Origin of the sequence: Bacillus sp. FSL R7-0646, assembly GCF_037969865.1 — a bacterium.
GTDB lineage: Bacteria > Bacillota > Bacilli > Bacillales > Bacillaceae > Bacillus > Bacillus licheniformis.
Genome location: NZ_CP150217.1, coordinates 2111702 through 2169372, shown reverse-complemented (window position 1 = coordinate 2169372; position 57671 = coordinate 2111702). Strand labels below are relative to the sequence as shown.

Here is a 57671-nt window from a genome sequence, read left to right as displayed (position 1 = left end):
CCAGACTTCTCAGAAGTGCCATCATTGAACAACCCTCCGTTTCTTGAAATAGTTTAACCAGTCACGCCTTTTCAAATTCTTCATGTTCAGCCCTCGGAGACATTCACCTATTTACATCTTGGGAGTATCTTATGGTAAAGACATGATCGGGGGCGACGGCATGGGATATTTTATCGAGGCAGAACCAAGCGTTAATCTGTACGTTGAAGACATCAATCCTCAAAGCGGCAAAGCCATTGTATTTTTGCACGGCTGGCCATTAAGCCATCTCCAGTTTGAATATCAATTTGACGATCTTTCGCGAAAGGGATACCGCTGTATCGGCATTGACTGGCGTGGATTCGGGCGTTCGGATAAGCCGGCGACGGGCTATAATTACAACCGTTTGGCTGATGATATCCGCGCTGTCGTTGAGGCGCTTCAATTAAACAACTTCACGCTTGCCGGTCATTCAACCGGCGGCGCCATAGCACTCCGCTATATGTCCCGATATAGGGGCGCTGGGGTCTCAAAGCTGGTTTTGATCGATGCGGCGGCGCCTGTGGGATTTACTGAAGAAACGGCAGCCAAATTGCTTCAGCAAGCGTCTAACGATCGTCCCAAGATGATGCGCGAAGTGACCGACACGTTTTTCTTTCAATATATTACACAACCGTTCTCAGACTGTTTTTTTCAATTGGGATTGCAGGCGGCAGGCTGGTCGACAAAAGCGGTCATCGAAATGCTGAGAGATGAGAAACTGTATGATGATCCGGAAAAAGTCGCTGCTCCAGCCTTAATCATTCACGGTATTCAAGACAAGGTGATTCCGTTTGCACAAGCAAAGGAGCTCAGCCGCAAAATCAGAAATTCATATCTTGTTCCGTTTCAATACAGCGGACACGGTCCATTCTGGGAGGAACGCAAAATGTTCAATCGGATTTTAACGCAATTTATCGGTTGATTTTATATTGAGGAGCTGCCACATAATGTTCAAAAAGCAGAGAGGAATATTTTGGATAATCATGTTATGATGATAATCACCGAGACTGCTTCTGCACCCTGAAGCGTGAAAAATACCCGAAGTGCAAGTATTTTTATCGGGGTGTATCTCCGTTTGGCACAGAAGCAGAGGGGAGCATGACGTTTCTGAGGGGGAATGGAATTTAATGAAGTCAATCCAATCAATCACCGTTCATTCAAAGCAATATATCGTCGGTGAGCGATGCCATCCGCCAGGATTTAGAGACGAAGCGACCGTAATGAAAATTACAGAAAAAAACAAGTTCTATGGATTAATCAGAGGCTTTGTTGTTCATTTTGATACAAAAAAAGAGCTGCATATTCATACAGAGCCCGTCAATGTTCATTGGAGGTGAAGGACTTTAAGCGAACATTTAAAATATTCGTTTAGTGTCTTTTTTTTAACTCTGGAAGCAATGGGATTCAACCGCAGATGCTTCATAGTCATAAAACAGATTTTCCAAAAACGATATTTAGAAAATGAACGGGCGAAATTAGGGACAAAGCATAGGTGCTTATGCAGTCGGGCTTTAGCTTTTCAGCATAATGTACTAGTGAATCTATAAAACAAAGGGAAAGGAGAATGTACGAATGTATTGCAAACATCATGAGCCGCATGTTTACCCTACGAAATATTGTGAGGATCATCATTACTCAAAATCTGTCGTTCCTCATATTCATCCACAGCATACAAAAAAAATAGACCACCACAAGTATGAACATGTTCATTACTATCCGCACACTTACTCACATCATAAAGATGTTTCACATGAACACTATCATTGCGGAAAACCTTGCAAAAGCTATGAAAAAAAATCGGATTACGGCCATTGCTATTAATTAAGGCTTAATTGTACTTTCACAGACCATATAAATACCCGGCAGGGGTCTTTTATGGTCTGTTCCTATTTTATAAGGGAGCTACCATGTATATCAACGTTTAACATAGGTTATAGCGAACAGCAGAAAAATAGTATATGGCAAAATGAAAAATGCAGACGAAGTTCGAAGTCGCGGAATGCTTATTAATGTCATTTATACCTTTTTTATATTAATATGGTACATATAGGATGTTATTTTCTCTAATCGGTTGGGAAGAAAGGAGAGCCGTTATGCAAAAAACGCTTTTTCAAAATGCTACGATTGTGACGCTTGATCCGCAGCTTCATACGCTCGAAAAAGGGGACATGCTGATTGAAGGCTCCGTCATTCTGGACGTTGCCGAGTCGATTGAAGCCGGAGACGCTGAGATTGTGGATGCCTCCAATATGCTGATCATGCCTGGATTTGTTGATACGCACCGCCACGTATGGGAATCTGTGATCCGCGGAATCGGAGCCGACTGGTCCCTGCAAACCTATTTAAACCGGATTTATTATGGGAATTATGGGTCGATGAGAAGACCTGAGGATGATTGGGCCGCGAACTATTTAGGAGCGCTTGAGGCGCTCGATGCAGGCGTCACGACTTTGCTGGACTGGACGATGATTGAGTCGCCTGATCATACGGACCAGCTGATTGCCGGACTGAAAGACGCCGGCATTCGCGCAGTATTCGCCTTTGGAACATCTGGTGACGCCGAATATTGGGACAGAGACAGCGATCTTTCGAATATGGACGAAGCGAAACGGGTAAAAAAAGCATATTTTCAATCGAAGGATCAGCTTCTGACGATGGGGCTTGCAATTCGAGGTCCGGAGTTTTCTTCATGGAAGACATCTGTCTTTGAAATCGAAACGGCCCGGGAACTGGATGCCTTATGCAGCATGCATATTGCTTTTGGCAACTGGGGAGCGAAAGATCGTTCGATTGAAAAGCTGAATCAAGCCGGGCTGCTTGGTCCCGATTTAAACATGGTGCATGCCAATGCGATGAGTGAAGAAGAAATGAAAATGCTTGCGGCTCACGGAAGCTCGATATCTGTGACACCAGAAATTGAGATGATGATGGGGCACGGCTATCCTGTTACAGGGCTCTCTCTAAAAAACGGGGTTCTTACTGCGCTTGGGGTTGATGTTGTCACATCGACCGGGGGAGACCTTTTCGCACAGATGAAATTTGCTCTTCAAGCAGAACGCGCAAAGCACAATGATGAACTGCTGAGAGAAGGAATTATGCCGGGGCCCGAATTGAGCATATCGGCCGAACAAATCCTGAAAGCGGCTACCATTGACGGGGCGCGCGCCCTAAAGCTCGATCATAAAATCGGCTCGCTTTCCCCAGGCAAAGAAGCTGACTTTATCATGGTGAAAACGGACAGCGTCAATTTGCTCCCTTTCACTGATGCGGCGGGGGCCATCGTCCAATGCACGCACACCGGAAATGTAGATTCCGTATATGTCGCAGGAAAAGCGGTGAAACGAAACGGCCGGCTGGTTGATGCAGATCTTGAAAAGGTGAGACAAAAAGCGCTGGAAGCAAGAGATCATATTTTATTCCGATCCCCTGAGGGCGCCTTTTAAGAAAAACAGTTTCATGATGCGCCTTTGCAAATAAGACCCCAGATTGGTTATGCGAAAAAACGGATATCTGACCAATGAAGTAAAGGCCTCATAGACAGCCGCGTATCATCTGGAAACTAAAACGTTAGGAAACAGATTCTCAAATGCTAAAAAGACCAGCCCTTGATATAAAGGGGCTGGCTCTTTTTAAAATAAGTCGTCAATTTGGGATAAGTATATGTCTACAGTAGAGTCATTCAACTTCTCTAATATCACCAAGATATCGCGGACTGACCTTCTTGTTTGTTCATCCTCAAACGTTAAATTTTTATAGTAAGAAATGACGGCTTCCAAAGCGCCGGCAAGTGCCAAACCAGTGTCACGGTCTGCTTTTAAAGCGGATTTTTTCATTTTTGTCAAAAGCCATTTTAAATCATCAATACTTTCAATAGGGTAGTAATTAAGCTGATGCAGCTCGGCTGCCGAATTTTTAGTCAGAATTTGTTCAGCTTCTTCTTTTGTAATGGCATCTTCCGGATAGACATAGGGAATGTCAGGATGCACGCCTTCGATAAGCTGGCAGTCGTCATCATCCATGGGATTATCTGTATAAAGTTTAGAGAGAAATTCTCCAAATGAATCCGCTAATTTATAATTCTCTTCAAATTCTGAATCGAAATAGTGCACGGGCGGATTTTCTTTCGTTTCTCTGTAGTCAAGCGCTATCCATGTATGGCCGTCACCGTGAATAAGGATCAGGTTGTCGGGCAGTTCCCATTCTTTAATGATGTATTTGCTCTCGAGAATCCCTGCCTTTTTCCCTAAGCCTAATAAGTAGTCAAACTGGACATGATCTTTAGCCCAGGAGGTAGGCCGTTCAGAAGGGAAGGCGTTAAAATTGATATACCCGCCGTTTTGTTCAAGAATAAGCGCTTTGTATTCCTCCGGAAGTTTCACACCTAACTTTTTTTCAGCTTTTTGAATATCTCTCTCTGATATGCTTTTTAATTTGTATGGATCTTCGTCTTCGTATGTCCAAAAGTTTTTCAAATGCGTCCCCCCTCATCCGTTTGTTGTTCGTATCTATTTGGCAAAAAGGGTTGTCCTTCCCGGAGTCTTTTTGAAGGCCGAGAAATAATCATAAGTTTGCGGAATGGCCCCGTATGTTCCTTTAATGCGAATATCCTTACATTCGCCTTCGGAATTTTCAAAATAAAGCCTGTAGGTTCGAGGCATCAACGTGATGACATCCTGAGCGGTTCGGTCAGGCCAGTCCCCTTCAAAATCTTTAATGCTTAAACTCATAAATCTTCCTGATAGGTGCATCATCTGAATCTTAATCGTTGTTTTGCAGTTTTCTGCATTGAAAATCGTAAACTTATAGCCAATATGCCAGTTAGAAACGTTTAAGTCGCTGCTATCGGGAATGTCCTCCACATGAGTCCCCGTAAACGTTAAATTCAGCTTGTGCGGGAACGAATAGGCTTCAGCGCGGCTCACAAAACTGAAAAATCCACAAATCAACACCATCATCAGCAAAAAGCGTTTCATTTAAGATCCCCTCCTTTTTCCATTTCCATTGTAGCATAGACGAGTTGAAAAAGATGGAAATTTTTTCAGAGGATAAGCACAAGCCGAAAACTAAATCACTCCGCACGGTTTGTTAGGTTTAGCAGCCTCTTGAATATGGTTTTAATTACCGTATATATATCAATTGATTCAAGGGAAAAATAAGATCAGACCTTGAATCAGGCTAATTCCTCGATTTTTTTCATGGGAGGAGCGGAAAGATGAAGCTTAGCACTTATAAGATCTGCTTTTTATTCCCTATCATAATTCTTTTTTTAGCTGGATGCTGGAGCAGCCATGAAATTGAAGAACTTGGCTTGACTTTTGCTATAGGGTTTGATGAAGGCCGAGAGACAGACCTTGAAAAAAAATTTAATAAAATGGGCGGGGATTATCCAAAAAAAATCGAGTAACCTTGACATACCAATATGTCAATCCGTACACAGCAGGGGCTCAGATTGCCGTGGGAAGCGGCAGCAGCCAACAACCTTACATTAACGTATATGGAACGGGTGATTCCTTACAGCAAATAGGCAGTGAAATAGCACTCAGGCAGGACAGGCCGGTCTTCAGCTCCCACTTAAAGGTGATCGTCATTGCTGCGGATTTGCTTCGTACTTATTCACTAAAGGAATTGCTTGATCAGACGCTTAGGGACAATGAAATCAGACTGAGTACGCTTGTCCTTGTAACAAGAGGAAGAGCAAGTGATACACTTGAACTGAAAGACGGCACCGGTAAAATACCCGCATTTCACCTTACCAGAATTATTCACAATGACTTTAGGGCGAAAAAAATTCTGCCTCCGATCACTCTTGCCAAACTGCCGGGCATGATGAAGGCCGGAACCAGTTATTTGCTTCAAAACATCATCGGTGCCGACGGGGAAGTCAAATATGCAGGAGCTGTTGCCATTAACGGAAAAACAAATAAGCTCCTTGGTTTTTTAGATGAAAAAGATTTAGACGGGATCATGTGGATCAAAGGACAAGGGGTAGGGGGCACTGTCAAAAACTATGATCAAAAAACAAAAAAATTGACGGCCATGTCAGTCGATCACCTTAAGAGTGAGATCAAGCCAGTCTTCAAAGGAAACCGCCTCTCATTTAAAGTGAATATTAATTCAGAGGCACACCTGGCTGAAAACTGGAATACAACCGAAACGGCAATTGACAAAAAATATTTGAAAAGAAAGGAAGAAAGTGCGTCACAAACAGTGAAACAGCTGGTAGAGCAGATCACAGAAAAAATGCAGAAGGAATATAAAGCCGACCTTGCCGGCTTCGGTGATGAAGTGAGGATCCACTATCCCTTTCTTTGGAGAAAGCTGAAGAAAAATTGGGATGAAGTATTCACAGAAACCCCCATTCAATATGATGTGAACATCACGATTGAAGAATTTGGATCACAAAGTAGACATTAGCTTAATCATGACTTTATAAAGGTGCACAAATAACAGCGAGGGGATAACGGGGAATGGGTGAGAATGCTTGGTCATAAACGGTAAGTGTGTGTTTTATCAAACTTTTTTCGCGGATAAGTTATATATATATAGATAGGCTGTAAAAAGACAAATGTCATCTGATCAAACAGACGCATTTTTATAATTCGGCTATAGCTTTTGGAGTTGACCGAATAATTGATTAGAGGACAGTCATTTTTTGTTAATTTCAAACGGAACTAACTTTAAAGAGTTAGTTCCGTTTGAATCGCTAATCCAAATTTTGATCGATCGTTCCTTCAAAATAGTCATCACTGACCTGTTCATGAGTTTCAGCTAATCCTTTTTCCAATTGAGTAGCCCCTTCATAATCCGAAGGGTCGAAATATTTTCCGGCCACATCGGTAGTGTCAGTTGTGTTTTCTTTGTTATCAGTTTCAGTGTTTACGTTTTCTGTCTTAGCATTGCTGTCTAAAGATTGCTGAGAATCATATTCCTTGTCTAGTGAAGAAAATCTTTTGTAATCATCCGGTCTGTCTGCTCCATTTTTTTGAGGCACGTTAATCACTCCATATCAGTGAAATTTTGTTCTTTAGGTAAAAAGGTCATCTGAAAGGCATTTCAGTCTCATATTCATTTCTCATTTGATCAATACAACGATTTCACTCCTTTCGCCCAAAATATGGTGGAATACCAACTCTTCTTATTCTGTCTGTTGAGAAGGTATTCATTCGCTTTTTTTCGAGTGAATCAAACTGCAAGCCTATTCAAGGGAAAGAGAACAAGTGAAAGAAGGGGCGAGAACTCCCCATTCAGTGATTTAAGGCTTCAATTTTCTTCTGTTACAAGCGGCTGACGGAAGGGGCTTATTCGTTAGGCGAACACGCTGGAGAGCATGATACCTCTTCTGGGGAGAAAAGCGGAAATGAACCAGGCAAAGGAGCAAGTATAGCTGCTTCTGATTTAACCGGTGAAGCGGGAAAAAGCGAATTGAACTCTGGAACCAATCTTTTCATGCCTGTTTATGCTTTTTTGTTTCTATATGATGAAATTGTCGTTTTCAATGATGCATATGAACCAATAGCTGCGCAACCATAGAATCCGCCCATAAATACTCCAGCTATGAGGCTGTGTCGATGACTTATGCAAACAGATATGATTAAGCCTAGTGCAAGTGCAATTGATGGAACATACTTTTTGGGAACCTTAAGAAAGATTTTAATTATCTGTGTGACGATCAAGATAATCGGCACTGCCGTAACAGCATCCCAAAAGTTTGTATGAATGATTGGGAAATCCATATATAGCACCACCTTTTTTTATCAGTATTTCTTGATTCGGTGAAAAATATTTAATGCGAACACCCAGGGATCTCATAAATCCTTTGGAAAGGGATAGTGAACCACCTTTATAAACTGCAAGAGCATTTTACTCACCTAAAATCGACCTCATTAATCTATAGTTCTTAATCTTTACCGCAGATTGCTATGTGCGGTAGTCAGAACGTCTTTTTCGAGTAAAAAGCAGCGATTGTTAGGCGGCACTCGTATGGATTATAATGGGAAAAGAGGGAAGCCTCATCTGTATTGAAGGGGGGATGTATGGAGTCTAAAATGAAGATCGGTTTAGGTGTTTTGATAATTGGACTCGGCTTTCTCAGTCATTTTCGATTTTCGAACAACAATGATATGAACACAGCTTCAAGAAACACCACAAGCGCACCCAGTCACGATTTTATTGTTTAGCTTAAAAAAGAGTTTTGAATTATCTTTTTGCAGCCGTTTCATTAGCGGCTTTTTTTATTCAAAACAGGTTTATTGGACTGGTCTTAAAGATTCATTTTGTTGGATTGAAAGGATTTATTCACCAATTCCCTTCCGTATAGTGGTAAACTCTTAGTTGGTCATTACTTTTGTCATGCATTTTTTGGGAAGCGAGGTATTGCAAATGATCGGTTCAATCCTGGGAGAAACGCTGGCTTTAGATATCATGAAAGTTGATTTATCGATGAAGAAAGAATTTTTGGCAGAGCTGAAAGCTTGCCGCAAAGAGCTGGAAAAAGACAAAACAGAGTTCTCTGATTCGAAAAAGACGATCACCGAACCACAACTGTCGTCTCATACGTGGCAAGGCAGTCTTGCTGACTCCTTTGACCGTATTCGAGGTCTGATGAAGACTGCTTACAATGACATAAGCGGAAAACAGCTTTCTGATGTTTTAAGCAAAATCGATGAACGAATCAAATCTTTACAAGAAGATATTCACTCGCTCAGCCAGGAAGTTCGTTCTTTAGAGAAAAAGATTGAGAACGCGAAGCGGGAAGCACGAGACAAGGAGTAAATGAAAAATGGATCAAGAAATAAAAGTGAATACCGGAGAAGTCAAACAAGCGCTCTCTAAATTAAAGCATTCCAGCCATTCAATGAAAGCGACGATTCCGACAGATATCAAGGGCCAGAATCACCTTGATGCGACAAAGAAGATAGAGGAACTGAATCAGACGATTAATAAGATCGCTTCTTCCTATGCCTCTGCTTTCTCAAAACAAGTCGTCCAAACGGAATCAGCAGTCGAAGCAATGATGGACACCGACAAACAGCTGGCTTCATCGATGAAAACAAAATAGAAGAGAAAGCCATGAAGACATTGGATGTTCAGGCGCTGCACAAAGCGCTGGAACATTTAAAACATCAATCAGACGAAATTGCTAAAGTCAAAAGCAAAAAACATATTATATATCGACTGGAATATAATGTTATTTAGGCGGAAGATAGATTAGAAAAAATTCCTAATGAACTAAGAGAGTTTTATTTAAGAGTATGATATGGTTTTATTTGTAATCTTGATAAAACTCATGGAGATAGAGTAATGGATTCTCATAGTGTAGCTGATTTTATAGATCCAAGAATTAGAGAACTATACCCATGTTAGTGTTTTTTGAAGTCGGTGAGGGGACATATCTGACTCTAGATTTAGATCAGGAAGAAGAGAACGGTATTTGTCCAGTATACTATTTTGACAAGATAATTGCGGCATCACTCGAAGAGTTTTCAAGAAAATGGATGAAGAAGAACCAGACTATTATATTCATGCCTAAATTGACTTGAGAATTGATTAACTTTGAAGAATGACCTTGATTGGCTATTGCCTTTCAAGGTTTTTTATATTTAATCCGAAAAAAGGGCATAGAATGGGAGACACACCTATCCCTGAACTGAATGATGATAAGATCGTCAGTCTCACAAGAGAAGCGGTCCGTTTACGTAATTTCTCAATGCTTTCTCCTTTTCTTTTTTAAATTTATGTGTCATAGTACCGATATAATGATTAAGTAGAATTGAAAGAGTGATGTCCATTGTTATCTTTAGGAAATATTTTAACAATAGAATTTGAAATTCAAGAGTATGTCCTCGCGAAAAGCAAAGTGCTATCCATTGAGGACAATGTTTTAAGAGTACATTATCCTGTTGATGAAGAAACAGGGAGAACTGTTATTATTCCAACAAATACAGTAGCAATAGTTCACTTTATAAATGAGCAACAAGTCCCATATAAATTTACCAGTGTAATACAGGGACGAGAGATCTATCAGGATATACCTGTATTAAATATGTATTTACCCGAAGAAGATCAAATGACAAAAATTCAAAGACGGCAATTTTTTAGAGTAAATACAACGATTCCTGTCACTGTCCGCCCATATGGATCTGGTTCAATGTTTAAAACATATACAGCAAATATCAGTGCTGGAGGCGCTGCGTTAATTATTGAAGAGACGCAAATACACGAAGCGGAAGAGGATTTAAATTTAAGCATTCATCTGCCAAATGAGGGACATGATGAAAATGTGATTGACGTTTATGCTCAAGTCAAACGCACTTACATAGATCGGAGAACAAACAAACAGATCATGACAGTTGAATTTATCAAGATGGATGAACATGATGAACAAGCACTTGTACATTATTGCATAAAATTGCAATTGGAAGAAAGAAGAAAACTGAAATCTGATTAGAATATTAATTTTAACCTGTTATATGATGCAGCTTACAGTAGGTGTCACCCCCAAAAGTTGAGAAAGACCTGAAATCTGCCTTTTTTTCTTTCTCGCCACATCTATTGAAATGGAAAGCTGTTGGTGAGATGATGTCGAATACTTTGCATTAAACAAATATATAAAGAATAGGAGGAGAAGCTGATCGATTTGCTTTAGAAACAGAGGATAGTCTCATCTGTCTTAAAAAGATGGTCTATGCTCAAAAGCAAATATTGAATGGGGAATGTTTGTATGAAATCTAAAATGAAGATCGGTTTAGGGATTATGATAATTGGACTTGGTTTTCTCAGTCATTTTTCGAACAACGATGATATGAACACAGCTTCAAGAAACATCACAGCGCACCCTCCAGTCATGATTTTGTTGTTTAACCTAAAAGAGTTTTTGGAATATCCTTTTAGCCGTTTTAATAGCGGCTTTTTTTTATATATTTCAAACCCTCAACAAAGGTTTAATGACCTGATCCCAAGGATTCATTTTCACGGATTGTCAGGATTTATTAACCAATTCCTTTCCGTAAAGTGGTAAAACAGTTCGTGGTATGTCACTTTAGTATTAGAGGAGAATGCTATGAAAACTCTTGATGTTCAGGCGTTGCACAAAGCCATTGATCAATCGAACTTAAATCAAAAATAGATAATAGGACTATTACTCGAGAAGAATACAAGGTATATACTTGGAATAAGAAATTTGCAGATAAGCGAGATAAAGGTGCTAAGACTTTTTAAACAAGAATACTTAATGGTGAAGCTCCAACAAGAAATTGGTTCAAAGGAGCAGGCGCAAGATATTATAAACAATAAGAGAGCAAAGTATGAAGGGAAAACTATGCAAGGACATCACAGTTATAGCGCTTCTAAATTCCCTCATTTAAGTGACAAAGGTGAAGTTATATATCCAGCAACAACAAGGGAACATTTACACAGATGGCACGGAGGGAAATTACAAAAATAGCCTTCCGGGAAAGCCGATTAAGGATATTAAAGATTTTTAATTTAGAGGGGAGTTATCTTGATGGACTTCATTTATGTGGAAGTACTCAATGATTCAAATATTACTAAGTACATTTCGTTATTAAGAAAAACATCATCTAAACCTATTAACGAACTAAAGCAGGCGATTGAAACAGGAAATGAATGTGATTACTATGACACAGAAGAATTGAAATCACTAGTAATCATTATAGAACAGTTACTCTCATTGGGAGCTAGCATTAAAATTTATGAAAATGATAGAGAAATAACACTTGAGATGTCTTGATCGAAACCTATGAGGGCATTGCAAAAGACCGAGAAGAATTGGATGAGTTATTATTTGGTGATGATGATTAATATTTAATGAAGAATGAGTTGAAAATATAAACAATATTCACCTTTTCTACCTTGATTGGCTTTTGGCCTTTCAAGGTTTTTTTATATTCAAACCCGAGAAAAATCCGACAAAAAGGGGGATAAAATAGGGGACTTTTTCTTTTCCACTTTGTCATACGATAGAGACAAGAAAACGAACGTGGAATATCGAGTCCAAGACGGAGAGCCTGCGGACACTGATCTTTTGCATACGGATGTTATGCGGCTGATTGGTTTGTGTTTTCAGAGAGCGAGGTTGCTTGAGTTACGGGGTTTGCCGATGTTGAAAAGGACGCTGCTCCAAAGCCGGAAATAGAGCTTGTCAATGCTGGTGCCGCGGTTAGAACAGGCATTGTTTTTCATGCTGATCCCTCCTTTTTCATCTATCCTCTCGTTTCCCGGTGATGAAGCAATAAAACATGTGAGTGCGCTTTGTATGTTTTATTGCTCCCTTGTAAGGGAAGAGAAATGGATAATTCGGTATATACACAAGCAAGAAAGGGGAATGGAGATGGCTGAACAGAAAAAAATCACAATAAACGGCGTTGAAATGGAAGCGTCCGAGAAACAGACGGTGCTTCAGCTTTTGAATAACAGTTCGATTGAAGTGCCGCAAATTTGCTATCATCCTAGCTTAGGGCCGATTGAAACATGTGATACGTGCATCGTCAGCATCAATGGCGAGCTAAAGAGGTCGTGCTCCGCTGAAGTAAAGGATGGAGACGTCATTGATACGCTTTCACCTGATGTGAAAAAAGCGCAGGTCATTGGGATGGACAAGATTTTATATAATCATGAGCTTTATTGTACAGTTTGCGATTACAAAAACGGGGGATGCGAAATACATAATACGGTGAAGGAAATGAAAGTCAATCACCAAAGCATCCCGTTTGATCAGAAGCCTTACCATAAGGATGAATCAAATCCGTTTTACCGGTACGATCCGGATCAATGTATTTTGTGCGGGCGTTGTGTTGAAGCGTGCCAGGACGTTCAGGTGACTGAAACACTGACCATTGACTGGGAGCGGAAACGCCCGCGCGTCATTTGGGATAATGATGTGCCGATCAATGAGTCGTCGTGTGTATCATGCGGCCATTGTTCTACCGTCTGTCCATGTAATGCGATGATGGAAAAAGGAATGGAGGGAGAAGCCGGATATTTAACAGGAATCGATGACGAAACGCTGCGTCCGATGATCGAGATCACAAAAGGCGTAGAAACAGGTTACGGCTCTATTCTCGCCATTTCTGATATGGAATCCGCCATGCGTGACGAGCGAATTAAGAAAACAAAAACCGTCTGCACCTATTGCGGTGTCGGCTGCAGCTTTGATGTCTGGACAAAGGGCAGAGATATTCTGAAAGTCGAGCCGCAGGAGGAAGCACCGGCCAACGGCATTTCTACTTGTGTAAAAGGAAAATTCGGCTGGGATTTCATCAACAGCGAGGAGCGCTTGACAAAGCCGCTGATCCACGAAGGCGACCATTTCCGTGAAGCGGAATGGGAGGAAGCGTTAACGCTGATCGCCAGCAAGTTCATGGATTTAAAAGAGGAGTTTGGCCCGGATTCACTTGCCTTTATTACATCTTCTAAATGTACAAACGAAGAATCCTACCTCATGCAAAAGCTGGCGAGAGGGATCATCGGCACAAATAATGTCGACAACTGCTCGCGCTATTGCCAATCTCCTGCGACTGCCGGCCTGTTCCGGACAGTGGGCTATGGCGGTGACTCAGGGTCGATTGCAGATATCGCGCAAGCGGACCTTGTGTTGATTATCGGTTCGAACACGTCTGAGTCGCATCCGGTCTTGTCCACTCGCATTAAACGGGCTCATAAGCTGAGAGGGCAGAAAGTGATCGTAGCGGATATCAGAAAACACGAAATGGCAGAGCGATCTGATCTGTTTGTTCAGCCGCGTGCCGGATCAGATATCGTCTGGCTGAATGCCATCGCCAAATATTTAATTGAAAACGGCAAGGCCGATGAACGCTTTTTGCAGGAAAGAGTGAACGGACGGGATGAATATGTGAAAAGCCTCACGCCGTATACCCTTGAATATGCCGAGGAGAAAACCGGGATTGATCAAGAAACCCTCATCCAAATGGCGGAGATGATTGGCCAGGCTGACAGTGTGTGCGCATTGTGGGCCATGGGGGTGACACAGCATATTGGCGGAAGCGACACGAGCACAGCAATCTCTAATCTGCTGCTTGTGACAGGAAACTACGGAAAACCGGGAGCGGGCTCTTACCCATTGCGCGGCCATAACAACGTGCAGGGAGCAAGTGACTTCGGAAGCATGCCTGACAGACTGCCGGGCTATGAAAAAGTGACGGACGAACAAGTCCGCCAAAAATACGAGCAGGCATGGGGTGTACCGCTGCCGAAGGAGCCGGGCATGACCAACCACGAAATGATCGAAAAAATCCACTCTGGCAAGCTGAAAGCGATGTATGTAAAAGGTGAAGAAATGGGTCTGGTCGATTCCAATATCAATCATGTACACGCCGCATATGAAAAGCTTGATTTCTTTGTGGTGCAGGATATTTTCTTTTCACGTACAGCCGAGTTTGCCGATGTTGTTCTTCCTGCGAGCCCGAGCCTTGAAAAAGAGGGAACCTTTACAAACACAGAACGCCGGATTCAGCGGCTTTATCAGGTGTTTGAACCGCTGGGCGAATCAAAGCCGGATTGGCAGATTATTATGGAAGTTGCCAATAAGCTTGGCGCTGACTGGCACTATGAGCACCCTGCTGACATTATGGAGGAAGCAGCCAAGCTGTCTCCGATTTATGCGGGTGTCACCTATGAACGGCTTGAAGGCTAAAATTCCCTGCAATGGCCTGTAAGCGCTGATGGAAAGGATTCGCCTTTACTTTTTACTGAGCGCTTCCCTTTCCCAGACGGCAAAGCCATTCTCTATCCTGTGCATTGGACAGAACCTGAAGAGTTCGGAGAGGAATATGATATCCACGTCAACAATGGGCGGCTCTTGGAGCATTTCCACGAAGGGAACCTGACCTACAAATCAAAAGGCATTTCAAAGAAAACACCGGAAGTGTTCTTAGAAATTTCTCCTGAACTCGCGGCAGAAAGGGGGATTCAGGACGGAACCCTTGTCAGACTCACATCGCCTTTCGGAAATGTCAAAGTGAAGTGCTTGATCACTGATCGTGTCAAAGGGAAGGAAGTATATCTGCCAATGAACGATTCAGGAGAAGCAGCGATCAACCTGTTAACAGGCAGCCATGCTGATAAGGATACCGATACGCCTGCGTACAAAGAAACATCAGCCAAGATGGAAATTTTGAAGCGCGACGGAAACAATCCGCTGCCTAAGATCAATCACCGCAACGGCAATCCGCAGCCGCAAATCGGTGTGCAGGTACAAAAGAAATGGGCGCGGAAGGATTATATTTTCCCTGGCGATGCTGTGAAAAGGGGGATTGGGCATAATGGCTAAAGCGATTAAACGAATTCAGAAAATCGAGATAACCGAAGAGGATCAGAGAAAGCGTGATATGAAAGAAATAGAGGATGCATTAGTCGAAAATAAGGAAGCCATTCTTGAAACGCTGCATATGATTGGCCACATGAACGAGCGCGGCGTGCTGCCATTGCTCCGCGGCCTTTTTGGACAAGGAGATAAAGTTCTTGACATCTTAGTGAAAAAGGCAGATACAGAGGAAACGGCCAATACACTGAAAAATCTGCTTCTTCTGTTCGGAACGCTTGGCATGCTGGATGTAAAACAGCTTGAACCTCTCATTTTGAAAGTGAATGCGGGGGTGGCAAACGCGGTGGAACAGAAGGACAGCGAAGAGAAAACAGGTTATTTTGATATCATCCGCTCGCTCAAAGACCCGGAAATCAACAAAGCAGTTACGCTGCTTTTCTCCTTTTTAAAAGGAATGGGACAAGATACAAAGGAGCTGGAACGCACGACTCAGCCTCCAGAGCACCAAAAACATCATCAGGAACCCCGAGAGAAAAGGGGGATGAACAAGAGGGATTGACCACCCGCCCCAGGTGTACTCCTAAGGGAGTACAGACACATTACAACTGGTATATCATCCGTTTTTAGCTGATACAAACAGCAGTAATACTGAAGAGAGAGTTAAGGACGATATTGATTACTTGGTGAAGTTAGATTAGAAGTTGATTTACAGTTGCACGTTTCCATCATCTGGAAACGTGCTTTTTTAATAGCGGAAAATAACTTGAAGGGATCAAAAGGAATTCGATTTGTTTTTTTCTCTGGACTCTTCAAAAAAAGGTTTATTTGTAATAAAATGTAGAATCATATTCTGTCTAGGAGGAGACCGGTGTCTACATTAGCTATTATTGTTCTTCTTGGCTTTTCTGGTTATATGATCTGGAAATTAAAAGAGACAAAAAAAATTCATCAAAACAATTTAGAACGTGAATTAAAAAATCTAGAGCAAACATATCAAGATCACCTGGTGCAAGCTCATAAAGAGGCTTCCGCTGCTTTACAACAAGCTGAAGTCATGAATATTAATCAAAAAAATGAATTCTTAAATGAAAACGATTTTCTGAAGAACAAGATTGTAAAGATGGATGAATATATAAACAATCTTAAAAAGTATTCAAGAAATAGCGGTGAAGTTATTACCCACACTATTTTAACGGAATTAAAAGAAAAGCTTATTTCTGAGGGGAAAATAAATGAAAACGAGATGGTTATAATGGGAAACGTATTTGTACCCTATGAAGAAAATGGGGAGACAAAAACCAGGCAAATTGATCATTTAGTTATTTTGCCATCAGATATCTATATTATAGAAACCAAGTATTGGCGTGGAACAGTTATCCATGGGATTAATCGTAAAAATGCGGAATCAATTGCAAATGATTTTTCATTTGTCTTTGAACAATTATTTCCGAAAGCGAATAGTGATACAGAGAAGACAATCATTTTTATGAAAAATAGCAATATAGATAAGGATTCTGAGCAAAAAAATTCTATAAATATTTCTTATTATGATAACCCGAGAAATCAAGTCATGGACACAATGTATAAACTCAGGAATTTTCTTATAACCTATAATAATAAATTCAACTATGTTGAGCCTATAGTCTATTTTGGTTATCCGGAGGACAAAGAAAATCGTGTAATAGATTATTCTACAAAAGATAAGAATAGATTTACCTCAAAAGCAAGTTTGTGCGAGTATTTTAAGAATGAGGTTTTAAAGCCTGCTAAATATACAGTCGATGAGATACAACAAATAAAAAGGATCATGCAAAAAGTTAACTATCTATCATAAATAAATATCAATTTATAAAGTATCTCAATGGATGCTTTTTTTCTTGGAGGTCATGAACATTCGTGAAATTCCATAGAAAAATTAACCCGGCTCCATACAATCCACACTTGCAGCCGGGTGCTTCAGAATATGAAACACTGAAACAGTCTATGAAACGCTTTTGAACAGTTGAACCGTTAGTCTGGAATGAAAGGATTGGCAACCTTGCAGGCGGCAACCAACGCTTTAAAATCCTCATGGAAAAAGGACCAAAGACTCTCCTGGTTTCAGTTGTAAATCTGGATGAGGCTGAGGAAAAATAAGATCTGCGGCGACTGGGATGAGGAAAAGCTCCAGCTGCATCTTGCTGAATTAAATAACACTTTTAATGACAGGATTTTCGGGAGAAGAATTAGTGGAGCTCCTTTTAGATTTCTCGGGAGATTCAGAGGTTCTTCATGTTGAGGAAGACGATTCTGAATGATGAAATGGCAGCTGATCAATTTGATGAATTTTTAAGAGACGTCTTTCAGAATTACTCAAGAAATGGAAGATAAAGCCGCGATTTATGTGTTTCATCCTTCTGCCTATCAGATAGCATTTGAAAATGAGATGAGGAGTGCCGGTTTAGACATTCGCACTCAATGTATTAGGGTGAAAAATTCGCCTATGTTTGGATAGAATATGTCAAAAGGGTTTCTTATTGTAAAAGAAGTATATACGGCAAAGGGCCAAATTGTTTAATATAAAAGAAAAATGAAGTTGGATTCCAAAGGAAATAACAACAGATCAAAATAAAAGCCTTAATATTGACGGTTAGTAAAACATGTCCACCTTCACATCATGACTGCAAAAAATTCACCATTGTTCCCTCTGGATCGGCAAATGCCGAAAATCTATTTGAGTTGTTGGAGGAATGATTCAGTATGTTAACAAGAGAAGATATCTTTAAGCACGTCAAAGAAAAATTCGGGACATCGCCAGATTACCCATTTCAAAAATTTCCAAACTATGCCGCTTTAAGACATGAAACTACCGAAAAATGGTATGGTCTTGTAATGAATGTTCTTCCGGAAAAGTTAGGCTTAGATGGAAATGACGAAATAGATATTCTGAATTTAAAATGCCCTCCAGAAATAAGTGGCAGTTTAAGAAATGGAAAGAGTATTTTACCTGGTTATCATATGGATAAGGAAAATTGGATATCAATTGTTTTAGAACGAATAGATTCAGAAGAAGTTTATAACTTAATTGAGCAAAGCTTTAATTTAACCAAGTAAATCGTGAAATTATCTTTCGCAAAAGCAACCAGAAAATATTCAAACTTTTTTATGCAACCGAAACTTAAATTCGTTGGATAAGAATCCGTTTTGATCAACTTTATTTTAAAGCACCAACAACACGGCCATTAACAAAAGAGGCAAACCCTTGGCATACAAGGGCTTGCCTCTTTACATTTGAAACGTCCCAGGAGAGATTCGAACTCCCGACACACAGCTTAGGAGGCTGTTGCTCTATCCACCTGAGCTACTGGGACACAGAACAATATTATAGTACAAAAACCTGAAAAAATAAAGAGGTTGCAGCGGTTTTTTTCACAAATTTCTTCGGGAAAACATACATCCGGCAGACTTCGCAGCCTGCTGAATGTATGATTCGGCCTTAGCCTTTCAAGTCAATATGATGTCCTGAAACGGGATGTGGCGCCTGCACCATGTCTACGAGCTGCTGTGCGCTTTGTTCGGCGGTATCCAAAGCCGTCTTTGTCAGCGACATTTGCACGTTTTGATAAAGAGCCGCCTGACTCATGGCCATTGATAAAACAGCAATATCCAACATAACCACCTCCTTAACATGTGTATCGGTTAGAGAGGTGAGGACTTTACTCATATTTACTAATCTGAATATTCAATTTAATATAGTTGTAAACCGATCCATCGCCATCTTAGGCATCATAAAAAAGAATCCGCCTCTCAATACGGAAAATGATCGGTTCCTTATTTGTCCCGAATTAGGGAGAGTGGCTGTTTTCAGTTCGTTTGTATCTTCTGCGATTTCTCCATTTCCTGGGCATTTGTCTAATGGTTTTTGTTGATTTCATTCTCAAAGAGGCTGATGATTCTATCATTCTGCTTTACAATCGTTCGCAACATGGCAACGATGTTTCCTGCAAATCCAATCAAAATGATCATCAGTATGATGATGAACCACATGGTATAACGACACCCCTTAATATGCAAAATTTTCCTTTCGATTCAACATTACCACCTGGTCTTTCACAAAACAACTTTCCTTTTGAAACGGAGGCTGATTTTATGGATTGGCTTGAATTTGTTTCTGCGATGGTTCAATCATTGGCATGGCCAGCTGCCTTGATGATTTGCGTTTTGCTGCTAAAGGAGCCTTTGTCCGATCGAATGAAGGAATTGATCAAACTGAAATATAAGGATTTTGAATTGGAGTTTGACAAAAGGCTTCAGGAGCTCGTCTCCGTACGGGAAAAAAGGTTATCGGGACTGACTTCTGTACGGTCAGCGCAGCGAGGGGAAAACATGATCGAAAGCGCTTGGTCAGATGTTCACAATGTTCTGCGGGAAACAGCCTCAACATTTGATCAAGATGCGATCCGCCTTGAAGGCGATGAATTGATTCAAATGCTGCATGACCGCGGAATTTTACAAGACGACGCGGCAGCTGTGCTGTCAGAGCTATCCGCTCTGCGCCGCGATGCATCTGACGGAGCGAGTATTGCCGGAGCCTTGGCATACAAAACGCTTTGCCGGGAGGAAGCGGAGCGCTTGCGATTATTAGCTGAACAACAGACCGGGATTTAATGATGGCGAGTCCCAATACATTTGATTTTCTGACGCTTTACATCTAAAAATGAATTTTCTTTATCGATTAGACGATTTTACGGGGAGAGGCTGATTGCCGGTTTAAATATGATATCATGGGGGACAGGAAGAAGTTTAATGATAAGAGAGGGTTTCATTTATATGCTAGAGAAAGCCGAAGCACTATTGCAGCACTATTTTGGCTATCCTTCACTGCGCCCGGGGCAGAAGAAAGCCATTCAATCTGTCGTTTCTGAAAAGCGAGATACAGCATGCATTATGCCGACGGGCGGAGGCAAATCAATCTGCTACCAAATTCCCGCGCTCCTTATGGAAGGGACAACCATTGTGATCTCTCCTTTAATTTCCTTGATGAAGGACCAGGTGGATGCTTTAAATCAGCTTGGAATTCAAGCTGCGTACGTGAACAGTTCTTTAGGCCATAACGAAATCGCTGAGCGGCTCTCCGTATTTAAGGAAGGCGGCTACAAGCTCTTTTATGTAACACCTGAGCGGCTGACGTCTCCCGAATTCATTCGCGCGATTTCCCACATTCATATTCCGCTGGTAGCCATTGATGAAGCTCATTGCATTTCACAGTGGGGACATGATTTCAGGCCGAGCTACAGACATATTGAAGGCTTTTTAAATAGCCTCGGCACCCGCCCGGTTGTATTGGCGTTGACGGCTACCGCAACGCCCGAGGTTCATGAGGATATTTGCACACAGCTCGGGATCGAAAAAGAGAACACGGTTTTTACCGGTTTTTCACGGGATAATTTGACGTTTAAAATTTTAAAAGGCGAAAACAGGGACCGTTTTATCGAATCATATGTGGAGAAAAACCGCTCAGAGGCGGGAATTATCTATACAGCGACAAGAAAGGAAGCCGAAAGAATATCAAGCCGCCTCTCTCAAAAAGGAATTGCGGCCGGGTGCTATCACGGCGGGATGGATGATGAAGAAAGAGACCGGCAGCAGGATCTCTTTTTAAATGATGAGATCAGTGTAATGACAGCGACCTCGGCGTTTGGAATGGGCATCGATAAATCCAATATCCGCTATGTGATTCATGCCCAAATTCCAAAAAATATGGAGAGCTACTACCAGGAGGCGGGACGAGCCGGACGCGACGGCCTTGACAGCGAGTGCATCCTGCTGTTTTCCCCTCAGGACATTCGGCTTCAGCGGTTTTTAATCGAACAGTCGACAGAAGATGAAGACATTCGGGCGCAAGACGTGAAAAAACTGAGGCAAATGGTTGATTTTTGCCATACGGAAGGCTGTCTCGAACGGTTTATTCTTTCTTATTTTGGCGAAGTTCCAACCGAAGACTGCGGCAGGTGCGGCAGCTGTCTCGACACCCGAAGCATCACCGATGTGACGAAGGAGGCACAGATGGTGCTGTCCTGCATCATCCGCATGGGAGAAAGGTTCGGAAAAACCATGGTGGCGCAAGTTCTGGCAGGTTCGAAAAATAAGAAAGTGACCGAAAACGGCTTCCAGCAATTATCGACTTACGGAATTTTAAAGAAACGGTCTATTGCCGACATAAGCGATTTTATAGAGTTTTTAATCGCAGATGAGTACATCAAAATGTCCGACGGGACATATCCTGTTCTCTTTGTCGCCAACAAGGGGCGAAACGTTTTGCTCGGCCGGGAAGCGGTGATGCGCAAAGAAAAAATGCAAACAAATCAAATCGTTAAAGATGACGAATTGTTTGAACGGTTAAGGGCGCTGCGCAGAAAGCTTGCTCAGGAACAAGGCGTGCCTCCTTTTGTTGTATTCTCTGACGAAACGCTGCGGGAAATGAGCGGGAAAGTCCCTCTGACAGACGAAGAGCTTTTGTCAGTCAAAGGAGTGGGAGAACAAAAAAGAGTAAAATACGGAGCTGTATTTCTACAGGAGCTTCAAGCCTATAAAACTGAGAAAGAAGCATAAAAACCCAAAATTTATATATGTAAAATTTTTTTTAGTAAATCTCCTATTTCAGTTGAAAAACGATTGGAACCCTTGATACATCTGAATTTCGGCCGATTTTAGGGCGGCTGAAATTCCTCCTCGTAAAACAACTGTAATCAAAAACAAATTGTTTTGTTATTGATTTGACATTTTCATATGTTACGATTGCTCCTGTTAGCCGGACAATAAAAAGCTAACAAGGGAGGATTTACTTATGAAGAAGACGTTTATGTCCTTTGTTGCAGTTGCAGCATTATCTTCAACTGCATTCGGAGCGAGTGCCTCTGCAAAAGAAGTAACAGTCCAAAAAGGTGACACCCTTTGGGGAATCTCGCAAAAACAAGGGGTAAATCTGCAGGACTTAAAAGAATGGAATCAGCTTTCCTCTGACTTGATTATTCCGGGACAAAAGCTGAACGTTTCTGAAAAACAGACAGAAGAAAAGAAACAATATACCATTAAAAAGGGAGACACTCTCTGGAAAATCGCCCAAAAATTCGGCGTTTCAGTGAATGACCTTAAAAATTGGAACAACATAAAATCAGATATCATTTACCCGAATACATCCATAACTGTTGACGGACAGGCGACGGTCCAGGCTGCTGCGGCGCAACCTGCGGAAACAAAGCCTGCCGTACAAAAAGAAGCGAAAGTCGAGAAGGCTGCGCCTGCCCCTGCACCTAAGCAGGAAAAAGAACCGGCTTCCCGTTCAAACGTATCTCAAAGCACTGCCAAAGAACTGACGGTTACAGCAACGGCATACACTGCCAATGACGGCGGTATGACAGGCGTGACAGCCACGGGTATCGATCTGAAGGCCAATAAAAACGCCAAGGTTATTGCGGTGGATCCAAACGTAATCCCGCTTGGATCCAAGGTGTATGTGGAAGGCTACGGAGAAGCGACCGCTGCCGATACCGGCGGTGCGATCAAGGGGAACAAAATCGACGTATTTGTTCCAAGCAAATCCGCAGCAAAAAACTGGGGCGTTAAAACGGTTAAAGTTAAAGTTTTAAAATAATAGGTTTACCATTGATGGACACTGACCATGAAGATGATCAGTGTCTTTTTTCTGTTTTCTGCATCTTTTTTTCTATTTTGATGTTTTTTTAGATTGGCAAATGGGTAGTTCAATAGATAAATACATATCAGCTGATCTAAAAAGGAGTTGCAGAAGTATTGGTGTGGATTATCATGACATTTTTATTGATTAATGCAGGAATTTTTATTTTTTCTTATTTGAGGACAAAAGATATTGATTTAAAAACGTCAGACGGCTATTTTCTCGGCGGGCGCAGTCTCACTGCCCTCTATATCGGAAGTTCGCTGCTTTTAACCAATTTGTCAACGGAACAAATGGTTGGATTAAACGGGCAAAGCTATTCGGGAACCATGAGTGCGATGGCGTGGGAGGTTACAGCACCGCTTGCGCTCATTATGCTGGCATTTGTCTTTTTACCGAGGTATCTCAGTTCCGGAGTCACGACGATACCCGACTTTCTTGAAAAGCGCTATGATCAAAGAACGCGGCAAATCGTCTCGATCCTGCTGCTTCTGGGATATGCGACCTCGTTTCTGCCAACCGTTTTGTACTCCGGGGCGCTCGTTCTCGATCAAGTATTCAACATTTCATCCGCGCTTGGGATCAATACGTTAGTGACTGTTTTTTTAATCTCGCTTGTGATCGGCGCCGCAAGCTGCTGCTACATATTTTTCGGGGGACTCAAAGCCGCGGCCTCGGCTGATGCCATTTATGGCGTCGGTTTAATTCTTGGCGGTCTGTTCATCTTTGTGCTCGGAATTATGGCAATAGGAGACGGCAGCCTCTTGAGCGGCTATACAGAGCTGACGAGTGTACATAAGGAAAAGCTGAATGCCATTACAGCGGACAACTCTGCAGAAGTGCCGTGGCCGACGATTTTTACAGGACTGCTTGTGAACAACTTATTTTATTGGGCTGTTAATCAGTCGATCGTTCAGCGGGCGCTCGGAGCCAAAAACTTGGCTGAAGGGCAGAAAGGCGCATTGCTGGCCGGTGTATTTAAAACGATCGGTGTGTTTTATCTCGTTCTACCCGGCGTTATTGCTTATCACCTTTACGGAGGCCATATTCAAAACGCTGACACCGTTTATCCGAGGCTGATCGTTGATTTGCTGCCGACTGCACTGATTGGCGTCTTTGCCGCGATCTTATTCGGAGCGATTCTCAGCTCGTTTAACGGTTCGCTGAACAGTACGATCACGTTGTTTACATTGGATTTATACAAACCGCTCTTCAAGCCAGAGGCAAAAGAGGAAGAGCTCGTGAAAACCGGAAGGATCTTTGTGGTGATCCTGGCCGCGGTATCGATTATCATCGCACCTTTTATTTTGTTTGCGCCGTCTGGCCTTTACAATTATCTGCAGGAAATGTTCGGTTTTTTCAATGTTCCTGTATTGGCTGCCGTCGTCGTTGGATTTTTTTCGAAAAAAGTGCCGGCGCTTGCAGTGAAATGGGCGATATTTGCACACATTGTATTGTATACCATCTCAAAAATCTATTTCGGCCATATTCATTTTCTATATATATTGGCTGTTCTGTTTCCGTTTTCCGTCCTCTTGATGCTTTTCATCGGAAGATTGAAGCCAAGGCCGTCGGAATTCAAGCTTGAGAAAAATGCCAAGGTAGATTTGCAGCCATGGAAGCATGCCAAACTTGCTTCTGTTCTTGTGATTTGCCTGATGGCCTGCATTTACCTGTTATTTTCGCCTTGGGGGCTTGCCAAATAAAAAAGGCAGGGGATGTGCGTTCATCCTCTGCCTTAATGTTTTGTCCTTTGCGTTATTTGCCTTTATTTCACCTTAAAGATCCTGCCACTGAATTTCGCCGGATTTTGAATCAGGATCGATCGTTACTTCAAAATGATGCTTTTCGTAAAAATGGATCAGCCGGTCCACATGGTCCCAATCCCTTTTAGCAATGTCCCCGGTGATGACGGGGATGTTATGCTCGCGGGCTTTTTCCTTTAAATACTTCATACAGATTGAACCATATCCAAAGCCTGCCGGTCCTTTAATATCCCCGATATGGATCGCGCGTTTTTCTTCTGTGTAGGAAGCGACGAGAGAAAAATCACACCTCCCGCGGTACGGCGACTGGCAATCGCTTAACATGATCTTGCATGTCCGGCCATCATCAATCGAATGGACAATCATCCATTCATCGTCTTTCGATTGATCAATACCGAGCACTCGCGAATCTTTGGAGATATCCTTCATATTTTCACGCATCCGAAACAGTTGAAATTGCAGGTCGTTCAATTCCTTCTGCAAGCCGGAGCTGTCTTTTTGCAGTTCTTCATCCGTTATCATAGAACTTGCTCCTTTCCATTTAAACATACAGTTTTCGATTATAGTAAAAAGAACGGCAATTTGCAAATGGGTTGCTAGAATTAAATTTTAATGTAATTTTAAACAAATATTTCACATTCTACGATTTTTTTGTGATAGAATTCATATGACTTCTGGTATATTTACCTAGGATACGAGACAATGGATCCTCCTAATCCCAGAAAAATCATGACAAAAGGAGCGTACGATTTTGAAGAAAAGAATTTTTTCTCTATTGATGCTGATGTCAGCTTTTGTTCTTGTATTAGCTGCATGTCAGCAGGCTGATCCAAAAGGATCTTACGCAGCGGCTTATAAAAAGCTGATTTCTGCGAAATCATACGAATTTTCAAGTGATATCGGCTTGAAAGTTGACGCATCCAACCTTGGTGCGGAAGATAAGCAATTCGCTGACATGCTGAATGATGCAACATTGACGATCAGCGGTAAAACAAATGCTGAAACGAAACAGTCTGAGGCCGTTATTAAAGCGAAGCTGAAAGTCCAAAACATGTCTCTTGATTTCGATATTCCGGTTTATATGGATGAAAAGAAACAAGTCGGCTACATCAAAATTGACAGCGTTCTTGACAGCTTCGGCATCTTCCTTGGAACAGCCGGCATGAATTTTGACAGCGTCAAAGGCAAATACCTTGAATTCCCGCTTGAAGATGACAAATCTTCATCTAAAGACACGGATGAACTTCAAAAACAATTGATGGAATCCATCAAAGAAGCAGCGGACAATCTGCCTGCAGATAAGTTTGAAAAAGCTGATCTGACGGATAAAGAAAAAGAGCAGGGTGCTTCTCAAAAAGTCGCTTTCAGCTTTAGTGACAAAGAAATTAAAGCTGCGGTCGTCAAGTTCATCGAAATCGCCGGAAAAGCGAGCGGAGAAGCTGTTCCGAAGAGCGAGCTGAACAAGATTAAAGACGGACTGAAAGACGTCACATTTAAAAAATTCGATGTGACATCGACAATCGATGACAAAGAAAACCTTCTGACAGAAAATGCGGATATCTCTTTCTCGGTTGACAGCAAAAAAGCGCCTCAATCTTTCGGCATCACAGCATCAACGACTTACAAAAATATCGATGGTGACGTAAAGTTTGAGCATAAACCGAATAAAGAAGATATCGTAACTGAAGAAGAATTCGAAAAATTAATGGCTCAAGATGCTATGAATTTCTAAGGCACCCGCCTGTGTTCCCTTCCTCGTTCAAGAGGAGGGGAATTTTTGTATATTCTGTGACTAAATTCTGACGAAAAGCCGAAAACGTTGACATTCCTCCTGAATTTGAATACGATTTTGATAGCTTGCACAAATAGGAGAGATTGCCCGATATGACCCATACAAAAAAAAATAAAAACTACACAGGAATTGTTGTTGCTCTGACGATTATCATAAACGGCGTCATTGCCCTCTTGTTTTTTATGCCGAAAAGCGACAAATTCGCTCATTTGGATTTGACTTTTCTGCCGCTTTTGAACGCAGTCTGCAACAGCTTCACATTCATTTTCTTAGTGGCTGCACTGATCATGATTAAACAGAAAAACATTAAAGCGCACAAACGGTTTATTTTTGCCGCTTTTACGACAACGTTCATCTTTCTCGTCTCATATTTGACCTACCATTCATTGATGCCTGACACTCATTTTGGCGGGGAAGGGATTATAAGACCGATCTACTATTTTATTTTGATCACACACATTGTCTTGTCCGCTTTAATCGTTCCCTTGGCATTGTTCACGCTGTTCAGAGGCCTGAGCATGCAGGTGGAACGCCACCGCAAAATCGCCCGCTGGACGATGCCGCTTTGGCTGTATGTCAGCCTGACAGGCGTTCTCGTCTATATGATGATTTCCCCATATTATTAAAAGAAAAAAATCCGTTCCCTTATACAAGGGGAGCGGATTTTTTCTTTTAGCAGCTTCTTCAAAAATAATCTTTCTTAATTGGATATCCGTCCTACACAAGATATAGCAATCACCAATATAAATAATTAGAGCATTGGATAGAAATGAAAAGGGAGATGCTTATGAAAATTCTTCTTGCCACTTATTGGAGTATTCCGCACGTAGGTGGTGTGTGGACATATATGGTCCAGCTGAAAGAATCGCTTGAATCTATGGGACATGAAGTCGATCTGCTTGGATATGGAGAAGAGAACGAGATTGTTCATATTGTAAACGAAGATCGCAAGGTGAAAAAAGAACAGCTTTTGCCTATGATTGAGCAATCAGTCGATCAACAGTCTTTTCCGCAATTATATGACAATCAATTGGTCCACTTTACTGAGATCCAGCGCTATGTATACGAACTTGCAGCTATTTATTTAGGGCTGGAAAAATACGACCTGATCCATGCCCAAGATGTCATCTCAAGCGGCTGCCTGAAAAGAGTGAAGCAAAAAGACACGCCGCTTGTTGCCACGCTTCACGGGAGTGTAGCCCATGAAATCAGACATCAGCTTACAACGATCCACAGGAAGTCTAATTCTGACATCGCAAGGGCGTACTTTGACCATCTTGAACGGGTCGGCGCTGTTTCGGCTGACGCTACAATTGTTGCCAACAATTGGTTGAAGAATCTGTTGACAAAGGAATTCGATACACCGGAGGAACAAATCAGCGTTCTCCATTATGGCTATGATATTGACAGCTTTCTAAAACGAAAGGATACAAAGTCAGCGGAAATACCGCAAACAGATAAGAAAATTATCCTTTTCACAGGAAGGCTCGTTGAAAACAAAGGTGTTCAGCATCTGCTTGCCGCACTTTCGCATTTAAAAGAGGTTCGGGATGATTGGGTATGCTGGATTGCCGGCGACGGGGAGAGAATGGCGGGACTGAGAATTTTATGCGGGCAGCTCGGTTTGGAAAACGATGTCGTGTTTATGAAAAAGCGCGATGATGTCCCATATCTTCTGTCAATCGCTGATGTGTATGTTTTGCCGAGTCTTCTCGAAAATCAGCCGCTGTCTGTTATTGAAGCGCAATTAGCCGGACTTCCTATTATCGTCAGCGATGCAGGGGGACTTCCCGAAATCGTTGAACATAATGTGACCGGTATGGTGACGCCTAAAGGAGATGCACAGGCAATTTGCAACTCTATCAATCAGTTGTTGGAAGATGAGACGCTTAGAAAAACTTTAGGGTCCAATGCACACAAATTTGCAATGGAGTATTGGAATATGGATGAAGCTGTCAACAAGGTTTTGGACATTTATCAACAAACTTTAAAATAAAGGAGACATGTCGTATGAAGTCTGAAATTAAAAAGCATTTGTTTGAACTTCTGACAAAAGAGGAAATCGATGTCGGTTGGTGGGATAAATATTTGGAATTGCTTTTCGAGTTCCGAAAAGAAAGAGTTGAAGCACTGGCAGAAAAGGCAGCTCAGACGAATTCAGCAGCAGGCTCAGAAGCTGTATCAAATGAACAGCCGGCTGAATCCGGAGAGGCCTTAAAGAACGAAAGCTCAACCAATGTAAACAGCAAAAATGAAGTCTTAGACGAATTAACAGCCAGCTTTGAAGAAATGAACAATAAAATTATAGAAAGCAATAATAAAGTGCTTGAAGCGATCAAAGAGTCACTTCCTGAAAATTACACACTTCCAAATGATACTACATTAAAATTCTTTCAAACACAAAATGAAACCAAAACAGAATAGTTATTTCTCAATCAACCTTCGGTGCTCCGAAGGTTTTTATTAAGTCTTTCAATCTATCAATATTGGATTGAATTTTAGGAGCCGATCTTAGGTTGTTGTCTTTTACCTTTTTATTACACCGACATACTATGTTATAAAGACCAGATGCTCTACTTATAGCGAGAATGTTCCGTCAGTAAGCACAAGGAGTGAGTATATGAATTTAAAAGAGATACAAGGCGAATATGATGCGGTTTTCAGCCTAGGGCATTTGTGCCTGACAGCTCTTCAGCTGAGAAAAATGAATAAAAGACCTTATGCAGGACCTTTTGATTGGGTCGGCACCTCGTCGCTGCCTGATCTGTGCCGCTTGATACGAAACCGGTTTGAAGGGTTTATGAATCCTATAAATTTGAGAGTGACGGGCTATTCTACAGGAGTTGCCACTAAAGACCCTTTTATCTCGGTTACGGATGATTATTACTGCATTGACTCGGCACACGATTTTAAAGCGGATCGAAATACACTCGACAACCTGGCTACTTATCATGAAGTAATAGAGAAGTTTAATAGGAGATTTAACAGATTTTTAGAAAAGACCTCGACTGCAAAGCGCGTGCTGTTTGTCAGAACGAGCGGCACGATGCAGGAAGCCAAAGAGCTTGAAGAGGTGCTCTCTGATTTGGTTACAAACGATTTCAGCGTTCTTTTGATCAATCATACAAATGTATCCGGTATTGTTGAAAATCACTGGCCGCTGAAGAACGTATGCGCTGTTGAACTTCCTGATCAAGAAATTTGGCAATCAAACGACCCGTATTGGAGAGAAATGTTCCAAGGCATAACAATTCGTTAGTTTTTCGCCGATGAGAATGATTGACTAAGGCACAAAGGGAGAGAAAAAGCGGATGTTTGAAAATAAAACGATATTCATTACTGGGGGAACAGGCTCATGGGGTCAGGAACTCATACTTCAGCTGCTAGCCTCAAGCCCTAAAAAGATCATTGTATTTTCCAGAAATGAAGAAAGACAAGTTCAAATGAGAAGGCAGATTGAAGATCCGAGGCTGACGTTTTTCATCGGGGATATTAGAGATCGGAAAGCGCTCAATACAGGATTAAAAGGTGTCGACTATGTCTTCCATTTAGCAGCGCTGAAGCATGTCCCGGTTTGTGAAGAACAGCCGCTTGAAGCATTAAAAACAAATGTCACAGGGACCGAAAACGTCATTGAAGCAGCGATCGAAAACGGCGTTAAAAAAGTCATCAACGTCTCGACTGACAAAGCGGCCGACCCTGCCAACTTCTACGGAATGACGAAAGCGATCGGCGAGAAGCTGATCGTATACGCGAACCATCTGTATTCAGACACGGGTTTTATTTGTGTAAGGGGAGGAAATGTGCTTGGAAGCAGCGGAAGCGTTCTTCAGCTTTTTAAAGACCAGATCAGGGAAAAGAACCAAGTCGCCATCACAGACAAAAGAATGACCCGTTTCTTCCTTACGAAGGAAAAAACGATTCAGCTTTTATTAAAAGCGGCTGAAAGCGGCCAAGGCGGGGAAATTTTCATTATGAATTCGCCGGCCTGCAAAATTTTAGACATGGCTGAGGTGCTGATCGAAGCTTATGGAAACGAAATAACGTCCATCGCAGAAACGGGGGCAAGGCCGGGGGAAAAGCTTCATGAACTGCTGATTTCACCTCATGAACGGCAGCATGCTGTCTCATTTACAGATGACCTCGCGGTGGTGCTTCCTGCAATCAAAATGCCCGAGCTTCATAAAAAGTATGCGGATTGCCAGCCTTTAGAAACAGATAACTTGAGCTCAAAAGACTTTTTAATCTCAAAAGAGGAAGTAAAAGAAATGCTGAAAAAAGGCGGTTTTTTGGATTAGACGGATGGATCGAAGCGTTCACGGGGAATATGCGAACTGATGACAAGCATGGCATGCGTCTGCAGGCGATGCTTTCGTTCGCTCCTCCAAAACAGGACAAGCCGGGCGAAAAATCACCCAGCCAGCCGCTTTGTCAATGTTCAAGTGTTAATCCTTCGATATGTTCTTCGACTTTTTTTGTGCGTTCCATTACTTTTTCCGTGTAAGAGTAATCCCCGTAGCAATAAGGATAGCGGAAATTGTTTGTATCCCCGCCGCAATTGTACAGGTCGGGGTTCTTTTTGACTTGTTCTTCGGAAAATGCCTTTGCCAGCTTCTCAGAGTGCTTTCCGCCGTGTTTTGAGACATAGTCGATATAACCGGCCCCCATATTATAGCTTTGGATAATCGTTTCAATATCGACGCCTTTTTTCTGTCCCTTTTGATACATTACTGTAAAATGGCGCACACCCTGCTTAATGCTTGCTTTTGGATCGTCAATCTCATTTCGCTTCATGCCGAGAGATTCCGACGACTGCATCGGATCACCGCCTCTGCCTTTTGACTCTTGATACATCATGCCCAATAAAAGACCGGTGTATTGTGAAAGACCCTGTTTATCGAGTTCTTCTTCAACAAGAGGCTTGTAATCTTTTAATCTCTCAAGAATATTAGATTCAGTGTCAAGAGGAAGCCATTTTAATTGTTCCAGACCGGAGATGGCAAAGAAAATGATCAATGGAACAAACACAAAAAATGACAAACAGCCAGCTCCGGCTAAACATCCTGATTTCTTTTTCTTCAATGGTTTCACCTCTGTAGCGCCCTGATGCAAAACAGTATACAGTCTCATTTATTATGACATATCTCTACAAGAAGACCAAGCGATATACCATTCTAGCGCGGATCGCGATCAAAGCCGAATGTGACGTCCGGAAGAGAACGGATCCTGAACAAAAAGTATATAAAACCGGCAATCAGCCAGCCGGCTCCAATTATTAGCGCATTTTTGCTGATGCTAAGCAGCAGCCAGCCGCAGAAAGAGGCCCCTAAAAAGGGCATAACCAAATAACGAAGCGTTTTTAAAAAGCCTTTTTCCTGCCTCCGAATGTAGTAATGGCCGATGACAGACAAATGGACAAAAATAAATCCGATCAGCGCGCCGAAACTGATGAATGAATAGATGACCTCTAATTCCCCGATCATGGCCGTCAAAGAAATCAGCCCGATGAACAAAATATTAAATACCGGCGTCTTTAAAGTCGGATGCACGTAGCCGAAAAAGCGTTTCGGAAGAGAGCTGTCACGCCCCATTGCATACAAAAGCCGCGAAGCGCTCGCATGCGAAGAGAGCGAGGATGAAATGACTGCGACCATCGTTCCCGCCAGAAAGAAGGACTTTAAAAAAGCGCCTCCCGTATATAGGGCTATTTCCAGCGATGCCGAATCGGCATGCCGGAAGTTATCATAGGACGGATAGATTTGCTGCATCAAATAAGAAATCGCCGTGAACAGCGTTCCGCCGATCGCTACTGTTAGAAAGATGGCTAACGGAATGTTTTTCTTCGGGTTGACCGTTTCTTCAGACATTGTAGAGATCGCATCAAAACCGAGAAACGAAAAACACAAAATCGTCGCCCCTGACACAATCAGGGAAGGTTCGATATCAGAATGGAAAAACGGATCGGCAGAAATCAGCTCGCCCGTCCCGAGGCCGCCTGCCAGCCCGGCGATCATAAATCCGGCAAAAGTCAGGGCGACGATCACTTGAAAAGCGACGAACAGCCCTGTAATATTTGCCGTTAGTCTGATGCCTAAAACATTGACGACAGTGATGGATAGAGCGAGCAGAACGACCCAAAAACCATGCGGCACTTCTGGAAAAGCCGCCGTTAAATAAGCGCTGCCGATCGCAAAGTTGACCATCGGCAAAAACAAATAGTCCAGCATGATCGTCCAGCCGGCTAAAAATCCCGCATGCGGATGAATGCTTTCATATGCATAAGTATAAACCGATCCCGCTTTAGGGTAAGCTTTGACCATGCTGCCGTAGCTCAAAGCGGTCAAAAGGAGGGCGGCAACAGTGAATACGTATGCCGCCGGAACGTGTCCCTTTGTCAGCTGTGCGACAACTCCGTAGGAATCAAATACGACGAGCGGGTCCATATAAGCAAGGCCGATCACAACGAGCGGGCCGAGTGTAAGGCTTCGTTTAAGCGCAGTTTCGTTTTTCAATGACTTCTAAATCCCCTTATGTAAAAAATACAGAAATTAAGACATATTTTATCTGTTTTTTTGTGCTTGAGCAAGCGTATGAAAACCTCTTTTTTCGCATAAAAATAACAAATGTTGCAAACCCTTTGAAAAAAGGCAAGGAGTATGAAGATATGGATATATTGAGAGGCTATGTTGAAGCCGTCAAAAGAAATATGGAAACGATGAATGCATCTGATTATGATGGAAAAGAAGAGGATTTAAGAAGACAGCAGGAAGAGCTCGAACGCTATGAACAACAGTTAAAAGAGAAAAGCGCTTCGGCCGAAAGCTTTGATCAGGTAGTCAATGCCGCTGTAGATTGCGCGGCCGGCGACATTTCCTATTCACAGCTTGAACAAATGTTTCAACCATAGGCAACTGGCGTCCAGGATCATCGGACGCTTTTTTTCGCTTTCAGAAAATTGCCGGACTCTTCGAATGACAGGTCATTCTGAATCTTTAGAGCATACCGACACATAAAAATATTTGTATACATGAAGAGGATGGTAAAATATAGTTTAAAAGGGGAGGGGCAACTTTGAAAAACCATATTTGCACGACGTGCGGCGTTCAATATAACGCTGCTTCGAAAGAGCCGGCAGAATGCATTATTTGCAATGAAGAAAGACAGTATGTCAGTTTATCAGGGCAAACCTGGACAACACTGGAAGAAATGAAGCAAAGCGGGAGGTTTCAAAACGAGATCACCTTTGTAGAGGAGCGCCTATACAGTTTGACGACAACACCCGAATTCGGCATCGGTCAATCGGCGTACCTGATTCAGGAGCCCGGCTTTAACTTGCTGTGGGATTGTATTACATACCTGGATCAGCGTACGACTGAGAACATCGAGCAGATGGGCGGAATCCAGGCGATTGCTTTATCACATCCGCATTATTATTCTGCACAGGCGGAATGGGCTGAAATGTTTGATGCTCCGATCTATATTCATGAAGATGACAAACAATGGGTGCAGCGGCCGAGCAGCCGGATTGTTTTTTGGTCCGGCGAAACTCTCAAGCTATCAAGCGGGTTGACCTTGCACAGGCTTGGCGGCCATTTTAAAGGGGGAGCGGTCTGCCATTGGGCAAACGGGAACGCAGGCAAGGGAATCCTCCTTTCAGGAGACATTATCCAAGTTGTTCAAGATCGCAGGTGGGTGAGTTTTATGTACAGCTATCCGAATTTGATTCCTCTTCCCGCCGGCAAAGTGCAGCAAATGGCTGATCAAATAAAGGATGTTCCATTCAACAGGCTGTACAACGCTTTTCGCCGCTCAGTTGAAAAAAACGCCGGAGAATGTGTGCAGAGGTCTGCTGCAAGATATGTAGAAGCGCTTCAAGGAACGCTGTTTTCGACTTGATCCGTTAAAACTTTTCAACCGGTATGTTTTGGTATATGATATGGAGGTAAAAGTCGCGCGGAAAAGGTGAAAAGCATGAGTGAGCACAATCAAGAAACAACAGAAAAACAGGTGCGGGCCGAGTTAGATGAAGAAACTTTATTTCTCGTTTCACAGACGTTTAAAGCGCTCTCTGACCCAACGAGAATCAAAATTCTTCACCTGCTCTCACAAGGCGAGCATTCGGTTAATGAAATAGCAGAGAAGCTGAGTCTCCTGCAGTCAACCGTTTCTCACCAGCTCAGGTTTTTAAAAAACCTTCGTCTCGTCAAATCAAGAAGGGCAGGGACTTCCATTTTTTATTCTCCGGAAGACCAGCATGTCCTCGATGTACTTCAGCAGATGATCGATCATACACAACATGACTAAAGTTTAAAAGGCAAACTCAATTTCCCGAGTTTGCCTTTTTAAGCTGAGCGCTTTTCTTCGGTTCTGCCTTTTTTTAAAACAAAAAAAGAGAAACCGACATAATAAACGGCCAGTACAAAAAAACCGATCATCGTCGCCGGGTCCTGCGCAAAAAGGGCGCCGTAAGCTGCCGAACCCCCGTCTGAAACCGCAGTCTGCAGCTGGCCGATCTCGGCGATCCGGTACAGAAACCGGTATAAAAATAAAAAGAGTACGATCAATTCAACCCATAAATGCGTTCTGAAATAAAGGACTCCGCCCCGATTTTCGATCGACACATGCTTCAGCGCATAGACGGTCAAGATGAGTCCGAGCGCGATCCCAATCAGATCATAAAAGTATGATAAAGGGTGAAGTGCGCTCATCGTCAGCAGAAAAACGAAAATTCCCGAAAAAAGGATGATCCGGAACAACATGCGTGCCGGCTTTAAAGGCTGATAACCGACCGACCGTTTGAACTTGATATAGACGATGGACACAATGATGAAAAACTGCAAAAAATAAAATATGATGTTTTTAAAACCTCCTTTTTTAAGGAGTATATGTCCAAACTGTACAAATCGTAACCTGAAAAGTGGTTTTCTAGATAAATGGGTGATGAGATCCTCTTTTTTGTCATGATATCCCAGAATGGTGTGTGCTATGGAATGAAAATAGCAGAAAAAAAGAGGCTGCACAAGATGAATGTGAGGGATCTGCAGTGAAAATTGACCGGCTTTTGGCCATTGTGATTTTATTGATTAATAAACGCCAAGTGCAGGCAAAGGAGCTTGCCGGCATGTTCGAAGTCTCTGTCAGAACGATTTATCGGGATATTGAGGCGATCAACCAGGCGGGCATTCCGATTGTCACCTCACAGGGAGCAGGAGGCGGGATCAGCATCATGGAGCGGTTTCGGCTCGAAAATAAGCTGCTGTCAGCAGACGAACTGGCGGCCATTACGACGGCTTTGGAAAGCGTTTCCTCGACGTACGAAGTGCTCCATCACGGGTCTGCACTTGAAAAAATCCGGTTTCTCGTTTCGGAAGAAGAAATGCCGGAATTCCGCAAGAAAACGGAAAAATGGTTTGTTGACATCTCTTCCTGGGGAGAAAGTCCTGTCATCAAAGAAAAGATCCGCTTGCTGGATGAAGCGTCAGACAGCACGCGGGCGGTCTCCTTTAATTATGTGGACAGAGAGGGGCAGACCGGAAAAAGGAAAGCGGAGCCGCATACCCTCGTCCTAAAGGGAAGGCACTGGTATTTGTATGCTTTCTGCCTGAAGAGACAGGCGTTTCGCTTCTTTAAACTGTTGCGGATGAAAGACGTGCGGATGCTTGAAGAAAAGTTTGAAAGAAAGGAAGTCGATCTGTCTTCACTTCCTTGGGAGACATCGTGGTACAAACCGGACAATATGACCGAGGTGACCCTTCTCATTAAGCCGTCGGGAGAGTCTTTGGCAAGAGAATGGTTCGGCTCAGAAGCTCTCACTTATGAAAACGGACAATGCGTGGCAACCATTTCTTATCCGGAAGATCAATGGCTGTACGGATTTCTGCTCCAATTTGGAACCCATATCGAAGTTCTCGATCCTCCTCGCATCCGTCAAAAAATAAAAGACTTGGCAAAACAAATTGTACATTTATACGAAACCTGACACGATGCTGTCAGGTTTCTTTTTGTATGATGAAGAAAAAGGAGGAATGAAACATGGAACATTATTTTTGCCAAAGCTGCGGCATGCCGATGACAAGCGAACTTTTCGGCACAGAAAAAGACGGGGGGAACAGTCGTGACTACTGCATTTACTGCTATGAAAACGGAGCTTATACTCATCCAGATGCGACATTGAAAGATATGATCGAAATCTGTGTGCCTTATATAAAAGAAGAGGGAAAAACCGAGGCCGAAGCGAGAGCGCTTTTGTCGCGGACACTCCCTTATTTAAAACGATGGGCGGCGGCGCAAACGGAAGGCGGGCAGGGAAGATGAGCTTTTCTCATTTCGAAAAACAGAAGGCAAAGTTATTCAGCGGGGTATCCACCGTAACAAGCAACCAAAATGAAGCAACCGAAAAAGGTAAAATTCCTTCCATGTGGAGTTTATACCGTGAAAGATTTCCGCATAAGGAACGCCAGGACATGAAGAGAGATACGATTGCGCTTTATTCAGATTATGAGTCGGAAGAATATGGGGCGTATACATTTTCAATCGGTACGTTCGCTGATCAGCATGAAAAAGCGGCCAATGTGATTTCGCTCCCTGCATCCGAATATGCCGTTTTTGTTTCAAGGCGGGGGAGGATCGAAGAGGTCGTGTTTGAGACTTGGCAGGAGATTTGGACATGGGCTGAGAAAAATCTCCGTACATATACCGGAGATTATGAAGTTTATGGTGAACAAGCAGTGAATCCCGAAAATGCTCAAGTTGCCATTTATATTGCTGTCGATCGAAAAAAATAAAGCTTGTAAAACTAATGCTGTTAGTTTTAAAATGGAAACTAACGGTATTAGTTTTTTATTTTGATGGAAGAGGTGGAAGTTATGAGGATGACCCGATTTGAATCTGTTTACCAGCTGACTTTTTTTCCGCACATATTTCCTGTCAACTGTTATTTAGCCGATGAAGAAGACGGTCTAACATTAATTGATACAGGGATTCCGATCAGCAAAACCGGGATTTTAAAGGCTGCGGATCACCTCCGCAAGCCGATTAAGCGGATTTTGCTGACCCATGCCCACAGCGACCATGTCGGTTCGCTTGACGCGCTGTACCACAGCCTTCCGGGTGTGAAGGTGTCAATATCTGAACGGGATGCACGTCTGTTAAAAGGCGATACAAAGATGCTGGAAGGGGAGCGCGGAATAATCAAAGGAGGCGTTCCGAAAAACATCAAGACAAATCCTGATATCTTTTTAAAGGAAGGAGACAGAATCGGTTCATTGCTGACTGTTTCATCACCCGGGCATACGCCTGGCAGCATTTCGTTTTTTGATGAAAGAAGCGGCCTTCTCATAGTCGGTGATGCGTACCATACGCGAAGCGGCATGACGGTATCGGGGCATTTAAAGCTTTCATTTCCTTTTCCGGCTTTGGCCACATGGGACAAAGAAATCGCTTTAGAAAGCGCACAAAAGCTGTTAGATTTAAAACCAAAGGCGCTTGCCGCCGGCCACGGCGATCTTGTCCATGATCCGGCTCAAGCGATGAAAAAAGCGGTAAACGAAGCATACATCAAATTAAACAGGAAAGGATGAAGGAATCTTGTCTCCGCGAATCGGTTTGAATAAAGACGCAGTATTGGAAGCTGCTGCAGCTCTGGCTGATGAGGAAGGCATTCATGAAGTGACGCTTGCTTCACTTTCCAAAAGGCTGAATGTCAAATCTCCGTCTCTGTACAATCATATAAAAGGATTGAACGACTTACGGAAGGAACTCGCACTTTACGGCTTGACGATTCTTTATGAAAACATGGCTTCGGCTATCCAGAGAGCCGAAGAGGATCAGGCTGTCAGCCAAATGGCTCATGCCTATCTCGCTTTTGCCAAAAACAGACCGGGGCTTTATGAAGCAACTTTTATTGCAATGCCCGATGAAGATGGACGGCTTGACGAGGCTGGAGACAGAGTCCTCGCCTTGGTGCTTTCCGTTCTGAAAGACTATCATTTAGATGATGAAGCCGCGATTCATGCGGTCAGAGGCTTGAGAAGCATCCTGCATGGATTTGCCGCACTCAGGCAACACGATGCGTTCGGTCTTCCTTATGATGTAGAAGAAAGTCTTGATCTGACAATCCGCGTCTTCTTAAAAGGCATTGCTGTCTATCAGACCGAATAAACAAGAGGATTTTTCTTAATTGTTTACATTTTTTCGAAAATTTAGTATGATTGTCGTATGGCTCTTCCATTTTTTGAGTCATAGGTATGAGAAGGCTTAACCAGCCACTAATTGCCTTGGCCTAACAGCCGAGGATTTTTTTATGTCGGCAAAGAGAGACTTGATATGCAAAAATTGGTTCACACATCGTGTGTTCCATGTTATGCTATCATTGTGAATATATTCACAAAAGGGTGTGCACAATGAAAAAAACTCCAATTTATGTAGAAATATCCATCCAGGCAGAAATGGAGCGGCTATGGCGCTATACCCAAGACCCAACCCTCCATCGGCAATGGGACTTGCGATTTACGGACATTACCTATTTAAAGCGCAGACCGGGTGAACCTCAGAGGTTCTTATACGAAACGAGAATCGGCTTCGGCTTAAAAATCTCCGGCACCGGGGAGTCTGCCGGAAACGTATTTCAAGATACTGGAGACAGAGTCTCGTCACTCAAGTTCGCTACAAACCACCCGCTTTCTGTCATTCGCGAAGGAAGAGGATATTGGAAATACAGCGAGAGCGAAACCGGAATCACGTTTATGACACAATACGATTATGACACCCGTTACGGTAGGCTGGGCCGGCTTGCAGATATGGCATTCAGGCCGCTCCTCGGCTGGGCGACGGCCTGGAGTTTTGATGCACTGAAGATTTGGCTTGAAAAAGGGCTCCATCCAAGGCTGCTTTTTCAAAAAACATTGGTCTATTGGCTCGTTTGTCTGCTGTTTTCTTTCGTCTGGATTTACCAAGGGCTTGTTCCAAAGCTCATCATGGCTCACCCTGGGGAAATCAGCATGCTTTCGGCTTTTACGGGCGGCCGTTTCCATCCCGAAACGCTCCTGAGGCTTATCGGTTTAGCCGAGGTGATGGTCGGCGTGTTATGGCTTTATCCTGTTCGGAAAAGGAAGTGGTTTCTTCTGCATATCGTCCTGCTTGTGCTGCTTTCTGCCTCCGCGGGAATGGCTGATATCGCATCTTTTGCCGAACCTTTTAACCCGGTCGTGCTCAATGCCGCACTTATCATCTTGTCCGTTATCGGCTATGTGAGCGCTTGCGGCATTCCAAACGCGGGAAATACGATCAGAAAGAGGCGTTGATTTGATTTCGATGTATGAACGGGTGATCGAGGATTTTCACCTTCTCCACCCAAAACTCAAGGAGCGGTATCAGCTCACTCAAGAAAACGTGTTCAAAGGAAAAGGAGTGATGACGGAAATTTCCGGCGGTTCATACTGGGTCAGACTGTTGTTCAAAGCGGGAACGGTCTTCCGCTGTTTTTTTCCCGAAAGGGGGAGGAACGTTCCGTTCACGATTGAAAATCACATTCGGCTGACGAAAAATGATACACCGGCAGCCGTTTGGAACAGGACTTTCTTTTTTCAGGATAAACAAAGGCATTTCGATGCTGTCATGATCTATGATAAAAGCCGTGTTGAAATCATCGACTATTTCGGGCATCCGCCAATCTTAATCTCAAGCCTGCGGTTTAAGGCGGAGGCCGACGGCTCATTATCGATTACTTCTGTCAGACAATGGCTGCCTTTATTCAGAAAAAAGCTGCCCCTTCCAAAGTGCTTATACGGTATTTCCAGCGTGAATGAATCGTATGACGAAGAAAAAGGCTGTTTTACAATTGACGTTCATGTGAAAAACCCGCTGTTCGGAACGCTGTTTGCCTACAGAGGAACGTTTAACAGGGAGGAGGAGACGGCATGAAAGCCCGCCGTTTTTTTGTAAGCGTTCTTTGCTACGCGGTTTTTTTCATCGGCAAAGCGCCGGATATCCCGGCGGCAGAGGCGCTTCTTTTATTATCAATGCTGTTTTTTGTTCCGGCTGCGCTCGATCTCATTCAGCATGAAAATGGGATGTTTCGGCTGATCAGCGTCTGTTTTCCTTATGCGGCTTGTTCGGCATCGCTATCACTGCTGTTCCATTCCCCGCTTTTTTCATTGGTTTGGCTATGCTATACGGGGATGATCGCCTTATACGGGGCACTTCGCCTCTGGGAGAGAGAAGGAAGGAGCCTTGAAGAGGCATCGATTGACAGCGGCCTGCTTTACCTTCCTTTTGGAGGGGGGTGGCTTTTTGCTTATACGCTGAATCTCCAGGTCATGGATTTCAGCCCGCTGATTGTGCTGCTGACAGCGGTACATTTTCATTATTCTGCATTTCTCATTCCGATTTTTAATGGAATGCTCGGAAGGAAGCTGAAAAAGAAAGGCCTCCTTTATGCGGCGGTGACATGGCTCATCATGCTGTCTCCGCTGTTCATTGCCATCGGCATATCGTTTTCGAAAACCATTGATGTCATCGCTGTTGCGCTGTATTTGTCGGCCCTATACGGAAGCGGCTTTCTCGCCTCGATTACGGCCTTCAAAAACAGCGCGGCTCGCCGCTTTGTTATCTTTTCGTCTTTTACATTAATGATCACCATTGCTTTTTCACTCATTTACTCTTACGGCGTTTTTCGCGGCCGGACGACTTTTACAATCCAGGAAATGATTTGGATTCACGGGCTTGTCAACGCCTTTGGCGTCATCATTCCAGCGCTGACCGGCTGGCGCCTTGAATCCCCTGGGCCGGGCTGTGAAAGGAGGCAAGGCGAAACGATGAGCAACATTTACGGCACTTGGAAGATCGGAGCCGATTTTTTACACAGACACCGATTACAAACCGATTCGTCTTACCAAGGTCTTGCCGATGATATGAGCGCATTTCAGAGCAAAGGATTTCAGCCTGAGAAGGTTTCTCCTCTTATTCTCGATTTCTATGAGCATACTGCCGATTATTCGTTAACAGCGGAGATCTCCTGGCGTCCATGGTTTAAACCGCTCGCGCACATGTACCAGCTGATTTCAAGAAAGACAGGACAAATTCATTTGGGGACTAAGACCGGACGGCAAACGATGGACGGAGAGATTATCGGTGTTGATTCAGCCAGAGACGGAAGGAAGAATGTGCGCGCCTGGATCAGAACGAACGAGGTAGGCGAGACTGTGTTTGTGGCGCTTTATTCTGCTCATACCCACGATCACATCACATATATGAATATCGCGCTGCCATTGCCGTTTTCCAATATGACAGGCATTTTAAAGCCGAAAGCAGAGGACGGCTGCCTGATTTTGACGAGCAGTGATAAACGATCTGACCGTGGGGATGAAGGCATCTTCCTTTCGACCGGAACAGGAACGTTTAAACTGCCGCTCGCCGAACGCTTTATCATTAAAGAGCAGGGACGAAAGAGGCTCTGCGCCCATCACCGCATGTGGCTGTTCGGCATACGGTTTCTCGACATTCAATATCATATTGAAAAAAAGGATTCTGCCGTGAAAAGGGCGAAAATAGCAAATGAAAGCTAGGCAAAAATCGAATCGAACTGGAGGGTCTTTATGCTAAAAAACGTTTTGCTTGAACAGTTTAAAGCATGCTATAACGAAACGACTTGGTTTGTTTGTTTTCAAACGGCTGCCGCTGATCTCACGGAAAGCCAGGCAAGGCAAAAAGGGGAAGGTTCGGAAAATTCGATTTTAGAAATTGCCAACCATTTGATTTTTTACAACGAGCGCTATTTAAAGCGGTTTAAAGGAATTCCCGTTCCGGCTTTTGATTATACGATCGATGATACGTTTGTAAACAAAAGCGGACTTGGCTGGAAAGAAAGCCGGCAGGAACTGAATACGATCTATGCCGAATGGATCGATGCGCTTTCGGAATGCGAAGAGGAGATGCTGAAACAACCGGCTCAGCACGATCCGCATTCTACCTGGGCGGAGATTTTGTCCTGCCTCATTCTTCATAATGTTTATCATTTGGGGCAAATCGTCCATATGAGAAAGCAGCTGAAAATCTGGGATGCTTCAAAAGGCGTGAATTAACGGAGTTACAAGTAAGATTGCGGCTTAAGGCGGTCACCTCTTCAAGCCGTAATCTTGCCTGAGGTCAAGCTTCGATTTTTGCTTTTAGGTGGTAATAGGCATCTTTCAGCCAGGGATGGACAACTTTCAGTTTATCTTTTTGTTTCCACAAATGCTGAATATAAACAAACGCCCCGTGCTCCAGAGAAATTTCAAGCGCTTCATGAAGCTCCTGGATGTAAGGCGGAGTCCCCGTCTGATCCCATTCTATTTTGTCCGCTGAAAACAGGACAAGGTCGAGCTGGGAAGGATTTTTTTAAGCGTCGTATGGCATTCTATTGCATTTAAAATATCTTCATCCGCCACCTGAAACAGGTCCCGCGCCATCACTTTCGACAGCTTTTGATGGATGATCATCGGGAATATCCGTTCTTCGGGCAGAATATCAATACCGAGCGCTTCAGCAGCCGCAATTCTTTTTTCATTAGGGATGACACCCCTGATGTCGTGCATCATACCGGCTATACCAGCTTTTTGTGCAGGAACATGAAAACGATTTGCCAATCTTTCTGCCGCTTGTTTCACCCTTATCGAATGTTCGGCTGTTTTTTCGTGGTTATGGCGTCTCAAAAATTCAAGGGCATCTGAACATACATCGCCTGTGCAGCGAACTTCCATCTCTATTCCTTCAATATTCATCAGCGATTCTCCTTTTTGGTGTTGTTTCATGATAAACAAAACACATTTGTTATCTGATTTCACCTTATCATAATATTGACAAATCCTGAAATAAACTATTAAAATATTTTGTTAACCGGAAAATAAAAAGAAGGGACTGTCCATTGACTATGTCTGAACTGACAAAACAGCTGATCTATGATATGTATGTTAAACTCCTGCACCTGAACGAACAAAAAGCGGATACAGATCTCAAGGCATTTTTAAAGCAGGCGGCAGAATCTGATGTTAAACGGCTCCCGGGGAATATGACTACCATCCATGTCATCAGCTGTATCGGTCATGATGAACCGATCAACAACACCGGCATCGCAAAAAAAATGAATTTATCAAAAGCAAATATTACAAAAATCAGTTCAAAGCTGTTAAAAGAAGGCCTCATCAAACGGTTTCAATTGACGGACAACAAAAAAGAGATATACTTCAGGCTGACGCCCAGCGGAAAACAAGTGTTTGAGCTTCATGAAAAGCTCCATCAGCAAAAAGCGGATCAGTTTAGCAGATTTCTCGATTCGTTTTCAACAGCAGAACAGGGAGCGATTTTGAAATTCCTTCAAGGGCTGACGTTTATGACAGAAACGGATAAGAAGCATTAATTCAATCTAACAATAATATTATTATGTAAACTTAAAAATCTATGGCTGAGAGAAGAAAATCGATTGACAAGAAATACTTTCCATATTATAGTTAAACCATCAAGTTAGTTATTTGAATAACTAAGAGGTGAACCGAATGGCAAGGCCAAATGTGACATCAAAAGAAACGTTGATTGAGGCGGCTAAGCGCCGCATTGCCGAACATGGCCTGGACAAACTGACGCTAAAGGCGGTCGCTGAAGAAGCAAAGGTCACACAGGGAACTGTTTACTATCATTTTCGGACAAAAGAGCAGCTTGTTTTTGAAGTGGTCCGCGACCTATGCCGCGCGTCGTGGGAGCGATTGAAAGCAAATGAAAAGCCCGCTGCCGAAAGGATAAAAGACGGATTGTCTTCCGCGAAATCAAGAACACTGAAGGATGCGTATTATCATCAGCTTTTTTTAGAATTGGCCGTTTTAGGGTTTCGAAATGAAAAGATAAAAGAACAGCTCGGCGAACTTCTCGAAGAGGAAAATGCGGTGTTGGCAGAACAGCTTTCCGACCTGTGGAAGCGTTCTCCTGTTGACGGGGTTTCTTTCAGCACGTGGGGCATTCTTTTAAACGCACTAATCGACGGTCTTGCACTTCAGTCGCTTATGTCTCCGGGATTTTCCCCTGAAAAAATCTACAGGGAATTAGAAGCTGTGCTGCAGATGCTGACGGAAACCGCTGTTAAACAGCATGGAGGGGAGTAAAAAGGGATGGGTAAGTTGACTGAAAAGCTGGGTTTGGCTCTTGTTTTTTCAATCGTTGTCTGGCTTGGCGCCACCGTATTTTTTATGCTGTTCGGCAGTGCGGTTCTTACAGAACCCGGCCAAGATGGTTTTATGCTCCGCTTTTTGCTTCTTGAAGCCGGAACTTTTGCCCTTTTATATGCCGTGATGCTCGTTTATCGGCGGGTTGACAAAACGAGGTTTGCGGCGGTTAAGCTTGGCATTGTGGGGTCGGCTGTCGGTTTGTTTCTCGACGCTTTTTCTTTATGGAATCATTCGCTGATCTTCCCGGCGCTTTCAGATGGCCAGATGATTGGGTTTGCGGTTTGGATGGTCTTCGCGTATGCCATGTATTTGACGATACCGCTCATCCTTGAAAAAAGAAGGTCTGCAGTTTAAATATTTTTATGTAAGATTCGCCCGCTTATTGCAAAAACGGGCGAACGGTCTTTAGTCTTGCGGCACCGATTGTTCTGCGTTGATGTACCCTGCACCGTAAACATTTGGATCGCGATCTTTCCATAAATCGGTACCGTCCATTAGCAGCTGTTTGACTTCATCAGGTTCTGTGCCCGGGGCTTGCTGAAGGATAAGTGCGGCAATTCCTGCGCAGATCGGCGTAGCCATCGAGGTTCCGGACAATGTCATATATTTTGTGCCGACTCTGTTTGTTTTTTGCAGCTTATCGAGAAAAGATCCGGGTGAACGAAGCGACGTAATATTTGTGCCCGGTACCAGCAAGTCCGGTTTGACTTGACCATAGATTGTCGGCCCTCTGCTTGAATAAGAGGCGACATCGTCATCCTCCCGGCTGACTGTATCCCTGTCATCCAAGGCTCCGACTGTAATAATCTTGCTGCTGACACCCGGGCTGGCAATCGTTTGCGCATCAGGACCGGAGTTGCCGGCTGCCGCACATACAACAATGCCTGCGTCCCATGCTGCATGAACAGCTTTAACGACTGGATCTTCTTCTTCATTCTCGTAGCGCAAGGCTTCTGCACCCAATGACATTGAAATAATGTCGATCGGATCATCAGGATTTTCCTTATTGAATTGAATGCACCAATCTACGCCTTGAATGACGGTTTCGAGCGATCCGGATCCCATTTTGTCCAATACTTTTACACCGACAAGTTCTGCTTCAGGAGCAGGTCCGCGGTACTGACCCGATGAGGCCGCTCCGTTTCCGCAAGCATCACCGGCGCAGTGTGTGCCGTGCCCATTGTCATCATAGGGTTCTGTTCTCTGGTTGATAAAGTCTTGAAAAGCCCTGATCCTGCCTTCAAGATCTTCGTGAGGGTATACGCCCGTATCAATGACAGCGACTGTCACTCCTTTGCCTGTCAGCGTCTGATTGTTTCTGACCACTTCTTTGGCATGGCTTGATTCAACCGCTACGTCGAGGAGCGCTTTTACTTTGCGATTTAAATAAATTTTGCGAATGTCGCCGCACTCAGATAGAAGCGATTGCAAAGAAGAAGGGGTGACTTCAGCGCTGCAGCAGCTAACGTTGGAGAAGCGATGCTTGATTTTGTTTCTTCTTTTGCTGCCGATCATTTCATTGACTAATTGATAGCCTTTATGCTGACAGTCTTTTTCAAATTCAATAATGACTGGTATTTTTTTGTTTTTCATTAATATTTTTTCGAAAAAACCGTGTAAAAAGCAAGGCGTCCATTTAAAAGGTTTATAGAGTTTCAGCACGCTTTCTCTCAGCGGCCGGTCCAGCTTATGGGCGTTGGACCTTACCATTTGAACCATGTAGGAACCGAACATTCTAGCTCCACCTCATCTCTTATAGTTTATTCTTCCTCTTAATCTATGAATGAGAGGCGGTTCCCGTAAAGTTGGCTGTCCTAAAACGGCGGCAAAAAAGGCCTGTTTACTACTCGATTCTATAAAATGCAGCGGAAGTCCAGGGTTTAAACGAATCAAAATACATGATATTCTAGTCATGTCAATATCACCCTTTAGAAAGCGGCCAAAGGAGCTGAGTTCATGGCAACAATCGAAGATTTTTTAAAGCTTGATATTCGGGTTGGAACAGTTTTAAAAGCAGAAGAGTTTCCGGAAGCGAAGGTACCGGCCATTAAGCTTGAAATCGATTTTGGCGGAGAGATTGGCGTCAAGTGTTCGAGCGCTCAAATCACAAAGCGTTATACGCCTGAAAAGCTTGTAGGCCGGCAGGTGACGGCAGTCGTCAATTTTCCGCCGCGGCGGATTGCCGGGTTTAAATCGGAAGTTCTCGTTCTTGGAGGCGTACCGGAAAAAGGCGATGTTATATTGCTGGCCCCTGATCAAGAAGCGCCCAATGGAACGAAGATCAGCTGATACATAAAAGAGAGGCTCCCTCTAAATGAAGGAAGCCTCTCTTTTTTATTTCACCTTGAATTTTTTCGTCAATTCTCGCAGATCTTCCGCCATCTGCTCAAGCGTGGCAGAGGATGTACTGATTTCTTCCATTGAAGCCAGCTGTTCTTCCGCTGATGCAGCAATGTCCTGGATTCCAGCTGTACTTTCCCTTGATACATCGGCGATTTCCTGAACGGCACCGGAGACTTCCTGCGAGCCATTCGACAACTGTTCGACCGCCGCATTGAGCGTTTGCAGCTTGCCTGCGATCTCATTCGTCATGCCGCTGATTTCGTGAAAGCTCGACTCTGTTTTCTCGGTAATTTTAAGTCCGGACTGCACTTCATGGTTGACCGATTGAAACATGCTGAGAGAATGTTCGATTTCTTTGACGATTTCCTGAATCAACGCTTCGATTTCTTTTGCCGAGTCCGCTGACTGCGCGGCAAGCTTTCGAACTTCTTCGGCGACGACGGAAAATCCTCTGCCTGACTCGCCGGCGCGGGCTGCTTCAATCGCGGCGTTCAATGCCAATAGATTCGTTTGATCGGCAATTCCGTTAATGACCCTGAGAATTGATGTGATATCCTTCGATTTGCCTTCGAGGCCTTTGACGACGCTCTCAGCTTGTTTGACAGATTGGTCGATTGAACTCATCTGGCCGACCGTTTTCTGAACGAGTTCTCCTCCGGTTTCGGCGATTTCTGTCGATTTGATCGATGCTTCGGTGATTGATTCCGACACTTCGGTCATTTCGCTCAGATGATCATTCATCTGGCTGAGCTGCTGCGAGCTCGTTTCGACTTTTTCATTCTGGCTTTCAGCCCCGTTAGAGAACTGTTCGATCGCAGATGTAATATGTTCTGTCGCTTGGCTCGTCTGTTCTGCGCTTGCTGTCAGCTGCTCAGAAGAGGAGGCGACATTCTCAACCGATTCCTGAATGGTGCCGATCAGTGTGCGGAGCGATTCCGCCATGTCATTGAAGCTTTTGCCGAGCTGCCCGAATTCGTCATTTGAACGCACTTCGATTTGCTGTGTCAAATCGCCGCTGCTGATGTTCTTTGCAGATAGAACGAGCTGATTCAATGGTTTGCTAATCGCGCGGACAATAAAGAAAATGAGAACTCCGCCAAGCACCAAAGCCCCTGAAAAGACGATGAGAGCCATATAAAGGACGGGCTTTGTTGCGTTTGTTATCTCATCGGAAAACATCGTCCCGGCGATTTTCCAGCCTGTCAGTTTGTTTGTCGTAAAAGCCATTTGCTTGGCTTTTCCTTCAAAAGTATACTTGAATTCGCCTTTTCCTTTGCCGTAAACTTGATCAACCCAGCCGCCTTCACCTTCAGTTCCGGCTTTAATCGTCGGGTGGGCGATATATTTTTTGGACGCACTTGAGATAAAAGCAAAGCCGTCTTTTCCGACTTTGATATCGTTTGTCGCTTTAATCAGCTCGTCGATATTCAAGCTGAGCGCAGCGACGCCCGACCCGTCTTTATTTTGTTTGGCGATGGTAATGACCGTGTTGCCGGTAGCGGCAGATGTGTATGGATCGGTAACGATAATTTCGCCTTTTTTCTCAACCGCTTCTTTAAACCAGGGCCTTTCCGCCGGATTATAGCCGTCAGGCATTTTCGTATAAGGGTGCTGCACGTATACACCGTCTTCAGAGCCTGTGAAAACGGCTTCTACATCTTTGTTTTGCCTGGCGTATTGTTCAAACTTTTGTCTTAACGAAGTCTGGCCTTTTTCCTTGTATGTTTTTTCTTTGATCTCTTCACTGAAATATGTAACAGCATCCGCTTTTTTCTCAATGTTTTGATCGATCATTTCGTTTAATTGATCCACGCTGTTTCTTGCGCTTCTCATGATTTCATCTTCAATCGACCCGCCTGCCGTATAATAGGAAACACCTGAAAGGATTAAAACAGGGAGCGTTAAAATCAATAAAAATGAGACCGCTAATCTTTTTGAAAGAGATGGATGCTTGAACCATTCCAATATTTTTTTCATTAGCCAAAACTCCTTTTTCTAGGTTACGAGAATAATATCGGACAATTTTCACACTTTTGCATTAAATTTAAAAATTTTGGCTTCAAAACAAAATCCTCAACAAAGGCGAAAGTATCTGTATTGACGGAAAATGGGCTGGAGAACTGTTGACAAAGTTTCCCTCCGTTTATATACTTATCGGTAAATACAGTGAAAGGAATAGGTATAGGGGACATGAAGCAGTAATCTTATTTTCCATCGTTTTTTTAATATGAAAAAACGGAAACTTGGAGAATAGGATGAGTATGCCCTTTTATACCTTGCATCATTTTCTGACTTTGCATGTTTTTTGTCGTGCAATGGAATGGGATCGGTTTATACCGCTTTCACGATGCATATTTTGGCATGATATCCTCTCCGGGTTTCCGCGAGAGGTTTTTTGTTGTCAGCCAAAAAAAAACAGAGGTGAACGGTATGACGATTTTAATGAAAATAAGAGGCTTGGAAAAAAGCTTTGGAGAGCAAACGATTTTAAAAAACATTGATTTTGACATTTCCAATCATGAGCGGATTGGTTTGGTCGGATGCAATGGAGCGGGGAAAACAACGCTTGCAAATATATTGAGCGGTCATGCAGAAGCCGACAAAGGCACTGTTCAAACAGACCGGACGCTCAAAATCGGCTATCTGCTCCAGTCGATTGAGTACTCTGTTCATGATTTCAACAGCATATTAACAGGCGACGAGGGCGGGAAATTATATCAGTTGACGAGCAGTCTTGGCTTATCAAAGGTTCAAAGCTGGAATTCCGAACGGCTCAGCCATTTGAGCGGGGGAGAAAAACTGAAGCTTGCACTGGCACACGTCTGGAAGACGATGCCTGATCTTCTCATCTTAGATGAACCGACCAATCACTTGGATTTAAAAGGGATCAGCTGGCTCCTTGAAGAACTGCAACAATATCAAGGGGCTGTATTGATTATTTCTCACGACCGTTATTTTCTGGATCAATCCGTCTCCAAAATACTTGAGCTGGAAGATGGGAATTTGCACACCTATCAAGGAAACTACAGTGCATACCGGCGGGAGAAAAAACGGTTATACGAAGCACGCCTGCACCAATACGAAGTCCAGCAGAAGCAAAAAGAAAGAATCGAGTCACAGATTGCCACTCTTCAAAATTGGTCGCAGAAAGCCCACCGCGACTCAACAAAACAGGGATCACAGTCAGAAAGAAGGCAGCTTGGTTTTAAAGAATACCACCGGGTAAAAGCCAAAAAGCTTGACAACCAAGTCAAATCAAAACTGAAACGCCTTGAACAGGAGCTTGAAAAAAACAAAGCTGAAAAGCCAAAGGAAGCAGCATCTGTCAATTTTCAGTTTTCATCAGGAGAAAAAAGGGGCAAGCGGATTATCGAAGCAAAAGATCTGACAAAAGCGTTTGACGGACGTACTTTATTCAAAGACAGCCATTTTTACGTCAAACACGGCGAGAGAATAGCGCTTATCGGAGACAACGGGTGCGGCAAAACGACCCTTGTCAAAATGATGTTGGATGCCGAACCTCCAACAGCCGGAACGCTATGGAAAAGCCGGTCTGTAAAGGCCGCATATTTAAGCCAGGATGTCAGTGATCTAAGGGTTGACCAAACAGTTGCTGAAGTGCTGAATTTGTCTGACAGAGCCGAAATCGCAAATGCGCGGACGATTTTGGCCAATATGGGGATCAAAGAAAACCGCTTTCATGATGAAATCGGGACGTTCAGTCTCGGGGAGCGGACCCGAATCAAACTGGCAGGCATGATTTTAAAAGATTATGATCTGCTGATTCTGGATGAACCGACCAACCACCTCGATTTGCCAAGCAGGGAGCAGCTTGAGCAGACATTGCTTGAGTTTCAGGGAACGATCATCATTGTGTCGCATGACCTGTACTTCACAGACAAATTGTGTGAGAAGCTCCTTGTATTTGAAAACGGTCGTATCACCCGCGTCGAAACCGGATTAAAAGATTATCGGAACAGACAGAAACAGCCCCATGCAAAAAGCGATGAAGAGGAGCGGCTGCGCATCGAAAATCGGATGACCGCCGTTCTTGGAGAGTTGGCCGGACTCACGCCTCAAGATCCGAAATATCATGAATTGGATCAGGAGTTTTCAGAGCTGGCCAAACGCAAACGGGCGTTTTTAGAAAAAGAATAAATGAACAGAACCATTTGTGTTTTTAACGCAGATGGTTCTTTTTTGTTTGACGTGGTTTAAATTACCACCAATTATAGCTGGCACCCAAGGTAATAATAGGATAAAAATGATGGACTTACTACAGCAATGAAAAAGGGTGATCAACATGTGGAAAACCATTGTTTCCTATTTTCCGGACTGGCTGGTCCTGATGCAGGCTTTTTTTGTCTTTTTTGTCCCGTTTGCCATATCAAAAGTATTTTTGTGGCTTCGCACGGCAGGGGATGAGTGAGTGGCATGAGATGGTGGAAAGCAAAAACGCGAAGAATGATACAGTCGTCCAACAAGCCGGAAAAACCTAAAAATGAAGTGCCGTCTGTGGAGTCAACTGGGTATTTTACCGGCGATTTTGATCACGACTTGAAACTGGCCAAAACGGCTATGGAGAATAACTCAGACGTTCATTTCCGCGAATTCAACTTAGGGCGCACCGGCATCCGCGCGGCGATTGTATTTGTCGAAATGCTTGCGGATCAAGACCTGATTGACAAGCATATTATGAAATCCCTTATGGATGATTTTTCCAAAGGATATAAAGTTGAACTTTCTTCATTAAGCAGCAATGTGACCGACTTAATTAAAAAGCAAATTTTATCAATTAGCGGCGTATCAGAGGTAAACCATGTCAACGAAGTGGTGCCCGAAGTGTTATCCGGTACGGCCATGCTGCTGATCGACGGTTCAGCGGAAGTTTTACTGCTGGGAACTGTTAAAAGAAATACAAGGAACATTGAAGAGCCCGTATCAGAATCTTTGGTAAGAGGCGCGCGCGTCGGCTTTACAGAAACGATCGGCACCAATACAGCCCTTTTGAGGCAGCACGGCAAAAATCAAAACTTGTCTATGGTTCAATTTCAAGTTGGGAAGCGAGCCGTCAAAAATCTTGTCGTCGCTTATATCAAAGACATTGCGGAACCAGGGCTGGTGGAAGAAGTCAAAAAAAGAATCGAAAAGATTGATATAGATGATGTCCTTGAATCAGGTTTTGTCGAACAGCTGATCGAAGACAATTATCTCAGTCCATTTCCGCAGGTGCAAAGCACTGAACGTCTTGACAGGGTGATGAGTGCGTTAATGGAGGGAAGAGTGGCCATTTTATTGGACGGAACACCTTTTGTTTTAATCGTTCCGGTTACATTCAGCATGCTCCTCCAATCGCCCGAGGATTATTATGAACGCTGGCTGCCGAGTTCCCTGATCCGCATCATGCGAATCGGCGCAGCCATGATCTCGCTGCTTGGACCCGCTCTATATATTTCCTTTATTTCGTTTCATCCCGGGCTGATTCCGAGTGAACTTGCGATTTCCATTACCGGAACGAGGGTAGGTGTGCCTTTTCCATCGCTGATTGAAGCGCTCATTATGGAAGTGGCAATTGAAATTTTGCGCGAGGCCGGCCTGCGGCTTCCAAAACCAATCGGTCCCGCGATGGGAATCGTCGGCGGTATCATCATCGGGGAGGCTGCCGTGCAGGCAGGCATCGTCAGCCCGATTATGGTCATCGTCGTTGCCGTCACCGCGATTTCTTCATTTGCGATTCCTCAATACAGCGCCGGCATTTCGCTGCGAATGCTGAGGTTTGTGGCGATGTTTTGCGCTGCTGTATTCGGTTTGTACGGGGTGATTATGTTTTTCCTCATGCTTGCCAGCCACGCGGTGAAGCTGAAAAGCTTTGGCGTTCCATATGCGAGCCCGGCCGTTCCTTATCGTTTGCGCGATTGGAAAGATTTCATCGTTCGCATGCCGATACAGATCATGAAAAAACGGCCGAAGCTGTTAAAAACAGACGATTCGTCACGCCAGTAGCATAGAAAGGAGGGCGATGCTCATGATGGTCAGGCACGAAGAGCGCATCACCACTTTACAAACAGCAGTTCTCATCACCAATTTCCTGCTTGGGACAGGGATCCTGACGCTCCCGCGAACGTCTGTTGACGCAGTGGGGACGCCTGATGTTTGGATTACGCTTGTATTAGCCGGCTTGGTCGCTCTGACGGCCGCAGTCATCATGGTAAAGCTCAACCACCAATATCCTGATAAAAGCTTTTATGAATACAGTCAGGACATCATTGGCAAATGGACCGGCAGCTTGATCAGCCTGTTTTTCGTTTGTTACCTATTGGCCCATTCCGGTTTTCAGGTCCGCTCAACGCTTGAAATCATCCGCTTTTTTTTACTGGAAGGAACCCCCCGCTGGGCAATTGCGATGGTTTTTTTGTGGGTGGGCTTATACTTGATCGTCGGCGGCTTAAGCGCGATCGCCCGCTTGTTTCAAATTGTTTTTCCTATCACAGTCATTCTTTTTTTACTGGTCGCTTTAATGAGTATCGGAATTTTTGATGTGGACAACTTGCGTCCTGTACTGGGAGAGGGAATAGGGCCTGTTTTAAAAGGAATAAAGGTGACCGCATTGTCTTTTTCAGGTATTGAAATCATTTTGATCCTGATGCCTTTCATGAATCAGCCACGCAAGGCCATTCATACGATTATGATCGGAATCGCCATCCCTCTGCTTTTCTATATGATCACCGTCGTTATGGTGATCGGCGCCCTGTCTATAGACGGGGTAGTTTCACGGACCTGGCCGACGATTGATTTGATGAGAAGCTTTGAAATACCTGGTCTGATATTTGAACGGTTTGAGTCTTTGCTGCTGGTCATCTGGATCATGCAGCTGTTCTGTACCTTTGTTATTTCTTTTTATGGTGCGGCATTAGGCCTGGCCCAGCTCTTTAAAACAAATATTCGGCCGATGATGTTTGCTTTGCTTCCGGTCATTTATCTGATTGCAATGATTCCGAAAAATATTAACGCGATGTTTGCATTTGGAGACTTTATTGGAAACAGCGGCGTTTATTTAGGCGGCTTGACTCCGCTCGTGCTGCTGGTGATTTCAAAAATAAGAAGGAGAAAACAGGGAATCAGCTGATGCTTGAAAAAGAAAGGGGGGTTCTCCATGATGGTGAGTCAGCAGGATAAAATTACCGTTTCACAAACCGGCATCGTCATTACGAATTTTCTGTTGGGAACGGGCATCTTGACGCTGCCGCGGACATCTGCGGAAGCGGTTAAAGCCCCGGATGTCTGGCTTTCTGTTGCATTCGGAGGGCTGGTTGCCATATTAGCCGGTTTCATCATGGTGAAATTAAGCATGGAGTCCCCCGACAAAACGCTATATCAATATAGCCGGGATCTCATTGGCAAGTGGCCGGGAGGACTTTTCACCCTGCTTTTGATTTGTTATTTTCTCGCAACATCAGGTTTCCAAGTCCGGTCTGTCACAGAGGTTATGGGATTTTACTTACTGGAAGAAACGCCGCTTTGGGCGACAGCGATGGTTTTTTTATGGAGCGGAATCTATTTATTAACCGGCGGTATTAACCCGATCGCCCGACTTTATGAAATCGTCTTTCCGATTACTGTTCTCATTTTTCTGATCGTCATTTTTATGAGCGCAAGCATATTTGATATCGACAATTTGCGCCCGGTTCTCGGGAAAGGGATCATGCCGGTGCTTGAAGGAGTCAAGACAACGTCTTTTGCTTATACAGGCATAGAAATCATACTGATCATCGTTCCTTTTATGAGAAAGCCCGAGCAAGCGTTAAAAGCTACTTTGATGGGAATTTCTTTTCCGGTTGTCTTTTATATGATCACCGTCATTATGGTCATCGGTGCACTGTCAATCGATGGAGTGTCGTCACGGACATGGCCGACGATTGATTTGATGCGTAGTTTTGAGATACCGGGTCTGATTTTTGAACGCTTTGAGTCCTTGCTGCTAGTGATATGGATCATGCAAATGTTCTCCAGTTTTACGATCAGCTATTTTGCTGCTGCTTTAGGTTTGTCGCAACTCTTGAAGAAAAGGATGGAACCGATATTATTCAGCTTGCTTCCGGTCATTTATCTCATTGCGATGGCGCCTAAAAATATCAATCAGCTTTTTCAAATGGGAGATCTAATCGGCAACAGCGCCATCTATTTGGTCGGTCTCATCCCGCTAATGCTTCTGGTCATATCGAAAGTGAGGAGGAAAAAGTTTGAAAAAAACTAACACCATCCGTTATTTAACGAGTGTTTTACTATTGTTTCTATTAACCGGATGCTGGAGCAGCCACGAAATTGAAGAGCTCGGCTTAACATTTGCAATGGGGATTGACAAAGGCGAGGAAACCGAACTTGAAAAAAAGTTTGACAAAGTTGGGGGCGATTATCCGAAAAAAGACCGGATCACGATGATCTATCAATACGTGAACGAACAAGCAGCCGGTTCAAAATCGATTGGAGGAAGCACTGATCAAAAAACGTATATCAACGTTTATGAAACTGGAGACTCGCTTCAGCAAATTAACGCTGAAGTAGCATTAAGACAAGACAGGCCTGTATTCAGTCCTCATTTAAAAGTGATTGTCATCGCCGCTGACCTCCTCCGCACCTATTCGCTGTCGGAACTGCTAGATCAGCCTCTCCGCGATAATGAAATCAGGCCGAGCAGTATGGTGCTGGTCACAAGAGGGCGTGCGAGAGACACGCTTGAGCTGAAGGAAACCGGCGAAATGCCGGCGTTTCGTCTGCTTAAAATCGTTGAAAATGAGTATAAAGCGAAAAAAATTCTCCCTCCTGTAACGCTTGCCAAATTGACAGGCAAAATGAGATCAGGAACAAGCTATCTGCTTCAAAATGTCATCGGTACCGATGGAGAAATAAAATATGCGGGAGCAGCCGCAATTAACGGGAAAACCAATAAGCTGATCGGCTATTTGGATGAACACGATTTAGAAGGCGTGATGTGGATCATCGGAAAGGGGATTGGGGGCATGGTTAAAAGCTATGATCCGACAGAAAAGAAGGTGACCGCATTTGGCGTTGAATCGATTAAAAGCAACATCAAACCCATCGTCAAAGGAAACCGCCTGTCTTTTGAAGTGAACGTAAAGTCAGAGGGGTATCTTGCGGAAAACTGGAACACGAAAGAAAAAGCTTTTGATGACAAATTTTTAGAAAAAGTCGAAAAAACAACCGCGAAAACGGTGAAAAAATCGATGGAGGACATTACAAAAAAAATGAAAACCGAATACAAAGCAGATCTTGCCGGATTCGGTAACGAGCTGAGGATCAAGCATCCGAGGCTTTGGGAAAAACTAAAGAAAAATTGGGATGAGACCTTTACCGATATACCGATTACATTTCATGTTCAAATCGCGATTAAAGAATACGGAACTGTTGGGGATCAGTAACAGAAGAACTTCTAATCACGAAAGGCGGAGAAACGCGCAATGATCCGTTCCGAAGATAAAATCACGACTTCTCAGGCAATCGTTGTCTTGGTCAGTTATATTATGGCGGCCGGGATTCTCACCCTGCCAAGAACCGCTGTAGAAGAAGCCGGTACGCCGGATGTATGGATTTCCGTCCTATTAGGCGGACTTGTCACAACGGCAGCCGGAGTGGTTATGACAAAGTTAAGCCAGCATTATCCCGGGCAAACATTTTTTCAATACGGGGGAGACATTGTCGGAAAGTGGCTCAGTATTGTGATCAGCCTGCTTTTCATTGAGCATTTTGTAGCGATTGCTGCTTTTGAAGCAAGAATTCTGGCGGAGGTGATCACCTTTTTTTTGCTGCAGCAAACGCCGATTTGGGCGATCGTCATGTCGATGATGTGGATCGGATTCTATTCAATAAAAGACGGAATGGGGTCGCTTGCCCGTTTGTTTGAAATCATCTTTCCGATTACAATTCTTTTCTTTTTAACCGTGGTATTTATGAGCTTTGGCATATTTGAACTGGATAACCTGCGGCCTGTCTTAGGGAAAGGCATCATGCCGGCATTAAAGGGGACAAAAGCAACAACGCTTTCGTTTATCAGCGCAGAAGTGATGGTATTCCTTTTGGCGTTTATGAAAAAGCCGAAAGATGGTATCAAAGTCGTTGTCATGGGAATCGGCATCGCAATGCTCTTTTATCTAACAACGATCGTATTTGTGATCGGAGGGCTGTCAGTTGACGGGGTGACAGCGATGACATGGCCGGCGCTTGACCTCATCCGCAGTTTTGAAATGCCCGGCTTAATATTTGAACGTTTTGAATCGCTGCTCCTTGTCATCTGGATTATGCAGCTGTTTGCGACTTTTTCCGTCTCATATTACGCTGCATCCCTGGGGCTCTCGCAAATTTTCAAGAAAAAGAGCAGACCGATCATGTTCGGTCTGCTCCCGGTGATGTATTTGCTCGCGATGACGCCAAAAAACATTGATGATGTATTTTCTCTCGGCGACATGATCGGCTATATTGCGGCCGTTTTATTCGGCATTGTGCCGATTCCGCTTTTATTGGTTTCGAAAATGAGAAAAAAGAAGGCAGTGCAAAGCTAGAGGTTCAG

At 43.6% G+C, this 57671-nt stretch carries 59 protein-coding genes, 1 tRNA gene and 6 pseudogenes (2 of these 66 running past the window's edge); 50 read left to right on the top strand and 16 right to left on the bottom strand.

The annotated features are described in order from the left end of the window. Positions 1-25, bottom strand: the 5' portion of a protein-coding gene (locus MKY62_RS11070) for a hypothetical protein (RefSeq protein WP_003182646.1). Its footprint begins 467 nt before the window's first position; only the first 25 of its 492 coding nucleotides appear in the window; its start codon is at positions 23-25; its stop codon lies off the left edge, out of view. Between the two features lie 135 nt (positions 26-160). Here MKY62_RS11070 and MKY62_RS11065 point away from each other — a divergent pair, with 135 nt between their 5' ends. The 4 genes from MKY62_RS11065 (at position 161) to MKY62_RS11050 (ending at position 3464) form a co-directional block, all read left to right on the top strand. Then, on the top strand, positions 161-943 hold the full coding sequence (locus tag MKY62_RS11065) for an alpha/beta hydrolase (protein ID WP_011198044.1): 783 nt from the start codon (positions 161-163) through the stop codon (positions 941-943). A gap of 205 nt (positions 944-1148) precedes the next feature. Next, on the top strand, positions 1149-1358 hold the full coding sequence (locus tag MKY62_RS11060) for a hypothetical protein (RefSeq protein ID WP_003182642.1): 210 nt from the start codon (positions 1149-1151) through the stop codon (positions 1356-1358). Positions 1359-1593: 235 nt separating this feature from the next. After that, positions 1594-1842, top strand: coding sequence for a CotD family spore coat protein (locus MKY62_RS11055; protein ID WP_003182640.1), 249 nt, complete (start codon positions 1594-1596; stop codon positions 1840-1842). Between the two features lie 272 nt (positions 1843-2114). Continuing rightward, the gene (locus MKY62_RS11050) at positions 2115-3464 is read left to right on the top strand and encodes an amidohydrolase family protein (RefSeq protein WP_003182638.1); all 1350 of its coding nucleotides are present in this window, start codon (positions 2115-2117) and stop codon (positions 3462-3464) included. Positions 3465-3650: 186 nt separating this feature from the next. Here MKY62_RS11050 and MKY62_RS11045 read toward each other — a convergent pair whose 3' ends face one another. Then, positions 3651-4493 (bottom strand): SMI1/KNR4 family protein, encoded by an 843-nt coding sequence (locus MKY62_RS11045; protein WP_003182636.1) that lies wholly within the window; start codon positions 4491-4493, stop codon positions 3651-3653. A gap of 33 nt (positions 4494-4526) precedes the next feature. Continuing rightward, positions 4527-4994: a hypothetical protein gene (locus MKY62_RS11040; protein WP_003182635.1), complete on the bottom strand. Its 468-nt coding sequence runs from the start codon at positions 4992-4994 to the stop codon at positions 4527-4529. Positions 4995-5233: 239 nt separating this feature from the next. On the opposite strand from MKY62_RS11040, the pseudogene MKY62_RS11035 reads away from it, so the two are divergent. After that, positions 5234-6435: pseudogene (locus MKY62_RS11035) on the top strand (Ger(x)C family spore germination protein). Between the two features lie 289 nt (positions 6436-6724). Here the strand turns inward: MKY62_RS11035 and MKY62_RS11030 are convergent. Together MKY62_RS11030 and MKY62_RS11025 are read right to left on the bottom strand one after the other, a co-directional pair. Beyond that, positions 6725-7012: a YozQ family protein gene (locus tag MKY62_RS11030; protein ID WP_003182629.1), complete on the bottom strand. Its 288-nt coding sequence runs from the start codon at positions 7010-7012 to the stop codon at positions 6725-6727. A 463-nt stretch (positions 7013-7475) separates the two neighbouring features. Beyond that, entirely contained in the window at positions 7476-7754 is a 279-nt protein-coding gene (locus MKY62_RS11025; protein ID WP_003182628.1) for a hypothetical protein, read from the bottom strand. Between the two features lie 646 nt (positions 7755-8400). Between MKY62_RS11025 and MKY62_RS11020 the strand changes: the two genes are divergently transcribed. The 12 genes and pseudogenes from MKY62_RS11020 to MKY62_RS10965 all read left to right on the top strand — a co-directional run bounded on the left by MKY62_RS11020 (position 8401) and on the right by MKY62_RS10965 (position 18415). Continuing rightward, the gene (locus MKY62_RS11020; protein WP_009328079.1) at positions 8401-8793 is read left to right on the top strand and encodes a DUF5082 family protein; all 393 of its coding nucleotides are present in this window, start codon (positions 8401-8403) and stop codon (positions 8791-8793) included. Positions 8794-8800: 7 nt separating this feature from the next. Then, a complete protein-coding gene (locus MKY62_RS11015; RefSeq protein ID WP_003182622.1) occupies positions 8801-9079 on the top strand; it encodes a YwqI/YxiC family protein in 279 nt (92 codons plus the stop codon). A gap of 729 nt (positions 9080-9808) precedes the next feature. Beyond that, the gene (locus tag MKY62_RS11010) at positions 9809-10468 is read left to right on the top strand and encodes a PilZ domain-containing protein (protein WP_003182616.1); all 660 of its coding nucleotides are present in this window, start codon (positions 9809-9811) and stop codon (positions 10466-10468) included. A 197-nt stretch (positions 10469-10665) separates the two neighbouring features. Then, a pseudogene (locus tag MKY62_RS11005) lies at positions 10666-10752 on the top strand (hypothetical protein); the annotation flags it as partial. Next, positions 10742-11038: a hypothetical protein gene (locus MKY62_RS11000; protein ID WP_003182614.1), complete on the top strand. Its 297-nt coding sequence runs from the start codon at positions 10742-10744 to the stop codon at positions 11036-11038. The pseudogene MKY62_RS11005 and the gene MKY62_RS11000, both read left to right, overlap by 11 nt. 162 nt (positions 11039-11200) lie before the next feature. Continuing rightward, entirely contained in the window at positions 11201-11464 is a 264-nt protein-coding gene (locus tag MKY62_RS10995) for a hypothetical protein (RefSeq protein ID WP_035334079.1), read from the top strand. A 60-nt stretch (positions 11465-11524) separates the two neighbouring features. Continuing rightward, complete coding sequence (locus MKY62_RS10990; RefSeq protein ID WP_003182610.1) at positions 11525-11770, top strand: hypothetical protein; 246 nt, start codon at positions 11525-11527, stop codon at positions 11768-11770. Positions 11771-12370: 600 nt separating this feature from the next. Next, positions 12371-15328 (top strand): annotated as a pseudogene (gene fdhF / locus MKY62_RS10985) (formate dehydrogenase subunit alpha). Continuing rightward, positions 15321-15881: a DUF1641 domain-containing protein gene (locus tag MKY62_RS10980; RefSeq protein ID WP_003182602.1), complete on the top strand. Its 561-nt coding sequence runs from the start codon at positions 15321-15323 to the stop codon at positions 15879-15881. Before fdhF ends, MKY62_RS10980 begins: the two are co-directional and overlap by 8 nt. Positions 15882-15901: 20 nt before the next feature. Continuing rightward, positions 15902-16020 (top strand): annotated as a pseudogene (locus MKY62_RS10975) (DUF4352 domain-containing protein); the annotation flags it as partial. Positions 16021-16190: 170 nt separating this feature from the next. Beyond that, complete coding sequence (locus MKY62_RS10970) at positions 16191-17156, top strand: nuclease-related domain-containing protein (protein ID WP_003182600.1); 966 nt, start codon at positions 16191-16193, stop codon at positions 17154-17156. 905 nt (positions 17157-18061) lie between these two features. Continuing rightward, positions 18062-18415, top strand: coding sequence for an MmcQ/YjbR family DNA-binding protein (locus tag MKY62_RS10965; RefSeq protein ID WP_003182597.1), 354 nt, complete (start codon positions 18062-18064; stop codon positions 18413-18415). Positions 18416-18598: 183 nt separating this feature from the next. On the opposite strand, the gene MKY62_RS10960 is transcribed toward MKY62_RS10965, so the two are convergent. The 3 genes from MKY62_RS10960 to MKY62_RS10950 form a co-directional block, all read right to left on the bottom strand. Next, positions 18599-18672, bottom strand: a tRNA-Arg gene (locus tag MKY62_RS10960). Positions 18673-18797: 125 nt separating this feature from the next. Next, positions 18798-18971 (bottom strand): YjfB family protein, encoded by a 174-nt coding sequence (locus tag MKY62_RS10955; RefSeq protein WP_011198037.1) that lies wholly within the window; start codon positions 18969-18971, stop codon positions 18798-18800. 242 nt (positions 18972-19213) lie between these two features. After that, entirely contained in the window at positions 19214-19348 is a 135-nt protein-coding gene (locus MKY62_RS10950) for a hypothetical protein (protein ID WP_016885399.1), read from the bottom strand. Positions 19349-19450: 102 nt separating this feature from the next. Between MKY62_RS10950 and MKY62_RS10945 the strand changes: the two genes are divergently transcribed. The 4 genes from MKY62_RS10945 (at position 19451) to MKY62_RS10930 (ending at position 24703) form a co-directional block, all read left to right on the top strand. Next, positions 19451-19969 carry a hypothetical protein gene (locus tag MKY62_RS10945; protein WP_009328089.1) on the top strand — a complete coding sequence of 173 codons (519 nt, stop codon included), beginning with the start codon at positions 19451-19453 and terminating at the stop codon, positions 19967-19969. Between the two features lie 162 nt (positions 19970-20131). Next, positions 20132-21913, top strand: coding sequence for a DNA helicase RecQ (recQ, locus tag MKY62_RS10940; RefSeq protein ID WP_009328090.1), 1782 nt, complete (start codon positions 20132-20134; stop codon positions 21911-21913). A gap of 235 nt (positions 21914-22148) precedes the next feature. Then, entirely contained in the window at positions 22149-22955 is an 807-nt protein-coding gene (locus tag MKY62_RS10935; protein ID WP_009328091.1) for a 3D domain-containing protein, read from the top strand. A gap of 158 nt (positions 22956-23113) precedes the next feature. Then, entirely contained in the window at positions 23114-24703 is a 1590-nt protein-coding gene (locus MKY62_RS10930; protein ID WP_009328092.1) for a solute:sodium symporter family transporter, read from the top strand. Positions 24704-24775: 72 nt separating this feature from the next. Here the strand turns inward: MKY62_RS10930 and MKY62_RS10925 are convergent, their stop codons facing one another. Further along, positions 24776-25285, bottom strand: a complete 510-nt coding sequence (locus MKY62_RS10925) for a GNAT family N-acetyltransferase (RefSeq protein WP_003182581.1) — start codon at positions 25283-25285, stop codon at positions 24776-24778. A 229-nt stretch (positions 25286-25514) separates the two neighbouring features. Between MKY62_RS10925 and MKY62_RS10920 the strand changes: the two genes are divergently transcribed. From MKY62_RS10920 to MKY62_RS10895, 6 genes are all read left to right on the top strand, one after another. Then, positions 25515-26495, top strand: coding sequence for a hypothetical protein (locus MKY62_RS10920; RefSeq protein ID WP_003182579.1), 981 nt, complete (start codon positions 25515-25517; stop codon positions 26493-26495). 152 nt (positions 26496-26647) lie between these two features. Beyond that, complete coding sequence (locus MKY62_RS10915) at positions 26648-27181, top strand: DUF420 domain-containing protein (protein WP_003182577.1); 534 nt, start codon at positions 26648-26650, stop codon at positions 27179-27181. 161 nt (positions 27182-27342) lie between these two features. Then, entirely contained in the window at positions 27343-28551 is a 1209-nt protein-coding gene (locus tag MKY62_RS10910) for a glycosyltransferase family 4 protein (RefSeq protein ID WP_003182574.1), read from the top strand. Positions 28552-28565: 14 nt separating this feature from the next. Then, positions 28566-28979, top strand: coding sequence for a hypothetical protein (locus MKY62_RS10905; protein WP_003182572.1), 414 nt, complete (start codon positions 28566-28568; stop codon positions 28977-28979). 196 nt (positions 28980-29175) lie between these two features. Further along, positions 29176-29814 carry a papain-like cysteine peptidase gene (locus tag MKY62_RS10900; protein ID WP_003182570.1) on the top strand — a complete coding sequence of 213 codons (639 nt, stop codon included), beginning with the start codon at positions 29176-29178 and terminating at the stop codon, positions 29812-29814. 52 nt (positions 29815-29866) lie between these two features. After that, positions 29867-30853 (top strand): polysaccharide biosynthesis protein, encoded by a 987-nt coding sequence (locus MKY62_RS10895; RefSeq protein ID WP_003182568.1) that lies wholly within the window; start codon positions 29867-29869, stop codon positions 30851-30853. A 133-nt stretch (positions 30854-30986) separates the two neighbouring features. On the opposite strand, the gene MKY62_RS10890 is transcribed toward MKY62_RS10895, so the two are convergent. After that, complete coding sequence (locus MKY62_RS10890; RefSeq protein ID WP_009328096.1) at positions 30987-31637, bottom strand: lysozyme family protein; 651 nt, start codon at positions 31635-31637, stop codon at positions 30987-30989. A gap of 92 nt (positions 31638-31729) precedes the next feature. Beyond that, on the bottom strand, positions 31730-33067 hold the full coding sequence (locus tag MKY62_RS10885) for an APC family permease (RefSeq protein WP_003182564.1): 1338 nt from the start codon (positions 33065-33067) through the stop codon (positions 31730-31732). Between the two features lie 152 nt (positions 33068-33219). On the opposite strand from MKY62_RS10885, the gene MKY62_RS10880 reads away from it, so the two are divergent. The 3 genes from MKY62_RS10880 to czrA all read left to right on the top strand — a co-directional run bounded on the left by MKY62_RS10880 (position 33220) and on the right by czrA (position 34859). After that, positions 33220-33462 (top strand): YnfE family protein, encoded by a 243-nt coding sequence (locus MKY62_RS10880; protein WP_011198035.1) that lies wholly within the window; start codon positions 33220-33222, stop codon positions 33460-33462. A gap of 164 nt (positions 33463-33626) precedes the next feature. After that, positions 33627-34451: a hypothetical protein gene (locus MKY62_RS10875; RefSeq protein WP_003182559.1), complete on the top strand. Its 825-nt coding sequence runs from the start codon at positions 33627-33629 to the stop codon at positions 34449-34451. Between the two features lie 75 nt (positions 34452-34526). Next, on the top strand, positions 34527-34859 hold the full coding sequence (gene czrA, locus MKY62_RS10870) for a Zn(II)-responsive metalloregulatory transcriptional repressor CzrA (protein ID WP_003182557.1): 333 nt from the start codon (positions 34527-34529) through the stop codon (positions 34857-34859). A gap of 38 nt (positions 34860-34897) precedes the next feature. Here the strand turns inward: czrA and MKY62_RS10865 are convergent, their stop codons facing one another. After that, the gene (locus tag MKY62_RS10865; protein ID WP_003182555.1) at positions 34898-35395 is read right to left on the bottom strand and encodes a hypothetical protein; all 498 of its coding nucleotides are present in this window, start codon (positions 35393-35395) and stop codon (positions 34898-34900) included. Positions 35396-35598: 203 nt separating this feature from the next. On the opposite strand from MKY62_RS10865, the gene MKY62_RS10860 reads away from it, so the two are divergent. The 9 genes from MKY62_RS10860 (at position 35599) to MKY62_RS10820 (ending at position 42634) form a co-directional block, all read left to right on the top strand. Further along, positions 35599-36534 (top strand): YafY family protein, encoded by a 936-nt coding sequence (locus MKY62_RS10860; protein ID WP_003182553.1) that lies wholly within the window; start codon positions 35599-35601, stop codon positions 36532-36534. Positions 36535-36587: 53 nt separating this feature from the next. Next, positions 36588-36869 (top strand): zinc ribbon domain-containing protein, encoded by a 282-nt coding sequence (locus MKY62_RS10855; protein ID WP_003182551.1) that lies wholly within the window; start codon positions 36588-36590, stop codon positions 36867-36869. Further along, complete coding sequence (locus MKY62_RS10850; protein WP_003182549.1) at positions 36866-37339, top strand: GyrI-like domain-containing protein; 474 nt, start codon at positions 36866-36868, stop codon at positions 37337-37339. The genes MKY62_RS10855 and MKY62_RS10850 overlap by 4 nt, the downstream gene beginning before the upstream one ends. Positions 37340-37420: 81 nt before the next feature. Beyond that, the gene (locus tag MKY62_RS10845; RefSeq protein WP_003182547.1) at positions 37421-38134 is read left to right on the top strand and encodes an MBL fold metallo-hydrolase; all 714 of its coding nucleotides are present in this window, start codon (positions 37421-37423) and stop codon (positions 38132-38134) included. Positions 38135-38141: 7 nt separating this feature from the next. Continuing rightward, positions 38142-38714, top strand: a complete 573-nt coding sequence (locus tag MKY62_RS10840; protein ID WP_003182544.1) for a TetR-like C-terminal domain-containing protein — start codon at positions 38142-38144, stop codon at positions 38712-38714. Between the two features lie 242 nt (positions 38715-38956). Further along, on the top strand, positions 38957-39856 hold the full coding sequence (locus tag MKY62_RS10835; RefSeq protein WP_003182543.1) for a DoxX-like family protein: 900 nt from the start codon (positions 38957-38959) through the stop codon (positions 39854-39856). Position 39857: 1 nt separating this feature from the next. Beyond that, positions 39858-40475, top strand: a complete 618-nt coding sequence (locus tag MKY62_RS10830; protein WP_003182541.1) for a DUF4166 domain-containing protein — start codon at positions 39858-39860, stop codon at positions 40473-40475. Further along, positions 40472-42118 (top strand): YndJ family protein, encoded by a 1647-nt coding sequence (locus tag MKY62_RS10825; protein WP_003182539.1) that lies wholly within the window; start codon positions 40472-40474, stop codon positions 42116-42118. The genes MKY62_RS10830 and MKY62_RS10825 overlap by 4 nt, the downstream gene beginning before the upstream one ends. 30 nt (positions 42119-42148) lie before the next feature. Then, a complete protein-coding gene (locus tag MKY62_RS10820) occupies positions 42149-42634 on the top strand; it encodes a DinB family protein (RefSeq protein ID WP_003182537.1) in 486 nt (161 codons plus the stop codon). Positions 42635-42698: 64 nt separating this feature from the next. Here MKY62_RS10820 and yqeK read toward each other — a convergent pair. Continuing rightward, positions 42699-43291 (bottom strand): annotated as a pseudogene (gene yqeK / locus MKY62_RS10815) (bis(5'-nucleosyl)-tetraphosphatase (symmetrical) YqeK). A gap of 170 nt (positions 43292-43461) precedes the next feature. On the opposite strand from yqeK, the gene MKY62_RS10810 reads away from it, so the two are divergent. From MKY62_RS10810 to MKY62_RS10800, 3 genes are all read left to right on the top strand, one after another. Beyond that, a complete protein-coding gene (locus MKY62_RS10810; RefSeq protein ID WP_011198034.1) occupies positions 43462-43947 on the top strand; it encodes a MarR family transcriptional regulator in 486 nt (161 codons plus the stop codon). Positions 43948-44083: 136 nt separating this feature from the next. Beyond that, on the top strand, positions 44084-44683 hold the full coding sequence (locus tag MKY62_RS10805; protein WP_003182530.1) for a TetR/AcrR family transcriptional regulator: 600 nt from the start codon (positions 44084-44086) through the stop codon (positions 44681-44683). Positions 44684-44689: 6 nt separating this feature from the next. Then, positions 44690-45100 (top strand): DUF5367 family protein, encoded by a 411-nt coding sequence (locus MKY62_RS10800; protein WP_003182528.1) that lies wholly within the window; start codon positions 44690-44692, stop codon positions 45098-45100. A 51-nt stretch (positions 45101-45151) separates the two neighbouring features. On the opposite strand, the gene MKY62_RS10795 is transcribed toward MKY62_RS10800, so the two are convergent. Continuing rightward, positions 45152-46480, bottom strand: coding sequence for a S8 family peptidase (locus MKY62_RS10795; protein WP_009328107.1), 1329 nt, complete (start codon positions 46478-46480; stop codon positions 45152-45154). A 222-nt stretch (positions 46481-46702) separates the two neighbouring features. Here MKY62_RS10795 and csaA point away from each other — a divergent pair, with 222 nt between their 5' ends. Then, positions 46703-47035: a chaperone CsaA gene (gene csaA, locus MKY62_RS10790; protein WP_003182526.1), complete on the top strand. Its 333-nt coding sequence runs from the start codon at positions 46703-46705 to the stop codon at positions 47033-47035. Positions 47036-47080: 45 nt separating this feature from the next. On the opposite strand, the gene MKY62_RS10785 is transcribed toward csaA, so the two are convergent. Further along, on the bottom strand, positions 47081-49066 hold the full coding sequence (locus tag MKY62_RS10785) for a methyl-accepting chemotaxis protein (RefSeq protein ID WP_003182524.1): 1986 nt from the start codon (positions 49064-49066) through the stop codon (positions 47081-47083). Between the two features lie 453 nt (positions 49067-49519). Between MKY62_RS10785 and abc-f the strand changes: the two genes are divergently transcribed. The 7 genes from abc-f to MKY62_RS10750 all read left to right on the top strand — a co-directional run bounded on the left by abc-f (position 49520) and on the right by MKY62_RS10750 (position 57663). After that, on the top strand, positions 49520-51247 hold the full coding sequence (gene abc-f, locus MKY62_RS10780) for an ABC-F type ribosomal protection protein (protein WP_009328108.1): 1728 nt from the start codon (positions 49520-49522) through the stop codon (positions 51245-51247). 145 nt (positions 51248-51392) lie between these two features. Next, the gene (locus MKY62_RS10775) at positions 51393-51518 is read left to right on the top strand and encodes a hypothetical protein (RefSeq protein ID WP_003182518.1); all 126 of its coding nucleotides are present in this window, start codon (positions 51393-51395) and stop codon (positions 51516-51518) included. A gap of 5 nt (positions 51519-51523) precedes the next feature. Then, positions 51524-53092 (top strand): spore germination protein, encoded by a 1569-nt coding sequence (locus MKY62_RS10770; RefSeq protein WP_003182517.1) that lies wholly within the window; start codon positions 51524-51526, stop codon positions 53090-53092. 22 nt (positions 53093-53114) lie between these two features. After that, entirely contained in the window at positions 53115-54215 is a 1101-nt protein-coding gene (locus tag MKY62_RS10765; RefSeq protein WP_003182515.1) for a spore germination protein, read from the top strand. A gap of 27 nt (positions 54216-54242) precedes the next feature. Then, a complete protein-coding gene (locus MKY62_RS10760; RefSeq protein ID WP_003182514.1) occupies positions 54243-55343 on the top strand; it encodes a spore germination protein in 1101 nt (366 codons plus the stop codon). Then, positions 55330-56526, top strand: coding sequence for a Ger(x)C family spore germination protein (locus MKY62_RS10755; RefSeq protein WP_003182512.1), 1197 nt, complete (start codon positions 55330-55332; stop codon positions 56524-56526). The genes MKY62_RS10760 and MKY62_RS10755 overlap by 14 nt, the downstream gene beginning before the upstream one ends. 39 nt (positions 56527-56565) lie before the next feature. After that, positions 56566-57663: a spore germination protein gene (locus tag MKY62_RS10750; protein ID WP_003182509.1), complete on the top strand. Its 1098-nt coding sequence runs from the start codon at positions 56566-56568 to the stop codon at positions 57661-57663. 4 nt (positions 57664-57667) lie between these two features. Here the strand turns inward: MKY62_RS10750 and MKY62_RS10745 are convergent. Continuing rightward, positions 57668-57671: pseudogene (locus MKY62_RS10745) on the bottom strand (MDR family MFS transporter) (it continues 1455 nt past the right edge of the window).

Bases quoted from the DNA above. Each gene is read 5' to 3' on its own strand.
- csaA (WP_003182526.1), top strand. From the start codon at position 46,703: ATGGCAACAATCGAAGATTTTTTAAAGCTTGATATTCGGGTTGGAACA.
- MKY62_RS10915 (WP_003182577.1), top strand. From the start codon at position 26,648: ATGACCCATACAAAAAAAAATAAAAACTACACAGGAATTGTTGTTGCT.
- MKY62_RS11055 (WP_003182640.1), top strand. From the start codon at position 1,594: ATGTATTGCAAACATCATGAGCCGCATGTTTACCCTACGAAATATTGT.
- recQ (WP_009328090.1), top strand. From the start codon at position 20,132: ATGCTAGAGAAAGCCGAAGCACTATTGCAGCACTATTTTGGCTATCCT.
- MKY62_RS10910 (WP_003182574.1), top strand. From the start codon at position 27,343: ATGAAAATTCTTCTTGCCACTTATTGGAGTATTCCGCACGTAGGTGGT.
- MKY62_RS10990 (WP_003182610.1), top strand. From the start codon at position 11,525: ATGGACTTCATTTATGTGGAAGTACTCAATGATTCAAATATTACTAAG.
- MKY62_RS10925 (WP_003182581.1), bottom strand. From the start codon at position 25,285: ATGATAACGGATGAAGAACTGCAAAAAGACAGCTCCGGCTTGCAGAAG.
- MKY62_RS10835 (WP_003182543.1), top strand. From the start codon at position 38,957: ATGAAAAAAACTCCAATTTATGTAGAAATATCCATCCAGGCAGAAATG.
- MKY62_RS10900 (WP_003182570.1), top strand. From the start codon at position 29,176: ATGAATTTAAAAGAGATACAAGGCGAATATGATGCGGTTTTCAGCCTA.
- MKY62_RS10795 (WP_009328107.1), bottom strand. From the start codon at position 46,480: ATGTTCGGTTCCTACATGGTTCAAATGGTAAGGTCCAACGCCCATAAG.
- abc-f (WP_009328108.1), top strand. From the start codon at position 49,520: ATGACGATTTTAATGAAAATAAGAGGCTTGGAAAAAAGCTTTGGAGAG.
- MKY62_RS10945 (WP_009328089.1), top strand. From the start codon at position 19,451: ATGGATTGGCTTGAATTTGTTTCTGCGATGGTTCAATCATTGGCATGG.
- MKY62_RS11015 (WP_003182622.1), top strand. From the start codon at position 8,801: ATGGATCAAGAAATAAAAGTGAATACCGGAGAAGTCAAACAAGCGCTC.
- MKY62_RS11050 (WP_003182638.1), top strand. From the start codon at position 2,115: ATGCAAAAAACGCTTTTTCAAAATGCTACGATTGTGACGCTTGATCCG.
- MKY62_RS10880 (WP_011198035.1), top strand. From the start codon at position 33,220: ATGGATATATTGAGAGGCTATGTTGAAGCCGTCAAAAGAAATATGGAA.
- MKY62_RS10770 (WP_003182517.1), top strand. From the start codon at position 51,524: ATGAGATGGTGGAAAGCAAAAACGCGAAGAATGATACAGTCGTCCAAC.
- MKY62_RS10965 (WP_003182597.1), top strand. From the start codon at position 18,062: ATGTTAACAAGAGAAGATATCTTTAAGCACGTCAAAGAAAAATTCGGG.
- MKY62_RS10820 (WP_003182537.1), top strand. From the start codon at position 42,149: ATGCTAAAAAACGTTTTGCTTGAACAGTTTAAAGCATGCTATAACGAA.
- MKY62_RS11020 (WP_009328079.1), top strand. From the start codon at position 8,401: ATGATCGGTTCAATCCTGGGAGAAACGCTGGCTTTAGATATCATGAAA.
- MKY62_RS10905 (WP_003182572.1), top strand. From the start codon at position 28,566: ATGAAGTCTGAAATTAAAAAGCATTTGTTTGAACTTCTGACAAAAGAG.
- MKY62_RS11000 (WP_003182614.1), top strand. From the start codon at position 10,742: ATGAAATCTAAAATGAAGATCGGTTTAGGGATTATGATAATTGGACTT.
- MKY62_RS11065 (WP_011198044.1), top strand. From the start codon at position 161: ATGGGATATTTTATCGAGGCAGAACCAAGCGTTAATCTGTACGTTGAA.
- MKY62_RS10765 (WP_003182515.1), top strand. From the start codon at position 53,115: ATGATGGTCAGGCACGAAGAGCGCATCACCACTTTACAAACAGCAGTT.
- MKY62_RS10760 (WP_003182514.1), top strand. From the start codon at position 54,243: ATGATGGTGAGTCAGCAGGATAAAATTACCGTTTCACAAACCGGCATC.
- MKY62_RS10980 (WP_003182602.1), top strand. From the start codon at position 15,321: ATGGCTAAAGCGATTAAACGAATTCAGAAAATCGAGATAACCGAAGAG.
- MKY62_RS10775 (WP_003182518.1), top strand. From the start codon at position 51,393: ATGTGGAAAACCATTGTTTCCTATTTTCCGGACTGGCTGGTCCTGATG.
- MKY62_RS10935 (WP_009328091.1), top strand. From the start codon at position 22,149: ATGAAGAAGACGTTTATGTCCTTTGTTGCAGTTGCAGCATTATCTTCA.
- MKY62_RS10800 (WP_003182528.1), top strand. From the start codon at position 44,690: ATGGGTAAGTTGACTGAAAAGCTGGGTTTGGCTCTTGTTTTTTCAATC.
- MKY62_RS10855 (WP_003182551.1), top strand. From the start codon at position 36,588: ATGGAACATTATTTTTGCCAAAGCTGCGGCATGCCGATGACAAGCGAA.
- MKY62_RS10850 (WP_003182549.1), top strand. From the start codon at position 36,866: ATGAGCTTTTCTCATTTCGAAAAACAGAAGGCAAAGTTATTCAGCGGG.
- czrA (WP_003182557.1), top strand. From the start codon at position 34,527: ATGAGTGAGCACAATCAAGAAACAACAGAAAAACAGGTGCGGGCCGAG.
- MKY62_RS11025 (WP_003182628.1), bottom strand. From the start codon at position 7,754: ATGGATTTCCCAATCATTCATACAAACTTTTGGGATGCTGTTACGGCA.
- MKY62_RS10810 (WP_011198034.1), top strand. From the start codon at position 43,462: ATGTCTGAACTGACAAAACAGCTGATCTATGATATGTATGTTAAACTC.
- MKY62_RS10825 (WP_003182539.1), top strand. From the start codon at position 40,472: ATGAAAGCCCGCCGTTTTTTTGTAAGCGTTCTTTGCTACGCGGTTTTT.
- MKY62_RS11040 (WP_003182635.1), bottom strand. From the start codon at position 4,994: ATGAAACGCTTTTTGCTGATGATGGTGTTGATTTGTGGATTTTTCAGT.
- MKY62_RS10895 (WP_003182568.1), top strand. From the start codon at position 29,867: ATGTTTGAAAATAAAACGATATTCATTACTGGGGGAACAGGCTCATGG.
- MKY62_RS11060 (WP_003182642.1), top strand. From the start codon at position 1,149: ATGAAGTCAATCCAATCAATCACCGTTCATTCAAAGCAATATATCGTC.
- MKY62_RS10805 (WP_003182530.1), top strand. From the start codon at position 44,084: ATGGCAAGGCCAAATGTGACATCAAAAGAAACGTTGATTGAGGCGGCT.
- MKY62_RS10950 (WP_016885399.1), bottom strand. From the start codon at position 19,348: ATGTGGTTCATCATCATACTGATGATCATTTTGATTGGATTTGCAGGA.
- MKY62_RS10845 (WP_003182547.1), top strand. From the start codon at position 37,421: ATGAGGATGACCCGATTTGAATCTGTTTACCAGCTGACTTTTTTTCCG.
- MKY62_RS10785 (WP_003182524.1), bottom strand. From the start codon at position 49,066: ATGAAAAAAATATTGGAATGGTTCAAGCATCCATCTCTTTCAAAAAGA.
- MKY62_RS10750 (WP_003182509.1), top strand. From the start codon at position 56,566: ATGATCCGTTCCGAAGATAAAATCACGACTTCTCAGGCAATCGTTGTC.